Here is a 57,671-nt window from a genome sequence, read left to right as displayed (position 1 = left end):
CCAAGGAAAAGGCCGAAGCAGAATTACGCAAACTGCGCATGATGTCACCGATGTCGGCTGAAGCTTCCGTTGTCCGGGGCTATCTGGACTGGTTGCTGAATCTGCCGTGGAAAAAACGTTCACGACTGAATCATGACCTGGTTCGCGCCCGGGATATCCTCGATGCCGACCATTACGGTCTGGAAGAAGTCAAAGAACGCATCCTTGAATACCTGGCGGTCCAGAATCGCGTCAAAAAGGTCAAAGGTGCAGTCCTGTGTCTGGTGGGCCCGCCGGGTGTTGGTAAAACCTCGTTGGGCAAGTCCATTGCCCGGGCGACCAACCGGCAGTTTACCCGCATGTCTTTGGGTGGTGTTCGGGATGAAGCTGAAATTCGTGGCCATCGCCGTACCTATATCGGCTCCATGCCAGGCAAGCTGGTCCAGCGCATGACCAAGGTTGGTGTGCGCAACCCCTTGTTCCTGCTGGATGAAATCGACAAAATGGGGATGGACAACCGCGGTGACCCGGCTTCTGCCTTGCTGGAAGTGCTGGACCCAGAACAAAACAACACATTTGCAGATCACTACCTTGAGGTGGATTATGATCTGTCGGATGTCATGTTTGTCTGCACATCCAACAGCATGAATATTCCCGGGCCTTTGCTGGATCGTATGGAAGTCATCCGTATTCCAGGGTACACCGAGGCTGAGAAGGTGAATATTGCCCAGCGCTACCTGTTGCCAAAGCAGATCAAGCAAAACGGCCTTAAAGCCGATGAGATTGAGCTGCCAGAATCACAGTTGCGCAGCATTATCCGGCACTACACCCGTGAGGCGGGTGTGCGAGGGCTTGAACGTGAACTGGCCAAGCTTTGTCGCCGTGTAGTCAAGACCAATATGCTGAGCCAGACAACCGCTACCTGCGTGATTACCGAAGAGTTGCTGGAAGAATTCCTCGGTGTTACCAAATACAGCTACGGCCTGGCTGGAGCCAGTAACGAAGTTGGACAAGTAACCGGACTGGCCTGGACATCGGTCGGTGGCGAATTATTGACACTGGAAGCGGCGGCCACTCCTGGCAAGGGACGGATCATCAAGACCGGCTCGCTGGGTGACGTGATGCAGGAATCCATTCAGGCGGCCCTTACAGTCGTCAGAAGTCGCGCCCCAGGCATGAAAGCGGATGTCGAGTTTTTTGAAAAGAACGATATCCATGTTCACGTACCGGAAGGCGCTACTCCGAAAGACGGCCCCAGTGCCGGGATCGGCATGGCAACCGCACTGGCATCCGTATTGACCGGCATTCCGGTTAAGGCTGAAGTTGCCATGACAGGGGAGATCACCCTGCGCGGCAAGGTGCTGGCGATTGGTGGCTTGAAAGAGAAGCTGCTGGCCGCGCATCGTGGAGGCATCAAAACGGTTATTATTCCTCGAGAGAATGAAAAAGACCTCAGGGATATACCGGAAAATATCAAGCAAGACCTGACGGTTGTTGCTGTAGACTGGATCGACGAGGTTCTGGATTTGGCGCTTGAGTCAAGCCCTGATGGTGTTTCGGCACCAATTGTTCCGACAGATGATGCAAGCGTCAGCAAGGACGAGGGTTCTCGCCCAAAGACGCACTGAGTCTGCTTGACGGTGCATAACCCAGTTGGTATAAATCGACGCTCTTTAATTTCCTGTAGCGATCGCCCAGTCGCATAACAAGAATCTAATATTGCACACAGAGTGAGGGGAAAAGTGTGAATAAGTCCGAATTAATCGACGCCATTGCCGCATCAGCTGATATTCCAAAGGCAGCTGCTGGTCGCGCACTGGATGCCATGATAGAAAGTGTTGGTACTGCGCTAAAAGACGGTGATCAGGTTGCCCTGGTTGGATTCGGTACATTTTCGGTGAAAGAGCGCGCAGAACGTACAGGCCGCAACCCTCAAACCGGTGAACCAATTCAGATCAAGGCTGCCAAAGTGCCTGGATTCAAGCCAGGGAAAGCGCTTAAGGATGCCGTTAACTAAGCTGTCAGAATGATTTGACACACTGACTGGCAAGGCGGTCTGGCATGCCGGACAGGGTAGTTACAGCAGGTTTTTACCTTGTTGTACTACCTACCCAGATAAAAGAGCGCATCCTGGATGCGCTTTTTTTATGTTGCTGTAGCGAATACCCGGAGGAAGCATGCTACAAACAATGCGTAATAGTGCCCAAGGCATTATTGCCAAGGTCATCGTATTTTTTATTATTCTTGTCTTCGCCCTGTGGGGTGTTGAAGGCATTGTCAATATTGGTTCTGGCGAAACGCCAGTCGCCGAAGTCGGTGGTGTCGAGATACTGGAGCCTGATATCCAGCGACTGATTGAGCAGCAAAAGGCCAACTTGCGCCGCCAGTTTGGCGAGCAATTTGATGAAAACCTGTTTAATGACCAGTTGTTACGTGAATCAGCGCTTGATCAGCTGATCCAGCAGCGAGTTGACGCCGTACAGGCTGATCGCTTTGGTCTGTATGCCTCCACCAGCGTGGTTGATCAGGCTATTGTCAATATTCCGGCTTTTCAACTGGACGGCCGTTTCAACAAGGAACAGTTTCTCAGCGTATTGCGTATGAACGGCTGGACGCCGCTGACATTTCGAGCCAGCTTGGGCGAAGATCTGAAAGTAAACCAGGCACAGCAAGCATTGACCATGACGTCCATTCCGACGCCATATCAAACTCGCCTTAGCGCCATGCTGAACGGAGAGCTGCGCACGGTTTCCTATGTTGAAATTCGTGCCCAGGATTTGATGGATGACATCGAACTCTCTGATGAAGACGTGCAAACCTACTACGATGACAACAGTTCCCGCTTCCAATCGCCAGAGCAGGCCCGTGTTCGTTATGTCGGTTTTGACCGCGCAGCACTGGCCGCCGCAGAAGAGGTCTCTGAGGATGAAATCAAGGCCGCTTACGATGATTACCTGAATGAGCTATCCGCCAAGGAACAACGCAGTTCCCGTCATATTCTGGTTGAAGTCAGTGATGAGCGTTCCAGTGAAGAAGCCTTGGCCAAGGCAAATGAACTGAAAGCAGAACTGGATGCTGGTGCTGATTTTGCCGAACTGGCACAAACCAGTTCCGATGATATTGCCAGTGGCAGCAGTGGGGGTGATCTGGGTTATATCAGTCACGGTACCTTTGTGCCGGAGTTTGAAACGGCTCTGTTTGCGATGCAGCAAGGGGATATTTCCGAGCCGGTAAAAACTGAGTTTGGTTACCACATTATCCAGTTGCTTGATGTCAAGGCGTCGGAATCGGACACTTTTGAACAGCAGCACGATGAACTGGCCGAGTACATTCGTAACGAAAAAGCCGGGCTGCGTATCGCTGAGCAAACGCAAGAATTAAGCAATCTGGCGTTTTCATCAGACTCTGTGGATGAGATTGCCGCGGTACTGGGTCTGACAGTTCAGGAATCGGGCTTGTTTACTCGTGATTTTGGTGAAGGACTGGCCGCTAATGATGCTGTGCGCCAACAGGCGTTTGCAGAAAACCTGCTGCTGGATCGGGAGTTGAGTGAGCTGGTTGAAACAGAGCAGGGAGTCTATGTGTTTGCTGTATCTGAACATGAAGAACCCCGAACATTGCCTCTGGAAATTGTCCGCCAGCAAGTTGAAAACCTGCTCAAGCGTGATAGAGCCTCAGAACTGGCCGACACCATTGCCGCTCAAATTGCCGCAGGAGAGCAAGAATCCGATGCCTGGACTTCTGTCGAAGTCACTTATGACCAGACGACCGATCTTCCTCGCGAAGCCCAGTCCAGAGCATTTGCCTTGCAGCAAGGTGTCGTAGCAGTAGTGGACGTACAGGGCGGTGCTGCCGTTGTGCGGGTCGATGATATACAGGTAGATGATCTGGCCGATCTGACGGTCAGCGCTGAAGAGAAGGGCCTGCTTGAAAATCGGGCAGCTCGTGCCAATATCGCCAGCTACCGCAAATGGGCACAAGACAACATTGAGATCAAACGTCCCGGTGCCTGATCGGCTATTTGATTAGCCATTTGGTTGTTGATAAAAAAGCCCGCATTGATTGCGGGCTTTTTTGTTTTTCATTCAGGATGGATTACATATTGGGATAGTTCGGGCCACCACTCCCTTCTGGAGTCACCCATTCAATATTCTGGGACGGATCCTTGATATCGCAGGTTTTGCAGTGAACACAATTTTGCGAATTGATCTGGAAGTGCTTGCCTTGCTCGTCTTCCGTGATTTCGTAAACACCCGCCGGGCAGTAACGTTGAGCCGGCTCATCCCACTGCACCAGATTGATCTCCAGAGGAATTTCAGCATCGGCCAGCTTCAGGTGGCAAGGCTGGTCTTCGGCGTGGTTAACATTGCCGATAAACACGGAATCCAGTTTGCTGAAGCTTAATTTGCCATCTGGCTTGGGGTAGATGATCGGTTTGCATTCAGAGGCAGCCCGCAGAGTGTCGTAGTCTGGCGTGGTGTCGTGCAGTGTGACCGGCATGGCCAGAATATTCTGATCAATAAAGTTGAAAGCAGCCCCGCCCAGAGTCCCCAACTTGTGAAGCGCGGGGCCAAAGTTGCGGCTGCGTTGCAGCTCTTGCCAGGCCCAGCTGCTCTCAAAAGCGGTGGTGAATTCCGTCAGCTCGTCGTGACAACGATCAGCCGCGATAGCGGCAATCACCGTCTCGGCAGCAATCATGCCGCTTTTCATGGCAGTATGAACGCCTTTGATTTTGGCAAAATTCAGCGTTCCGGCGTCACAGCCGATCAGCAAACCACCAGGAAAGGTCATTTTGGGCAGGCAGTTCAGTCCGCCCTTGGTGATGGCCCGGGCACCATAAGACACCCGTTTGCCACCTTCCAGATACTGTGCGATGGCAGGGTGGTGTTTCAGACGCTGGAATTCATCATAAGGGCTGACATAAGGGTTGGAATAGGAAAGATCGGTAATCAGCCCAACCATGACCTGACCGTCATCCCCATGGTAGAGAAAAAAACCACCCGATGAAGATGATTCGTTCAGTGGCCAGCCAGTACCGTGCATCACCAGTCCAGGCTGGTGCCTGGCAGGATCGATATCCCACAATTCCTTGATGCCGATTCCGTAATGCTGAGGGTCCTTGCCAGCATCCAGTTGATATTCATTGATCAGGCGTTTGCCCAAATGGCCACGACACCCCTCTGCAAACAGGGTGTAACGGGCCCGTAGTTCCATTCCCGGAGTGTAACTGTCCTTGGGATTGCCCTCGGCATCCACGCCCATATCCCCGGTAATCACACCCTTGACCACCCCATCTTCAAGCAATACTTCTGCCGCCGGGAAGCCCGGATAGATTTCAACGCCGAGTTCTTCTGCCTGCTGACCCAGCCAGCGACACAAATTGCCAACGCTACCTATATAGTTGCCGTGGTTATGCATCGGTTTGGGCACAGCCCAGCCAGGGGCCTGTATCGACTTGCTGTCGCCAAGCAGAAAATACACTTCATCCCTGGCAACCTTGGTCGTGAGAGGGGCATTGTTTTCCTTCCAGTCCGGGAACAACTCCGTCAGCGCCCGGTCTTCAATAACCGCACCAGACAAGATATGGGCACCGACTTCGGAACCTTTTTCAACCAGGCAGACCGAAATCTCGTTGCCTGCTTCGTTGGCGACTTGCTTGATGCGGCAAGCCGCTGCGAGGCCCGCTGGGCCTGCGCCGACAATTACAACGTCATACTCCATTACATCACGGTCCATACGGATCTCTCCTGTTAACGGTTAGAGTTATTGGCCACGGCTGTGCTATTCGGGTTTGATTTTTTGGTGATAATCAGCAAACTACTAAGAAAGCGCTTTATAGAGGTGCAGCATTATACGTTCGTGCCTGTTTCAGGCAACCGCATCGCTCGGGAATGCTGCCGTTTTGGAAACAAACAAGCCTCACTATTGACGTAAAGGTAAAAGTCCAGAATAATTCTTCTGGTCTGAAGCCCCCGAAAAGTAGCGCCGAATCACCGCGCCACTGGGTAAATCGGGGTAAAATTTCAATCATTTGAAGATAAGAGGAATCTATGAAGGTTCTCGTCGCTGTAAAGCGCGTCATCGACTATAACGTCAAGGTACGCGTCAAGCCGGATAATACGGATGTTGATCTGAATAACGTCAAAATGGCCATGAACCCGTTCTGCGAAATCGCTGTTGAAGAAGCGGTACGTCTGAAAGAAAAGGGCATCGCCAGCGAAATTGTCGTTGTTTCCATTGGCCCTAAAGTAGCACAAGAGCAGATTCGTACTTCCATGGCTCTCGGTGCTGATCGCGGCATTCTTATAGAAACTGAAGACAAACTGGAATCACTGACTGTTGCTCGCTTGCTGCAAGCGGTAGTCGAAAAAGAAGAGCCTCAACTGATATTGATGGGCAAGCAAACCATCGACAGCGATAACAATCAGACTGGACAGATGCTGGGTGCTCTGACCGGTATGGCACAAGGTACTTTTGCTTCTGATGTTGCGATTGACGGCGACAAGGTCAAGGTAACCCGGGAAGTCGACGGTGGCTTGCGTATTGTCACTCTTGAATTGCCCGCCATTGTTACCACCGATCTGCGTCTGAACGAACCCCGTTATGCGACCCTGCCAAACATTATGAAAGCCAAGCGTAAGCCGTTGGCCATCATGACACCGGCAGATCTCGGCGTCACCATGGAGTCAACCCAGACGTTGCTGAAGGTGGTTCCACCAGCAGAGCGTCAGGCAGGTATCAAGGTGGCCGATGTTGCAGAGCTGGTCGAAAAACTGAAGAACGAAGCGAAAGTGCTGTAAACAGGAGTCAATGAAATGAGTATTCTGGTAATAGCGGAACATGATAACGCTACCCTGAAAGGCGCTACGCTGAACGTTCTCGCCGCCGCTGCTGAAATTGGCGGTGATGTTGACGTACTGGTTGCAGGTTCTGGTTGTCAGGCTGTCGTGGATGCTGCAGCGGCAGTCGCTGGGGTCGCCAAGGTGCTGGTTGCGGACAACGCCGTATATGAACACCAGCTGGGCGAAGTCATGGGGGATCTGGTTGCCAACATAGGCACAGGTTACAGCCATATTCTGGCACCCGCCACGACCACAGGCAAAGACCTGTTGCCTCGTGCTGCAGCGCTGCTGGGCGTCAATATGTTGTCCGACGTGATTGAAGTGGTTGCTGCTGATACATTCTCACGCCCGGTGTATGCCGGTAACGCTGTGGCAACGTATCAGAGCAACGATGCCATCAAGGTACTGACGATTCGTGCGACTGGCTTCGATGCGGTTGCCGCAACCGGTGGCTCAGCAACTATCGAAGCTGTTGATTTTGTCAGCGCCTACGGCAAAAGCGTATTTTTGAGTGAAGAGTTGGCCAAATCCGATCGTCCGGAACTGACAGCTGCCAAGGTTGTGGTTGCCGGTGGTCGCGGTATGCAAAATGGCGATAATTTTGCCATGCTGTTTGATATGGCAGACAAGATGGGAGCGGCAGTCGGCGCTTCCCGTGCAGCGGTAGATGCCGGTTTTGTTCCTAATGACCTGCAAGTTGGTCAAACAGGTAAAATCGTTGCGCCAGAGCTGTATATTGCTGTTGGTATCTCCGGTGCAATCCAGCATCTGGCTGGCATGAAAGACTCCAAGGTGATTGTGGCCATCAATAAGGACGAAGAAGCACCGATTTTCCAGGTAGCGGATTACGGACTGGTTGCGGACCTCTTTGATGCTGTTCCAGAGCTGGACAAACTCGTTTAACATCAAGGCGTTAAAAAGGCCCGGCTCAGTCCGGGCTTTTTTGTGTCACCGATTTGTCATTAAATAGACATAAGCTGCGCCCCAGTGTCGTATTGTCGAAAAGAAGTGCATTTACGGACGGTTTTGTCGCAATACTTTACCGATGGAGTGTCGGAGCCACCGAACCATCAGTATGATGCATGGGTCGATAGTGATGTGCCGGGTGACCAGCGAGTCTGTATTGTTGACCGTCAGGTATTATTGTTATCAGAAAGCTGTGCAGACAGCCGGTTATTATTGACGGCCATTGTCGGTGTGTGATCCAGGTGCTCCGTTTTACGGAGTCTTGGGTCCACTTATCTTGGTCGCAACGTTGGATAATTCATGAGTTCTACCCTTGTACAAGATCAACCCGAAGACCGTGCTGAAGCGATATTGATTGACCCGTCGACCCCAACGGCAAATGACCAGAACAATAGCTCCACCGGGCTGGCTACTCGCGTGCCTTTCGGTTTTGCCAAGCGTTTTGGTGTGCTGGTTGAAGGGGCTGCCGATGGGCTCAAGGTGGTACACCGGGTGCCGGTCAGTGCAGAAGCCATTATGGAAGTGCAGCGCTTCCTGTCTTTGCCATTCCGGCTCGAAGGTGTGGCCGACGACGAATTTGATCGCCGCCTGGGGCTGTCTTATCAGACCGACTCATCAGAAGCCATGGAAATGGTGGAAGGCCTCGGCGATGAAATGGATCTCGCCAGTCTGGCTGATTCCGTTCCTGAAACCGAAGATTTGCTGGAGCAGGACGGTGACGCGCCGATTATCCGTCTGATCAATGCCTTGCTGACCGAAGCAATCAAGGAAAATGCTTCGGATATCCATGTCGAAACCTACGAAAAACGCCTGGTGGTGCGCTTTCGCATTGATGGCGTGTTACGCGAAGTGGTGCAGCCCAAGCGGGCTCTGGCCGCCTTGCTTGTCTCTCGAATCAAAGTCATGGCCAAGCTGGATATCGCGGAAAAACGGGTGCCACAAGATGGCCGTATCGCCCTGCGGATCGGTGGACGGGAAGTGGATGTTCGGGTATCGACCATGCCATCCAGCCACGGCGAACGGGTGGTGATGCGTTTGCTCGATAAAAAAGCCGGGCGCTTGAGTCTTTCTCAGCTCGGCATGTCGGAACGTGATTTACGCACCATGCGTAATATTATCAGCCGACCTCACGGAATTATTCTGGTGACCGGCCCAACCGGTTCCGGTAAAACCACCACGCTGTATGGCGCCCTCAGTGACCTTAACGACACCAGTCGTAACATCCTGACCGTAGAAGATCCGATCGAATACAGCTTGCCCGGTATTGGTCAGACCCAGGTTAATGCCAAGGTTGAAATGACCTTTGCCAAAGGCTTGCGAGCCATTTTGCGTCAAGACCCCGACGTGGTCATGATTGGTGAGATCCGGGATCTCGAGACCGTTGAGATTGCCATTCAGGCTTCTCTGACCGGTCACTTGGTGTTGTCCACACTGCACACCAATACGGCTATTGGTGCGATTACCCGCTTGCAAGACATGGGGGTTGAGTCATTCCTGTTATCCTCCAGTCTGGTGGGCGTATTGGCCCAGCGACTGGTCCGGGTGCTTTGTGATGACTGCAAGGTACCGGCAATTGCCAATGCCAGTGAATGCGAGTTGCTCGGCGCCGATCCTGATCAGCCTCCGGAAATATTCCACGCCAAAGGCTGTGACAAATGTAACCAGCTGGGTTATCGCGGTCGTCAGGGGATTTACGAAATCATTGAAGTTGATGAAGGCCTGAAAACCCTGATCCATGACCGGGCAGGGGAGCAGGCCATGACCGCTCACGCCCGTCGGCTTGGTCCCAGCATCACCCAGGATGGCATTCGCAAGGTACTGGGCGGCAGCACAACCATTGAAGAGCTGCTGCGGGTTGCCAAGGGATAATTATGGCTGCATTTCTTTACCAGGCGCTTGATGCCAAGGGCAAGCAGCTGAAAGGTGTACTGGAAGCTGACAGTGCCCGACAGGTGCGGCAGAAGCTGCGCGACAAAGGCTGGATGCCGTTATCGGTGGAATCCACCAGCGTCAAACAGAAGCACAGCTCCGGTGGTCGCGGCCCCGGCATGTCCGTACCAGACCTGGCACTGCTTACACGCCAACTGGCAACCCTGATTGGTGCCGGCCTGCCTATCGATGAAGCCTTGCGGGCGTTGTCTGAGCAAACCGGCAAAGCCAAGATCAAGGCCATGATCCTCGCCATCAGGGCCAAGGTTCTGGAAGGTTACACGCTGGCCAAGGCCTTGGCCGAATACCCGCGAGCCTTTCCGCACCTGTACCGCTCGACGGTCAGTGCCGGTGAACATGCCGGGCATCTGGACGGCGTATTAAACCGGCTGGCCGATTACACGGAAGCGCGGCAGTCGGCAGATCAGAAGATCAAGCTGGCCGCCATGTATCCGATCATCCTCAGTATTGTGGCAATCGGGATTGTGGTTGGTCTGCTGACGTACGTCGTACCTGACATTGTTGATGTATTTGTTAAAAACGGTCAGGAACTGCCCGGACTGACCCAGTTCATGCTCGATCTCAGTCATTTGATTACCGACTTCGGACTGTATATTTTACTGGCGGTGGTGGCGGTGGCGGTACTGTTTGGCCAGGCTATGAGAAGTCCGGCATTCCGTGAAAAATATCACCGTTTCATGCTTGCCGTACCGGGCATCGGTGGTTTTGCCAAGGACGCCAATACCGCCCGTTTTGGCAGCACGCTGGCGATTCTGACCAGCTCCGGGGTTCCCCTGGTTGACGCCATGCGTATTGCCAGTCAGGTCGTCGACAATATACCGATCAAAAAAGCATTGACCGAAGCCACGCTGGAAGTCAGCGAAGGCGGGAGCCTGCACAAGTCGCTGGATCACACCGGCTACTTTGCCCCCATCATGCTGCATATGATCGCCAGCGGTGAAAACAGTGGTGAACTCGATGCCATGCTGGCAAAAACAGCGCAGCAGCAGGAAACTACGCTGGAAAATACAGTCTCAGCGATGGTCAAAATCTTTGAGCCCATGATGCTGCTTACCATGGGGGCGATTGTTGCCCTGATTGTTGCCGCTATCATGATGCCCATTCTTGAATTGCAAAACATGGTTCGTTAGGAGAAACACATGCAAACCCGCAAGCGCGTACAAGGCTTTACCCTGTTGGAAGTGATGGTTGTACTGGCCATTATTGGTAGCATCATGGCGCTGGTCGCCACCAATATTATTGGTTCCGCTACCGATGCCCAGGTCAAGACCACCAAAAGCCAGATGAAGCTGATAGAAGGCGCGCTGGATATGTACAAACTCGATAATTTCACCTACCCAACCACCGAACAGGGCCTCGAGGCACTGATCAGCAAGCCGTCATCGTCTCCAGTACCCAAAAACTACCGCAGCAGTGGTTACCTGAAAGGCAACAGCGTACCAACCGATGCCTGGGGTAATGAGTTTCTGTATTACCTGGAAAAAGGACAGTACGAAATTGTTTCGCTGGGCGCTGATGGCCAGGAAGGCGGCGAAGCTGAATACGCCGACATTTCCTACCCCGAATAACAAGCTACTGACTGCCGGGGTGACCCGGCAGATGGACATCTGTGTTGACATCCTTTCGCCCCATGACATTACCAGCCCAGCGCCCGCTCCCGCAAAGAGGATTCACTCTGCTCGAATTGCTGGTTGTGCTGATGATTATTGGCGGCTTGTTGTCGCTCGTTAACCTGAATGCCAGCGACACCCAGATTCAGGATGAAACCGGGCGTTTTGCCACAACTATGGTAATCGCCATGAACCTCTACCGTGAAGAAGCCGCCTATCGCAACCTGGACCTTGGCCTGGCCATGGACCGGGACGAGCTGATGCTGTTGTCGTGGCAAGACGTTCGTCAGCAGGCCGCCAAGGGCACGCTGTCAGTGGAAGAGCTCAGTGATATCGATAAAAACCCCTGGCAAGCGTATTCCAGTGCATCCCTGAATGCGCCAACCGTGCCGGAAGGTATGGTCATGGCGTTGGTGATAGATGATGACGATGTCGACTTTGAAGAGCTGCTGGACAACGACGAAGGCCCATTACCCGCATTGCAATTTCTGTCATCAGAAGAGTACACCGCCTTTGAACTCACCATTACCCATGACGCCGACAACAGCTTTGCCTTTGTGATTCATGGCGATGGCTTCAATCCGGTGTGGAAAGAGGTGGTTCGATATGAGCAATAATACCTTCAATGCCTGCCGGCGGGCCGATGGTTTTACGCTGCTCGAAGTGATGATCGCACTGACTATTTTTGCTTCCATTGCCATCGTTATCAGTGGCACCACCAGTCAGGCCGCCGACACCTTGCTGACGCTGGAAAACAAGACCATGGCATCCTGGGTGGCTGAAAATCGCCTCGCCGAAATTCGCCTCAGTCACGAAACCCCCAAGGTTGGTACCACTCGGGACACCGTTGATATGGCATCCCGCGAATGGCAAACCCTGACGACCGTGATATCAACCAGCTGGCCCGGAGTTGTACGGGTAACCGTTGATGTATCACTCGAAAGTGAACCCGACTATATCCTCGTCAGTCTGGCAACCATTATGGGTGAACACGGATGACGCGCTATCAGGGCTTCACCCTGCTGGAGGTTATTGTCGCCGTCGCCATTACGGCATCCATCAGTGTTGGCTCCGTGCAATTGCTGCACACCATTATTGTTGCCCGTGATTCAACCGAAGTCCGGTCGGACCAGATGATTGCACTGCAGCGGCTGAATGCCATTGTCAGTCGTGATATTGAGCAGTTTATCAATCGTCCCATTCTGGATGCCTATGGCGATGAACAGGATGCTCTCCTGCTGGATGACGGGGATTACCTGCTCGAATTAACCCGTACCGGCTGGCGTAATCGCCCCGGTGTTGAAGACCCACGTTCAGAGCTGCAGCGTATCGCCTATCAACTGGAAAGCATCGATAGTGATGCCTGCGAAGCCGCCCGGCGGCGTCTGTCCGACTGGGGGATAGAAGAACCAGAAGGCGAGTGTCTGGTGCGCTATGTCTGGTCGGTACTGGATCGCAGTTACGACAGCGAGCCAAGAAGCATGGTGGTACTCGACCAGATTGAGGAGCTGGACATATCGCTACTGGCCGACACCGTCAACAGCGACAGCGACGATGAAGTCACGGATTCAACCTGGTACGACAGCTGGCCCATTGTACAAGGTAGTGATGAATCGGTTATCCCCCAGGGGATGCGTTGGAAAATGACCCTGCCGATCATCGGTGAAGCAACCCGGCTCTGGACGTTGGCACATGATGGTGAGGAACTGTGATGCGCCGCCAGCAATCCGGACTTGCCCTGTTGATTGTCTTGCTGATTTTCGCTGTGGTCAGTGTTTTGGCCACCGTACTGATTGAGCGCCAGGCCAAGGATATCCAACGAACCACTGCCCAGTTGGCACGCCAGCAGGCACAAGCGTTTTTGCATGGCATCGATAGTGTGGTGCGCAGCGGCCTGTATATGGACTGGGACAACGACCCGGATATTGATCATGGCTTGGAAGAGTGGGCCATTGACCGCACGTTTCCGATGGACGAAGGCCAGGTATTTATTCGGATGGTGGATGCCCAGGGCAAATTCAATCTCAACTGGCTGGCTCCGGCTGCCAGTAATCAGAGCGTGTGGCAACAGCGGCTGTATAACTTGCTTAACGACCTGGGGCTGGATGTCACGATTGCAGAGCGACTGGCCGATTGGATGGACGCCGAAAGCCAGGTAGAAAATGACTATATGAGTCTGGAGCCGCCTTATCGTCCTGCTTATCAAATCTGTAAGCACACCTCTGATCTGATGCTGCTCGAAGGGGTCGATACCGACACTTATTACGCCCTGGAGCCTTATGTCACCTGCTTGCCGGTGACGACCCAGCTGAATATCAACACGGCCTCTGAACTGGTAATGTCAGCCCTCGATGCCAACTTTTCCATAACGGACGCACAAGCGGTTGTATCTGCCCGAGGTGATAGCGGGCTGGCCAGTGTCAGTGATTTTCTGGATCTGGATGAAGTGAAAGGTTTTGTGTCGGGCAGCAGTAACAGCAACGACAGCAAATGGACAGAAAGCGATTTCACCGTCAAATCGGAATATTTTGAAGTATTTGGGCGAGTGGATATCGGCACCAGTGGAGACTGGTTTGGTACCAATGAGTTTTTACTCAAGCGCGATGCCGATAGCGGTAATTTCCGTACCTTGTATCGGGACTATTCCCGCCGGGAAGCCAGGCGTTTGCCTGAGTTGCCCAATACCACCCCTTGATTTATTAAATTCAACCAGCGTAAGTGATATGCAGCGAGAAACAGCATGAACACAATCAAAGTGACCTGGCAGGGGCGCGATGCCCAATGGCTGGTGAGCGATCCCAGCAATGATGCTGTCCCGCCCTGCAACCTGGAAGACTGGGCTGCTGACCAACCCGACCTGACTCCAGTACGGATGATTCTGTCAGCGGCCAATTACAGCTGCCACTGGATCGAATTGCCGGGCGTTTCAGGCCGTCACCTGGCCCAGGCATTGCCTTTTGCGCTGGAAGAGAACCTGATCAACGATATCAGTGAATACCTGATTGTACCGGCAGGCAAAGTGGGTGTCCGGGCTCGGGCTTACGTAACGGCCTGTGATCTGGTCGAGCGCCTGCTGGAACAGGCAGAGCATTTACATCTGACAGTGCGGGAACTGATTCCGGAAACCCAACTGCTACCGGAAGCAGCCATTGCCGTTTGGCAGGATCAAGGCTGGCTGGTCAAGCTGCCGGGAGTATTCGAAGGCTGGGTCAATGAGTTTGCCATAATGCCGGTGCTGGAATCCGTACTGGAAGACCAGCAAGGCCTGGGTGTATTAACCATTCACGCATCGGGGCTGGATCAAGCCAACCTGTTGCGCACTACGATTGAGACCGGATTTGCGGATGCCTTCGAGCGCATCGATATTTCTTCGGCGACCAGCGACTCACCAGCGTTACCCACCCATGCCCGCCCGGTCAATATGCTGATTGGCCAGTTTCAGGTACGTCATGGCCAGGCAGACAAGCCACGCTCCTGGTGGCGGCCTCTGGCATCACTGGCGACCGCTTGCCTGCTGATCATGGCGGTTACGCTGTATGTGCAAAACCGGCAGCTGGCCAATCAGAGCCAATATGTTTATCAGCAAAGTCTGGCGCTGTACAAACAGCTATTCCCCGGGGTACGGATACGGGCACTGGAGCGGGAATTTCGCGGCCGACTGGCCGAAGGCAGTCATGGCAACAATCATGGTTTTGCGTATCTGATCAATACCACCGCCAGTGCGTTTCAATCCGTCAACCTCAAAACCATCAAGCTGGACTCAGCGCGTTATAACGAACGCCAGCAAGAGCTGATTATAGAGGTGCAAGCCAGCAACCTCAGTGAGTTGCAGACTCTGCGCCAGGCCCTGTCGGAGCGTGGTCTCGATGCCGAAGTGGCCTCTGCCAGCAATGAGGATAAAAAGGTCAAGGGTCGTCTTAAAATAGGGGAGTCCGCATGAATACGGAGATACTGACCGAAATGCGCCAGCGCCTGACAGCCATCCCTCAGGTGCAAGCTGCCAGCAACTGGTACGGTGCCTTGCCTGCCAGAGACCGACTGGTCGTGCGAGGTCTGGCCTGGCTATTAGGGGCTGCGCTGGTGTACGTCCTGATATTTGCTCCGCTGTTACGGGAAAACCAGCGCGTACAGCGTGATCTGGACAAAAAACTGGACGTTTACAACCTGATTGCAGAGAACGCCGGCAAATTTGGTGGCGCCTCACTGGAAAAATCCTCCGGCCCCATTCTGACCCTGGTCACGCAAGCGGCACGGTCTGATCGCATCCAACTGGATCGCTATGAACAGGACGGGCAGGGGGTTCGAATCTGGCTTGATAATATTGAATTCGATATGTTCATCGCCTGGGTCGAATCCCTGCAAATCCGTCACGGCATTCGCGTGAGTCAGATTACCGTCGACAGTTCCGACTTGCCAGGCCGGGTTGATGTGCGGGCAACGCTGGAAAACGAGTAGTCGAGGGGCTGGCAGTGGCGGATGACTATTCTATTGCTGCTTTATAGCGTATCGCTATGGCCGTTTCGCAATCCGGGCCAAACAGGCTAGCATATAGCCCAAATTTTATTGCGGAAGAGCCGCTCCGGCGCTAATACTCAGAGCATCGACCGCAGTTATTCGACCAGCGCTGGAATAAGCGGGTCACTCACGGAGAAGCGTTATGTCATTTGATTTTGATTTGTTGGTTATTGGTGCCGGTTCTGGTGGCGTACGGGCCTCACGCATGGCGGCCGCCAAGGGGGCAAAAGTCGCCGTGGTAGAAAACCGTTACCTGGGTGGTACTTGTGTCAATGTCGGTTGTGTACCCAAAAAACTGTTTGTTTATGCCTCCGAATACGCTGATAAATTCGCTGAGGCCAAAGGCTTTGGTATCGAAGGAGAGCTCAAGAGCTTCGACTGGCCAACACTGCGTGACAACAAAACCCGTGAAATTGAACGATTGAACGGTATCTACGGCAATATGCTCGGTAATGCTGGTGTTACAACAATCAACGGCACCGCCAGCATCAAGGATGCCAATACCGTCAGCGTCGATGGTCAGGACTACCGCGCAGAGCGCATCCTGATTGCCACCGGCGGCTGGCCGTTCAAACCCGAAGTTCCCGGTGCTGAACTGGCGATCACTTCAAACGAAGCCTTCTTTCTGGAAACATTTCCCAAGCGAGTGGTTGTTGTTGGCGGTGGTTATATCGCCGTGGAATTTGCCGGTATTTTTAACGGTCTCGGTGCCGAGACCGAACTGCTGTATCGCGGCGAGCAAATCCTGCGAGGCTTTGACTCCGGGGTGCAAGAGTTTGCCGCAGAGCAGATTGCCAGCAAGGGAGTTCATATTCGCACCCAGACCGATATTCAATCGATCAGCAAAAACGAGCAGGGCGAACTGGTCTGCACACTCAACAACGGTGACTCACTGATTACCGATTGCGTGATGTATGCCACCGGCCGTCGCCCGATGACCGACGGCTTGAACCTGGAAGCCCTGGGCGTGGAAACCCGCCGCAACGGTACCATTGTTGCCGATGACTTTTTCCGCACCACGGTGCCCAGCATTTACGCACTGGGCGACGTGATCGGCACACCGGCTCTGACGCCGGTAGCGCTGGCGCAAGGCATGAAGTTTGTTAATCAGCAGTTTGATGGCGACACCCAGCCACTGTCTTACGACAATATCGCCACCGCTGTTTTCTGCCAGCCCAATATCGCTACTGTTGGCATGACCGAAGACGACGCAGCAGAGCAATTTGCAGGTGATCTCAGCGTGTTTGAATCCAGCTTCCGACCGATGAAACACACCATCAGTGGCATGCCAGAGCGCTCATTCATGAAACTGCTGGTACAAACCAGTACCGACAAGGTATTGGGCGTACATATGGTAGGGCCGGATGCCGGTGAAATCATGCAAGGGTTGTCCGTCGCAATCAACGCAGGTGCCACCAAGTCTGTGTTTGACAGCACCATCGGGATTCACCCGACAGCGGCAGAAGAGTTTGTCACCATGCGCTCACGGGCACGTTAATCCGGCAGTCTGTACCCGCAGAATCGGCACCGCCTGAAGGCGGTGCACAGACCGTAAGGGCCGGTGGCACTGTCCGTGCCCACCGGTTTCGACCATTTAGCCGCAGAATACCAATCGCACGCTGTCCATCTGTAGCTGGGCTGTTTCAATAGCGGCCAATACCGCTTGCCGTTCCTGCTGGACATCGCTGATCAGCTGTTCCGGGATGTTGGGGTTATGCTGCGCCAGTGCCTGCAATCGCTGCAGGCGATCATCAAAGGCTTCGTTGGCCTTGTTGGTGGCACGCTGGATCATTTTATTCAGCTGACCGCCGCCGAGTTTCTCCAACTTGTAGATCAGCGGTTTGACCTCGTTCATCTTTTGTTCCGCCAGGCCTTTGGCGGTTCCGCGTTTTAGCGGCAAGACAAATCCGGCCAAATCCGGCTCATTCACTTTCAGTTCACCGGTGGGGGTAAAGGTCAGGTGCATGGCATCCGCAGGCAAATAGCGTTCGATCTGTAAATGCTTGGGCGCCGGGCAGGAAGCCACAAACTGCAGCTGTATAAAACAGTCGCCGGTTTTATAGTCATGTTGCTCAACGTAGCCGACGGAGGCGTTGCCAATCGGGCCACTGGTAACCAGCTCCAGAGCCTGGTCGATAAATGGATGCTCCCAACTGAGGAACTGGACATCATCCCGAGTCAGTGCCACTTCGCGGCGAGTAGTGGCCATAAAGCCATCTTCTGGCAGGTACGGTAAATCTGGCACCAGCATATGGTCCCCAGGGGCGAGGGCAATGCAGTCGTTGTCCAGATCGGCCACTTCCACACCAAACGCATCGGCAAACAGCTCAATAAAATCATTCAGCTCTGCTTCATCTTCGATGTGGGTAATGGTCATATCCCGAGCCAGCGAACGTGAACGTTTGGGGTGGCAGGAATGTAATTCCAGCAAGCGGTCACGGCCTTGTTCAAGCTGTTGTTGCAGCTCCATCCGTTCACTGCTGAGAGTGGCGACCAGCGCTTCCATGCCGTCACCGGTCAGTACGGCGTTGTGCACGGCTTCGCGATGACGTTCCAGCAGTGTCTGGGCCGCCGGGTTGGGCTGGGTAAATACATCCAGCCCTTGATGCAATAGCTGTTGCCAACGACCAGTGGCATGTTGCTCAAAGGCCAGGCTGTGAATCTGGATTTCATTGGCCTGACCAATACGGTCAAGACGGCCAATGCGCTGTTCAATCAGGTCGCAGTTAAACGGCAAGTCAAACAACACCAACTGATGGGCAAACTGGAAGTTGCGGCCTTCGCTGCCGATTTCCGAGCACAACAGCAAGCGGGCGCCTTGTTCCGGATCGGCGAAGTAGGCAGCGGCACGGTCACGTTCAACCAGATCCATATGTTCATGGAATACCGCCACCTGCATGCCGTGCTTTTCCCACAGATAGGCTTCCAGGTCGAGCACTGTGCTGGCGTGATGGCAAATCAGTACCATTTTGGCCTTGCCCGTTTGTTTTAACAGCTCCAGCAGGTGACTGACCCGGGGGTCATCCAGCCACCAGAATGCCTGGCCCCGTTCGGGGAACAGTACGGCATTGATATCATCCGGCGCGGCTTCATAATCCGGTATCGCCAGCTGATTCAGGTGGGGGACGCGAGCCGGGAAGCCAGAGACACCATGACGGGTATTCCGGAACATGGCTCGGCCGGGGCCGCGACGATCAATCAGGGCATCCAGCAAACGGTTGTTGCCCTTGTCTTCTTCCAGTGCTGTTGCCAGGTCTGGCAAGAGTTGTTGCAACTGGCCTTGTTGCTCGGCACTCAGCGGCTCGTTTTCTGCCAGGGCACCGGCCAATTCAGCAATGGGCTGGTAGGCCTGTTGCTCGGCAAGGAACTGATCCAGGGAAGGGTAACGATCAGGGTCCAGCAGGCGCAAACGGGCAAAGTGCCCTTCAATACCAAGCTGTTCCGGTGTTGCTGTCAACAACAGGATGCCGGCACTGGCTTCGGCCAGATCTTCGACCAGCTGATACGCCGGGTCCTGATGTTCCGGTGTCCAGGTCAGGTGATGCGCTTCGTCAACAACAATCATGTCCCAATCGGTGTTCATCATGGCCACGGCGACATCTGGTTCATCGGCCATCGACATCGGGCACAAATGCAGCTGGGAGTTACCAAACAAATCGGTATTGCCCGTTTCAATGGCTTCATCAATGTCGTCTTGCTGCAGGATGCTGAAGCGCAAGTTGAAGCGGCGAATCATTTCGACCAGCCACTGGTGCAACAAGTGATCCGGCACCAGTATCAATACTCGCTGGATCCGTTGCTGCAGCAATAACCGGTGCAAGATCAAACCGGCTTCGATGGTTTTGCCCAGACCAACTTCATCGGCAAGCAATACCCGCGGAATGGAATCCTGGGTGACTTGTTGAGCGATATACAACTGATGTGGCAACAGGCTGGTACGAGCACCCAGCAAACCATAGAAAGGCCGCTGGCGTAATTTGGTGATTTGCTGGAAGCAAAGCTGGCGCAATTCGTAGAGGCCATTGTTATCGATCTGGCCGGAAAACAGGCGATCGGCCGGCTGGTTTAGCTGAATGGCGCCACTGAGCTGGATTTCAGAAACCGAACGACCCTTGGTGAAATAGAAAGCGATATCGTCCATCACCTCCACATCATCCACTTCGATAACAGAGCCATCCTGAAGTGGAACGACATCACCGACCTTGAAGATTACCCGGGTAAGCGGCGCATTGTGGCTTGCGTAAGTGCGAACATCGTCAATGGAAGGGAAATAGAGAGTAACAGAACGAAAATCGACGCTTTGAACAAGACCCAAACCGAGATCGGTTTCAGCTTCGCTGATCCAACGCTGGCCAACTGCATACATAGTGATATTTATCCCGAGCTTTTAAACAAGACAGACGTCAGAGCGTATGATATTCAGATGCTATCAAACACTCGCGAGCGGCGCGAAGTCTACCGCATGCTTGCTTGTGAGGCCATGAGGATGGCGCCTTTGATGCGGGTTTCTGTGGCCAAAATACATTTTGGAATGGCAGAGATGAAGCATCGTCACACAATGGCAATTATTGGTGATTCTGAATGGCCAGAGGGTTGTGGTTTTATGGTTGGATTTCTCTTATATTTCCGATAATTGATATTATCGGAAGTTTAGGAATAACCCGATCCGGTACCCGAAAACCCCGACATCCGGCTGCTTTCTCTGGTTACCTTGCTTGTATTCCGGCTAACTGGGCCTCCAGTTGGCGAATCTGACCAAGGCTGATCGCTTTGGCTTCTGCCAGTTGGCGGTTTTCCTCGGCCAGTCTGTCGCACTCCGTCCGGTTGTCAGCCGCTGCCTGTGTTGCATTGTCGAGTAACAGACTCAAGCGTTGTTGTTCGTGCTGGCTTGTGGTCAGCTGCTGATTGTTGGCGGTGAGTGATGCCTGCAGCTTGTCGTTCTGTTGCTGCAAGTCCGCGATGGCTGTGCGGCTGTGCTCAAGGTGAATGTCGGCTTCCCGCTGCGCTCGGCTGGCTTCTGTCAGTGCTTGTTTTAATCGGCTTATTGCCAGGGATTGCTGCTCCAGCTGTTGAGCCTGGCTGATATTGAGCGTGTCCAGCTGGTTGTTTTTGGTGCTGGCAGCGTTCAGCTGTTGCTGCAAATCCTGCTGTCGGTCTTCCAGTTGTTGTAATGAAAACCGGAATTGCTCGCGCTCTTGCTGGCGATCGCTGGCCATTTGCTGCTGATAGTGTTCAAAATGGTCGCGAATATCGCGATTTTCCTGGCGTAATTCGGCGATGGTTGCCCGGCATTCGACCAGCTGCTGGCGAGTTTCATCCAGTGTCGCATCGCTTTTCACCAGCTTCAGGGTTTGCTGCTCCAGGGTTTGCGAGAGCTGTTTGCGCTCAGCCTTGAGTCTTTCTATCTGTTCCTGCTGCTGGGTGTTTTCAAGGCTGGTCTGTTGTTGTAGCGCAACAGCCTGGGCCAGTTCTTCCTGCATGGTTTGCAGCTGCTGCTGGGTGTCGGCTTCAATCTGTTCAATCTTTTGCTCTGCCAGCGCCTGAGCCTGGGCATACACCAGCTTGAGTGCCTGGAGTAATTCGGCTGGCAATCCGTCGCTGTTGCTGTGTTCGTCACGCTGCTGACGCCAACGCTTGAGTAATGGCGCGATAGTGCTCTTGCTACCGGTGCCCAGATGCTCCCGCACCCGATCCACTGTCGGCTCGGTGCCTGCCTGGGTAATGGCGGCCGCGGCCTGGTCAACATCCTGATATGTCACCCCTGTTCTGCCCACTGTTTTTTATCCCCCGATATGTTGGTGCGATTAATTCTGTTGGCTACCGCCTTTGCGCGGCTGGACCTCTGGCTTTTCGGCAGCTGGCTGAAGTACTTGCTTCAGGCGGCGCATTCCGGTTTCTGTCGTGTTATTTTAAATCGTATTACGTAACACGTAATATTACATAATTTATCTGGAAATATAAAAATAAAAATTCAAAAATATAACCAGCGATAATAAATGTTATCGTTGGTTATAGTAGTATAGGTACCCTGTCAGCCCTGTACCGGCGGTACAGCCCCCAGCGGGCCAGTTACATCACAGGAGAAACCATATGAGCAAGACCCCAATCAGCCATCCTCTCCCCACAACCGGGGATGCCAATAAAACGCCGCCTCTGGCCTCAGCACCTCCGCTTCCAGCGTCTCAAACCGCGGCACAGCATTATTTGTCCCAGGCAACTTCCGACAACACCCGGCAAGCGTATCGATCGGCCATCCGGCAATTCGAAAAATGGGGCGGTCGACTGCCTTGCGATCACAACACCCTGGTGCGCTACCTCCTGGCAAAAGCGGTGGTACTTAACCCCAGAACCCTGGATTTACACCTGACGGCCATCAGTCAGTGGCACCACTATCAGGGCATGACCGACCCGGTACGAGATCCACTGGTGCGGAAAATCATGGAGGGGATTCGCCGCACCCACGGTCGCCCCAAACAGAAGGCCAAGGCATTACGGCTGGAGCACCTTGCACAGATGGTGTCCTATTTGAGAGGCTTACCGGATAGTCCGAGGCAGCGGCGGGATATCGCCATTGTCCTGACCGGCTTCTTTGGTGCTTTCCGGCGCAGCGAACTGGTTGCCATCCAGGCTGAAGATCTGACCTGGGAGCCAGAGGGGTTACTGATTCACTTGCCGCGTTCAAAAACCGACCAGCAAGCAACCGGACTGGTACGGGCCTTGCCGTTTGGAGATGCCAGCTGCTGCCCGGCCAGCGCCATCAAAATATGGATGGACGTGGCCAGCATTACCAGCGGGCCGCTGTTTCGTCCAATCAACCGCTGGGATCAGATTCAACCCCGGCAGCTGAATCCGGGGGCAATCAATACGCTGTTGAAGTCACTGGCGCAGGCGTGTCAGTTTGATTTTGCTCCCGATCTCAGTAGTCATAGCTTTCGCCGTGGCCTGTCGACATCCGCAGCGCGGGAACGGATAGACTTCGAACTGATCAAGAAACAGGGCGGCTGGCGGAACGATGCCACCGTGTGGGAGTACATAGAGGAAGGCCAGCAATTCAGTGATAATGCGTCACAGATTCTGATGGATAAAGTCACCAGCCTGATGAATCAAGCAGGCTCAAACCGTTCATAACACCAGACGGATATCAGCTCAGGGAAATATATGACCATAGAAGTGATTTACCAATACATATTCGGGGCAGCTGCCCTTGCCCTGCTGTGCGTTGTCGCCAGCGTGTTTACCCGGCGTATTGGTGCTCCGGTGTTATTGGTGTTTCTTGGTCTGGGCATGCTGGCCGGCGAAGATGGCCCCGGAGGCATCAAGTTTGATGACTTCAGCCTGGCCTTTCTGTTTGGTAACGTCGCCCTGGCAATTATTATTTTTGATGGCGGCCTTGGCACCCGCAAAGACACCTTCCGCGTCAGCCTGAAACCCGCACTGTCACTCGCCACCATTGGCGTTATCGCGACCGCATCCATAACGGGCTTTGCCGCTCATATGATTCTTGGCCTGCCATGGCAAGAAGGTTTGCTGATTGGAGCCATCGTGGGCTCTACCGATGCTGCGGCCGTATTTGGCTTGCTGCGCGGTGCTGGTCTGGAGCTCAAGGAACGTACCGGCGCCACGCTTGAAATAGAGTCCGGGTCAAATGACCCGATGGCCATCTTCCTGACCATCACTCTGGTACACCTCATACAACTCAGCGGCAGTGGCAATCAGATCTGGACCATTCTCAGTGAGTTATTCCGCCAGATGGGGCTGGGGCTGGCCATCGGTTTTGCTGGCGGTTATTTACTGGTACAAATGCTGCGGCGCTTGCCGCTCTCTTCGTCCTTGTATCCCCTGCTGGCACTGGCGGGCGGCATTAGTCTGTTCGGCCTTACAACCCACTGGGGAGGCAGCGGTTTTCTGGCTATCTTTATCGCCGGAGCCATGATTGGCAATACCCCTCTTCCCTACAGCAATGACATTCATCGGTTTCACGATGGCATTGCCTGGCTCAGTCAGATCGGCATGTTTTTAATGCTCGGTTTGCTGATCACGCCCAGCAACCTGGTGCCGATTATTTTCCCGGCCGTGGCCATTGCCTTTGTCCTGATCTTTATTGCAAGGCCGCTGGCCGTCGCGGCGTCATTACTGCCCTTTCATTTTCCATGGCGGGAACAGGTTTTTATTGGCTGGTGCGGCTTGCGCGGCGCGGTACCGATTATTCTGGCACTGTTCCCCTCACTCGCAGGCCTGGAACACACCCAGACCTACTTTGAACTGGTCTTTTTTGTTGTGTTGATTTCTTTGGTTCTGCAAGGGTGGACCATTGCGCCGATGGCCAGATGGTTACAGATAGAACTGCCTCCAACCGCAAAAGATCCGGAGCATTTACACCTGACCATCAAGCACGAACAAGACAAGGAGTTGCTGATTTATCCGGTGCTGGCTGGCAGTCGTGCTGTCGGCCTGAACGTTCGGCGCTTGCCAGCAACAGAAGGCAGCCAGGTCGCAGGCGTGATTCGTCAGGGCATACTGATAAAGGATACCGACCAGCAAAAGCTGCTATGTGATGATCAGGTAATGATCCTGGCGACCAGCAGCGCCAAATCAGAACTCGGCCGCGTTTTTGCCCCGGCTGCACAGTCTTCACTGCTTGAATCGGCTCGTTTCTTTGGTGAGTTTGTCTTGCATTCCGAGGCCCGGTTGTCCGATGTTGCCATGGCTTACGGCTTTGAGGTTGATCCTCTTGATGCTGCCCTGACCGTCGAGCAATATATTGTCCATCAGTTTCATGGTAAACCCGTTGTTGGAGACCATGTGGTACTGGGACGCGTCAAACTGATCGTCAAGGAAATTGAGGGCGACCATATTGTATCGGTTGGTTTGAAGTTGGGAATACCGCAGAAGTAGCCGCCAGAAAAACATTCACACAGCGCCAAAGCAGGCGCAGACAACAAACAAGACACAGGAGTCAGAAATATGGATGTTTTTGCGATCATCGCTCGATCATCTTTTACAGAGATTGCAGCGCTGCTTGTACTGGCTGCGCTGATGGGGTTCGTTGGCCTGTTAATGAGGCAACCGCTGATTGTCAGTTTTATTGCCGTTGGTCTGGTAGCTGGGCCATCCGTACTGGATATTGTTCACTCCACCGCTCATATCACCCTGTTGTCCGAGCTTGGCATCGCGATCCTGTTGTTTCTCGTTGGCATCAAGTTGGATGTAAAACTGATCCGCTCCATTGGTGGTGTGTCGGTTATGACAGGGCTGGGCCAGGTCGCCTTTACCTCGATCATTGGGTATATCATTGGTTTGGCCATCGGGCTGGATCAAATCACCAGCCTCTATGTCGCCGTTGCCCTGACCTTCTCGTCCACAATCATTATTGTGAAATTGCTGTCAGATAAACGGGAAATCGACTCGCTACACGGCAAAATTGCACTGGGCTTCCTGATTGTTCAGGATCTGGTCGTGGTCCTCGCCATGATTGTACTGGCGACCATTGGCATCGGCGCCAATCATGATGGTGCCAGCACAACGTCCATCTGGAATGTCGCTATTTCAGGCGCCGGACTGGTGTTACTGGTGGTGATATTTGTTCGCTATATCGCTAACCCCTTGACTGAGAAACTGGCCCAGGCTCCCGAATTGCTGGTGATCTATGCCATTGCTCAAGCAGCGTTATTCGCAGCGATTGGCGATCTGATCGGGCTGGGCATGGAGGTGGGCGGCCTCTTGGCCGGGGTCGCTCTGGCCTCAACACCGTATCGGGAAAGCATTGCCGCGCGGCTTGCGCCATTACGTGATTTCTTACTGCTGTTTTTCTTTATTGCTCTGGGCTCCACTCTGGACCTGTCACTGCTCGGCTCTCATATTACCGGCGCCATTATATTCTCGCTGTTCGTCTTGATTGGTAATCCGCTGATTGTTCTGGTGATCATGGGAGCCATGGGCTATCGCAAAAGAACCGGGTTTCTGGCTGGCCTGACCGTTGCTCAGATCAGTGAGTTTTCTCTTATCTTTATTACCATGGGAATCAGCCTGGGACATGTGCAAGCGGATATTCTCGGGCTGGTCACACTTGTGGGGATCGTCACCATTGCAACCTCAACCTATATGATCACCTATTCTCACCAGCTTTACGCACTGTTCGAGCCAGTGATCGGGCTGTTTGAGCGCGCCGGTGCTCCCCGTGAGCAGCTGATAGAGCAACACACCAATGCCAAGCATGCGGTGATTATTTTTGGCCTGGGCCGGTTGGGAACAGCCATTGCGGTACGACTGCAGAATCAGGGAATCAAGGTGCTTGGGCTAGACTTCAACCCGACAGCCATCAAGCGCTGGAATCATTTAGGGCTGGATACCGAATACGGCGATGTGACCGATGCAGAATTTATAACCGAGCTGCCGCTCGGGCAAGCCCACTGGGTGGTATCAACGATTCCGCATCACCATGTCGGGGTTTCCTCCGAAGATACCCGTAAAACCATTATTCAATTAACCCGCGCCGCAGGGTTTGCAGGCAAGCTGGCTACGGTATCGCAAAGCAAGGCAGAAACAGAAGAGCTGAATATGCTGGGTGTTGATCTTGTTCTGGAGCCTTTCCAGGATGCCGCCGACCGCGCCTCTGAATTGTTACTCGAAGGGCTTGACCAGACACATCCCGGTTAATCCATCCGGGCTTCAAACGGTTGGCATATACGGTGCTGCATATGCCAACCACTAACCGTCAGTAACGGTAATCTTCCCTGCCTGCCTTCCCCGCCTATCAGCAATCAGCAATCGCCCCGGCTCGACGACAATACGCTGATGCCGCTGCCGGGGTAATTCACAGCCGTCAGGACTCAGCGGCCGTTCTCATACGCCGAAGCGCGAGTCGAATCTGCTTTTCAACTTCAATAATAGTAAACAGCGCCACGCCGACTCCGAAGATCAGCACGCATTCCAGTAGCGGAATCGCTTCGGTCGCAAAGATAGCTTGCAGTGGTGACCAGTACGTCATACTGAGTTGCGCCACCATAATCACCAGCACCACAGCCCAGACTACCCTGGTTCCTCGAACGGCCTTCCAGGTCAACGACGTGCTGTAGATGTTGCGAATAAAGAACAAATGGAAGATTTCCATCACCACCAGGGTATTCAGGGAAATGGTCCGGGCGAGTTCGACCGAATGACCCTGCCCGATGGCATAGTGATGGATACCAAAAACGCCGCATAGAAACAGAAAGGAAACCAGCAAGACATGCCAGACCAGCTCGCCACCCAGCAACGGCTCATTGCGAGCACGTGGCGGTCGGCGCATGGTATTGTCTTCTGTTGGCTCAAAGGCCAAGGCAATACCAAGCGTAATCGCGGTAATCAAGTTAACCCATAATAATTGAATGGGGGTAACCGGCAGTGTCATTCCCCAGAGCAAGGCCACCACAATGGTCATCGCCTCCCCGGCGTTGGTGGGCAAGGTCCAGCTGATGACTTTTTTGAAGTTATCATAAACCGTACGCCCTTCGCGCACGGCCGAGACAATGGAGGCAAAGTTATCGTCCGCCAACACCAGCTCTGCAGCTTCCTTGGCCGCTTCGCTACCTTTTTGCCCCATCGCGATACCGGCGTCCGCACGTTTCAGTGCTGGCGCATCGTTTACTCCGTCACCCGTCATGGCCACGCGCATACCGATGGTTTGTAATGCCATTACCAAACGTAATTTATGTTCCGGGCTTGTTCGGGCAAAAATATCGCAGTCCAGCACCTCCTGACTCAGAGCGGCATCATTCAAATCATCCAGATCTGCCCCTGTCAGTACCTTGTCTGCATTGTGCAAACCGATCTGTTTGGCGATGGCGGCGGCGGTTTTGGTGTGATCCCCGGTAATCATTTTTACCCGAATCCCCGCGCTGTGGCATTCCGCAATGGCGGTTATTGCTTCCGCGCGAGGCGGATCCATCATCCCGACCATACCCAACAAGGTCAGGGAGTCCGCTACATCATCATATTCCAGCACGGTATGCTCCGCGGTAACCGGCCTGACCGCCAAAGCCAGCACCCGCTGGCCAAGGGCGGCAATGGATTCGGCTTGTGCATTCCAGTAGCCCAGGTCCAGAGGTTCTGTTGCACCTTCGGTACAGCGTTGATTGGTGCACATCGACAAGATTTGTTCGGGCGCACCTTTAACAAAAATAAACGCCTGATGCTCATGATCGTGATTCAGCGTCGCCATAAAGCGGTGGCGGGCATCAAAAGGGATAGCATCGGTACGCGTCCAGAGCGCCTGCTCCTGGGGAGGGTTCAGCTGCATCTTGCCAGCAAACGCCAGCAAGGCCCCTTCCATCGGGTCGCCTTCCACAATCCAGGCGGCATCATGCTCACGCAGGGCAGCATCGTTACAAAGCACAGAGGCCCGGGCGAGCTCTTCAAGCATGGTGTGCCTGGCAGGCTGCACCTCATCAGTCCCCGACTTGAGCACGCCGCTTGGCTCATAACCATTGCCATCAAGAGAAAACAGGTGCTGATGCGTCAGTACCGAGGCCACCATCATCTCATTACGCGTCAGCGTGCCGGTCTTGTCGGTACAGATAACTGAAACAGACCCCAGTGTTTCGATGGCGGGCAAGCGCCGCACAATCGCATTGCGCCGGGCCATGGCTTGAACCCCAATCGCCAGGGTAATGGTCAACACTGCGGGCAGCCCTGCCGGAATCGCCGCCACCGATAGCCCCACTACAGCCATAAACATATCGGTAAAATTGTAATGCGCTACAAAATGGCCAAATACAAGCAAGACAGTAGCCACCACCAGAATAAAAATAGTCAGCCATTTGGCAAAGACATCCATCTGGGCAACCAGTGGTGTGGTCAGAGTCTGAACCCCGGACAACAACCGACTGATGCGGCCTATTTCGGTGTCCGGGCCAGTGGCAACCACTACCCCTCTGCACTGGCCACTGGCGACCAGGGTGCCGGAAAACGCCATGCAAGCCCGGTCGCCCAATGATGCCTCTTCAGCCACCGCCTGGGTGTCTTTTTCCACCGGTACCGATTCACCGGTTAAAATGGCTTCCTGTATCGAGGCACCATGGGCGGTCAACAGGCGCAAATCCGCAGGTACTTTATCGCCGGCTTCCAGCAACACAATATCGCCCGGTACCAACTGCTCACCGTCAACCGTAATTCGCTCACCATTACGAATCACATTGGCACGAGGGGCCAGCATATGCCGAATGGCATCCATGGCCTGCTCGGCCTTGCCTTCCTGAATAAATTCAATAATGGCATTAACCACGACCACGGCCAGAATAACGCCAGTGTCGACCCAGTGGCCCAGCAGCGCAGTAATCACTGCAGAAGCAATCAGTACATAAATCAGAACATTGTGGAAATGCTGCAGAAAACGCAGCAACACATGACGCCGTGGTGCTTGCGGCAAGCGGTTAGGGCCATGAGCCGCCAAACGCGTAGTGGCATCTGTCGGGTTTAAACCGCTGGCAGAGGTTTCGAACGCCTCAAGCGCTGCCTCTGTTGTGGTGTTGTGCCATCGACTCGTAGGGGGGTTGTCTTCGGAATGCTGCATGCCTGCCTCCTTGCTACATAAAATTCAGTCTTACTCTATCCAACCACCCAATAGCGACACCAACCTATATCAATAAATAGTTGGAAAATCTGGGTTTTTGGTCATCGTATAATCAGTCCGTTTGTTGTAAAAGCTGCTGCCCGGTACAGCGGCATGCTGACTACCCTGCGCCGTCAAGGGCTGCTATAAATACTCCCTGTATTTCCGATAATCCCAAAGGTGTTCATTATCCATGTCCACGGCCTCTCCCATTGCTTTTATCGACAATCTGAATTACCTCAGCAGCCCATTAACAGATGCCCGCCAAGTCCTGTTACGCCAGCCATCCCTGAGAGAGATCGAAGGCAGCTTTGACGATCTGGTGCATTCTTTTGAATTCCTGGTCAGCTTTAATGGTTCAACCGCTACCTTTAACAGCTACCGCCGTGAGATCGAACGTCTGTTGCAATGGACGTTTACTGTGCGTCAATGCGCTCTTGGCGAGCTGCGGCGCGCCGACCTGGAAGACTACATCGGTTTTTGCCAGTCCCCGCCTGATTGCTGGATTGGCACCAGCCAGGTTGCACGTTTCAGCAAAACGCCTGAAGGGCGAATCCCCAACAGCAAATGGCGGCCGTTTGTGATTCAACCCGACAAGTCATCTTTGGCGGGAGCGCGCCCCGACGTCTTTGCACTATCGCAAAAAAGCCTGCAGTCGGTATTTGCGGTTTTATCCAGCTACTTTAATTATCTTATTCAGGAAGATTACCTCCAGACCAACCCCGTCGCTCTGATTCGGCAAAAAAGCAAATACCTGCAGCGTCACGCCTATGCCGAACCGATTCGCCGCATCTCCAACTTGCAGTGGGATTATATTCGGGAAACGGTCACCCAATTGGCAGACGACAACCCCCGGGAGCATGAACGTTCACTGTTTATCATGTTGTGCCTGTTTGGCATGTATCTGCGGATTTCCGAGCTGGTCGCCGATGAACGATCCACCCCGGTGATGGGTGATTTTCAATGTGATCAGGATGGTAACTGGTGGCTGCGGGTGGTCGGCAAAGGGAACAAGGCCCGTATGGTGACGGTATCCGATGATATGCTGGCGGCGCTGGTGCGTTATCGGGAACATCTCGGTTTGACGCGTTTGCCGCTACCTGGTGAGCAAACCGCCCTGATTCCCAAACTGAAAGGTCGGGGTCCGGTAACCAGCACTCGGCAAATTCGTTATCTGGTGCAATTCTGTTTTGATACGGCGCTGGAGCGAATGACTCAGGAAGGATTGGCCGATGAAGCCCAGGAGTTACGTGTTGCCACCGTACACTGGTTAAGGCATACCGGAATATCGGAAGATGTTCGCACTCGACCGAAAGAACACGTCAAGGAAGACGCAGGCCACGCCAGCATGGCAACTACCGACCGTTATATTAATACACAAATGCGCGAGCGCCATGCCAGCGCCCGCAACAAAAAACTGAAGCCCGGGTATTAACCCGGGCACTGCCCATCAGGACATATGCTGACCACCGTTGGCGGAGATATTACTGCCCGTTACAAACGCGGACGCATCTCCGGCAAGGAAGCTGATAACGTTGGCGATTTCTTCTGGCTGACCAAAACGACCAACCGGAATACCTTTCAGAATCTGGTTACGGATTTCTTCCGGTACATCCATGATCATGCTGGTGGCAATATAACCAGGAGATACCGTATTCACGGTAATACCCTTGGAAGCCACTTCCTGGGCAACGGCTTTGGTAAAACCATGCATACCGGCTTTTGCTGCTGAATAGTTGGCTTGCCCGAACTGGCCTTTCTCTGCATTAACAGAAGAAATATTAATAATCCGGCCCCATTTCTTTTCCAGCATCTCGTTGATCACCAGACGCGTCATATAAAAAACAGATGACAGGTTGGTGTTGATCACGTCATGCCACATTTCCGGGGTCATTTTTTTCAATGTGGCATCACGAGTAATTCCGCCGTTGTTGACCAGAACATCAACTGAGCCAAATTCTTCGCGAATCTTGTTGATACAGGCTTCGCAAGATTCCCAGCTGGTAATGTTGCCAAAACCAAGGGCAATATCATAACCCTCGCTTTTCAGCTTTTCTTGCCAGGCCTGGGCTTTCTCATGCGACCCTCCCGAATAGTATCCAGCGACCACCTGATAGCCATCATCATGCAGTCGCTTACAGATGGCAGTTCCTATTCCGCCAGTTCCACCGGTAACCAATGCAATACGTTTTGTCATCCTTCCACTCCTTTTGCGTTTCGGTTTACTGTTTTCCAGCTGCTGTTGTTGTCAGCGGCATTCCATCTTACAACTCGTCAGTGACCAGACTATTGCATCTCATCAATACTGTCTTCTAGCACCGATTCAAACGTTAACTCTGACACGTTTAGATACACCTTACATGCGTTCGGATGAATGAGACATTGAGCTGAGTTATACTTCCTGCCCTTTTTCTGCCAGTCATCGTCTTCCATGAAGTTTGTCGTCAAGTTCTTCCCTGAGATTACTATTAAATCCAAGTCAGTGCGCAAGCAAATGACAAAAATTTTGCGCGCCAACCTACGCACTCTGACGCGCAAACAAAACATTTCGGCCGATGTCCAGGACCGCTGGGATAGCCTGGTCATCGAGGTCAATCTGTCAGCCACAGAAGACATCGCCATGACGCACCGCCATATGGTGCAGATCCTGTCTCACACTCCCGGCATCGGTTATGCGCTGGAAATTGACGAACACCCGTTCGAATCACTGGACCAGGCCTATCAGCTGGTACGTGAAGCCAATCGTGATGTATTGGAAGGAAAAACCTTTTGCGTCCGCGTCAAACGGGCCGGTAATCACGACTTCACATCCCATGACGCTGAGATTTATATGGGCGGCGGTTTACTGAAGGAAACCGGTGCCATTGGTGTTTCGCTGAAAAACCCGGATGTTGTCGTACATGCCGAGCTGCGCAATGACAAGGTACAGGTCGTCAAGCGCCGTATCCCTGGCCTGGGGGGCTTTCCTCTCGGTAGCCAGGGGGATGTACTGTCATTGATCTCTGGTGGCTTTGACTCCACCGTCGCCAGCTATCTGCTCACCCGGCGCGGCCTGAAAACCCACTTCTGTTTTTTTAATCTTGGTGGCAGCGCCCACGAGATCGGCGTCAAGCAAGTGGCCCATTACCTCTGGTCTTGTTATGGCGAAAGCCACCGGGTGAAATTTGTCACTATTCCTTTTGAAGAGGTAGTCGCTGAAATTCTGACCAAGGTCGATAACGGTCATATGGGGGTAGTGCTCAAGCGTATGATGATGCGGGCCGCCTCACAGGTGGCAGACAATCTGAAACTGCACGCCCTGGCTACCGGAGAAGCCGTCGCCCAGGTATCCAGCCAGACCATCTCCAATCTGGCCATTATTGACCGTGCTGCCGAGCATATGGTTTTAAGGCCGCTGGCGGCGATGGACAAGCAGGATATTATTACCATTGCCCGTCGTATCGGAACGGAAACCTTTGCAGCCAATATGCCGGAATATTGTGGCGTCATCTCGGTCAATCCACTGACCCATGGCGAGCGCAGCAAAACAGAAGCAGCCGAACAGGCCTTTGACTTTACGGTACTGGAGCGGGCCTTGCAGCGTTCAAGCTATCAGCGTATCGATCGGGTGTTAGAGGAAACGGGCAGTGGTCTGGAGGATGTTGCCTTGCTGACAACTCCCGCCCTGAGTGATGAAATTATTGATATTCGCCATCCTGACGAAGCGGCGGACGCGCCTCTGGAACTCGCCAACAACCCGGTCAGACATATTCCATTCTATGAACTGGAAAGCCGCTTGCGAGAGCTCGACACCAGTGGCCAGCAGCGTTACCTGCTGTACTGCCACAAAGGCACCATGAGTAAAGTCCACGCTCACCACATCAATCAGACACACCCGGGACTGTTCGGGGTATTTATGGAAAAACGCTGAGTGCGCCGACCTGATGATCAGGCAGCAGAGACAAATACACCGCCAGGAGGCGGTGTATTTACAAGCAAGGCCATCTTGTATTTACAGGCGATTCAAGCCATTTAATGCCGCAACACGATAGGCTTCTGCCATGGTTGGGTAGTTAAAGGTGGTGTTGATAAAATAGTTCATGGTATTGCCTTCACCTTTCTGGTTCATGATGGCCTGACCGATATGAACAATTTCCGCTGCCTGGTCACCAAAACAGTGAATACCCAGGATTTCCAGCGTTTGGCGATGGAACAGCAATTTCAGCATACCTACCCCTTCGGCCGTAATCTGAGCCCGGGCGATGTTCTTGAAGAACGCCTGCCCCACTTCGTAAGGGATTTTTTCCTCGGTCAGCTGACGCTCGGTTTTACCGACCGAGCTGATCTCCGGAATGGTGTAGATACCGGTAGGTACAGAATCCACGTAGTGGAAGTCAGACGGACAGGCAATAACCGATGCCGCTGCACGACCCTGGTCGTACGCTGCTGAGGCCAGCGCCGGCCAGCCAATCACATCACCAATGGCGTAGACGTTCTGTACCGCAGTGCGGTATTCCTTGTCGACTTCAATCTGCCCACGGGAATTGGCTTCCAGTCCCAGATTCTCCAGCCCCAGGTTTTTGGTGTTGCCACTTCGACCAGCAGCCCACAAGAAAGCATCAGCTTTGACCTTTTTACCAGACGCCATGATCATGGTGACAAAACGATCATTACTCTCAACGGAGTCAAACTGCTCGTTGTGCCGGATCAATGCCCCCTTGTCACGCAAGTGATAGCTCAATGCGTCGGAGATTTCATCATCAAGGAAATTCAATAACCGGTCGCCGGGGTGAATCAGATCCACCTTGACGCCAAGCCCGGAAAAGATCGAAGCATATTCACAACCAATCACACCGGCACCATAAATAATAATGGTCCGCGGCGTATGGCTCAGTGTCAGAATGGTGTCGGAGTCATAAATGCGCGGGTGATTAAAATCAATACTGCTTGGACGCCATGGGCTGGAACCGGTTGCTACCACAATCTGGTCGGCGTGCAGGCGTGTATTGCTGGTATCACCTTGATATACATCTACCGTATTGGCATCTGCAAAACGGGCTTTGCCTGTGTATACGTTAATACGGTTGCGACCGTAAAACTCGGTACGCAACTTGACCTGCTTGCCAATGACTTTTTCGGCACTTTTTAATACCTGTGGAAATGAGAACCAGCGTGGCTCACCAATCTCCCGGAACATATTATTGGTATTAAACTGAATAATCTGTTTGACGGCGTGACGTAATGCCTTGGAGGGAATGGTCCCCCAATGAGTACAGTTACCGCCGACCATCTTCTTGTCTTCAATGACGGCCACTTTCTTGCCGTGTTTGGCAGCATTCATTGCTGCCCCTTCTCCCGCAGGGCCGGCGCCAATAATGACTACATCATAGCGGTAATCTGCCATCTAACAGTGCTCCCATATCCAGTGAGTATTCAATTCCGATCTTGGCCATATTCTAGAGCAAATGGCCAGGTAAGGTTGTTAGCGCTTGGTCGCGTCGTAAAACTCGGCGCCGACTGATTTGGCGGCTGCAATCTTGCTTTCTTTCTCGCATTTTTTCTTGTCACCGCCGCACACATCGCAGGCAGATTCCATGCCGATCGCTGCCATACCACCGCATGAACCGGAAATAGGTTTGCGTCCCATCAGCACACCAACAGCCATGGCAGCCACAATCAATAACATGACCGCAAAGGCCACAAGCATCATAGTCATAAGATTATCCTCGTTATTCGTTTCCCTGCATCAGACCAGGAAAACGACGTAAAAATTCATCAGAAGCCAACTCGGTAAAGCCGTCTCCAGTACGTACAATGGCATACATCGTCAACTGATAACGGTTGGCCAGTAAAACAGCCTGTTCAGGGCCAGCAACGGTCAAGGCCGTTGCCCAGGCATCTGCCAGGGCGCAGCTGGGATTCAGAATGGTCACTGACGCCAGCTGGTGAGTAATCGGATAGCCGGTGTGCGGGTCAATGGTATGAGAATAACGCACCCCCTGCTCTTCAAAATAATTGCGGTAGTCACCGGAGGTTGCCAACGCCGAGTCACCGGGCTCCAGAACCAGCTGTACCTGATGCGCCATACTATCCAGTGCAGGCCGTTCTATGGCAACCCGCCAACCACTGCCATCCGGCTTGCTACCACGCGCTCTCAGCTCACCGCCAATTTCCACCAGATAAGAGACCACCCCCTGCTGCTCCAACAAATAGCCAATCTGGTCAACTGCCCATCCCTTGGCAATGGCAGACAAATCGATATACAGCGGTTTGTCGGTTGACAGGGTCCGGTCATCAAGATGAATAGCGTCAGAGCCGATACCGGCAAGCAGGCCGTTGACCTCTTCTTCCGACAACTTCTGGTCGCGGTGTTTGCCCGGCCCAAAACCCCAGGCATTAACCAAAGGGCCAACGGTAACGTCAAACCGGCCTTCACTCTGGTTATAAATCATCAGTGCTTGTGCCAATACATCGGCCAACTCTTCAGACAAGGTGACATTATCCAGCGCCAAGGTTTGCCGGTTTAATTGCGACAACTCCGAGTCAGGATCATAGGTAGACATAATGCGATTGATATCCGCCAGGCGCTGATCGATCAGATGCTGGATCTGTTCGGCGCTGTCGTTCTGGCCGATCCAGCTGACGTGATATTGCGTGCCCATGGTCGGCCCTGCGACCTTGACGACTGAATCCGGCTGGCTACACCCGGCGGCGGTGAAAATTACCAAGAGAACAACAAACAAATGTTTTAACATGACACCCCCTGAAATGGCGGCGTCAGTATACAGTGAGTTAGCCCTGGATGCCCACCGCTGGCCTGCATTCTGACACGGAGTCCGGATCGATGAAAAAAACAATCTATAGCCTGGCAGGATTTGCTGCCCTTCTGGCACTGGGATTTGCTGCCTGGGTGTACAGCAGCACCTACCATCCCGCCGCACAAGAAACCGCAGAACTGTCTTGCCCCACCACTACCCCTGAGTACGATGCCCGCCAGGGACCTTTATCGGTCATGAGCTACAACGTGCAGTTTTTTGCGGGCAAACAGTATGTTTTCTATTTCGATATGCCAGACAACCAGGGGCCAGATACCCGACCATCAAGCCAGGACATAGCCACCACCATCAGCGGCATTGCAGCCTTACTGAAAGAAACTGCACCGGATATTGTTTTTTTGCAGGAAGTTCACGATGGTGCAGCCGCCACCGACCATGGCGATCAACTGGCCGAGTTGCTGAAGCAGTTACCAGCAAACCGTTATCCCTGTATTGCCAGCACCTATTACTGGAAAGCGGATTACATTCCACACCCTCAGATCATGGGCAGTGTTGGCATGAAACTGGTGACATTGTCGCGTTATAAACTCAGTGATGCTCTGCGCCACCGTCTGCCACAACCTCCGATGGATATCGTCTCCGCACAGTTTTACCTCAAGCGGGCCATCCTGGAAGCTCGACTGCCCACCGTGGGCGGTCCGGATTGGCAACTGTTTAACACCCACTTTGACGCTTTTGCCCAAGGCAGCGATACCATGGAGCAGCAGGTGGATATCGCCGCCAGCCTGATGCAAAAGCAAGACCGCCAGGACCGGCCGTTTATTCTGGGTGGCGATCTTAACTTGCTGATGCCAGGACAACTGGCTCAGCTGCAACCCAGCCAGCGTTATCTGTACCAGGAAAATACCGAGTTACGCCGACTGCTCCAGTGGCCATCCGTTCCTTCCGTAGAGAACATCCAGAGCGAAGCCGCCACATGGTTTACCCACTACCCGAATGACCCGGATGTCTCCGGCCCGGACAGAACGCTGGATTATCTGTTCTATAGCCAACAGTTATCCGCACACAATCCAGAGGTCATTAACACCCGGACGACACAAAATCTGTCAGACCATCTGCCAGTTTGGGTTGGTTTTTCTTACCCTAATAACAAAAAAGAATAAGCTGAAATGAAAAAATTCCATCATTCATATCTTTATGCCTATATTTGAATGCTGGAACATGACGTACACTCTCCACCAAGAAGGAGAGAATCACTATGCAAGAAATTTTATCTGAAGAAATGCTGGAACTGATCGCACAGCGATTTCGTTTATTATCCGACCCCATGCGCCTGAGAATTCTGCATCAGCTGCAACCGGGAGAAAAATCCGTAGGTCAACTGGTGACCGCAACAGGAGCCTCCCAGCCCAATGTGTCGAAGCACTTGTCGACACTGAGAACCCATGGCTTGGTCCGCCGTCGCCAGGAAGGCAATATGGCGTATTTCAGTATCGGTGCACCTTTCATTTTTGATTTGTGCGGCACTGTTTGCGACAGCATGAAAGAAGAGTGGGAGCAGCGTCAGTCGTTGCTGGATAATTCGTCCAGCACTCGCAGCTAGCCAGGAATCAACAAGGGACAGGGATAAAGAACCAATGCGCCAGACTGTTCTGGCGTTCAGGGAGCGCCGACAGTACGTACCGGCGTTTCTTCGCTGGCCACCCAATAATAACGACCGGACTTTTCCGTGCGACTTGCCTGACCAAGCCGTTCCCAGGTTTCCATAATGGAGCGGAATTGGGACTTGCTTACCCGAATATCATCAACTGCATGGGCATTGGGTCGACGTCCCAACAACTGTTTTCGAACGGTCTCGGCAATAAATGCTTCCAGACAGGCACGCAGCCGATCTTCGCTGATATTACCGACAAAAGAACTGCGTAGTGCCCGGTACAGCTGATCCAGACGGGCAGGCAACACCATTTCTTCACGTGATAGATTGCCCCCTTGATAGACCTTGGCCGACACCATCAGATTGATGGACTTGCGACTCATTTCCAGCCGCTCCCGTACCGAGAGTGCCGTGCTGGCCAGATCGGAAATGGAGGCATTACTGGCCGTCGCCAGGTCGGAACTTGCCGGATCGGACACCTGGTCACCCATTACATCAGCCCAGCGAACCCAACCGGAATCGGCATTCAGTTCAAGACTGCCAACGGCCGCCCGAACAAACGACAATAATTCATCCCGCAGATGCCATAATTTATAACTGACCTGCTGAGTCACCAACTGATAAAAACCCTTCAATCGCCCCTGCTCGACTGACAGTGAGCCGGCGACCGGAAGTTTTTTAAGGAATGCCAACACCGGTTTGCCTACCGTTCTGGCATGGACAAACTCTCTATGCAGATAACTGATACCGGTTGGTGCCATTGGGCCATAGTCATCCCCAACCAGAAGAATAAAAAAATCAGCCAGTTCAATCTGTCGACGCGCCAGATCCCAATCGTAACCCTCACCGTCTTCCCGACAGGAAAAACTGACATTGGTCATATCCATTCGGGCAAGCAAGCGCTCAATCTCGTAACGTTCCAGCTCAAGTCCCTGCTGATTAGATGCCAAGTAAACTAACTGGCGCTTCCCCTCTGGCATTTACACCACCGATCCCAAAATTGTCAAAAACAGCCTAAGAGCGTCACTATAGCAGCGACATTATCCGTAAAACATAGAAAATTCCGCCCATCGTCAACATAGAGCCCAAAGTGCTAACTGCAACCGCATTGGCGGTCAGCACATGATTTGCCCCCATTGCCTTGGCCATCACAAAAGCGGCTGCGGCTGTTGGGCACGCCATCATCAGGGCAACCACTCCAAGCTCGACACCACGAAAACCCATGGCAATCGCGGCGGACACAATCAAAATTGGCAAAATCACCAGCTTTAGCAAGGCCATTTGCAGCGTGGTAGAGTTGGCTTTTCTCAGCGCGCCGAAGTCCAGCGTACCACCAACGCTGATCAAGGCCAGCGGCAACGTCATCTGGCCGAGACTACTGGCCGCACTGTGCAGCGGTTTCGGCAGCTGCCAGCCAAACAGACTGAAAGGCAAAGCCAGTACAATGGCAATGATCAACGGATTTCTGGCGATCATCAACAACTGCCCAGACCAGTTAACACCTTGTCCCCGGGCCAACACCACAACGGACAACAGATTATACGCTGGCACACCGACCGCAAGCACCAGAGCGCCAATCTGCGTACCCTGGTCGCCAAAAGCATAAACCACCATCGAGATACCGATAATACCCAAGTTACCCCGAAATGCCCCTTGCACAAAGGCACTGACGTCATCTTCGTCGATACCCGCAAACCTGGCCCATACAAAACTGAACAGGCAGCTACTCAAAATTGCCAGCGCCACAAACACTATCAGTTCAATATGAACACCGGAATCAAATCGTACTTTGGCAATGGCCAGAAACACCAATACCGGCAAGGTCAGGGTAAATACCAGCCTGGAGCTGACCGTCACAAAATGATCGTCGATCACCCGCCGCTGCCGCAGGAAAATACCGAGAACCACAAGAAGAAATACAGGAAGTATGATTTCTCCTGTAAAAACAAAGGATTGCCAATACATTTAAAAGGTAGTTCCCTATTTATGAACATGTGTTAAAGCCAACTGGCCGGACACAATAACGCGCCAGCACCAGATGTAAATACTGCGGCTCTTTGTTATTATTGGCTAATCGTTCACCACTCTTGTTGATGTAGCCAAACATGACCCGTCTGAAAAAAAACCGATCCCTCAAACGCATCCACAAGGTAAAAACCGGCAACACTGCCAAGCTCAAACGCGAAGCGGGTAATGACCGTCAAACCGGCAAACGAGTCAAAAACCGCGTTCCGTCGGTATTTGAAAAGTTTCTGGCCGACAACCCTGATGTCAAAGCGGCACAAAACAAAGAACAACAAACAGACAAAGCAGCGGCCACCCCGAAAAAAACCGAGCGCAAGGTTGAAGCCAAAGATGCACCACTCGCCGCCAGTCAACCCAAAACTGACGCCCCGGAACGCTCTTTGCTCGACCAACTGGAAGACAAAGATTTCAAAGATATTTATTGATGGCCTGGTGGCAAGCAACATCCTTGCAACTGGCGTGTTTTCCCGCTGTTCCGGAACAAATCGCCCGTCCCTGGGACAGCGCCGATGAATACCTGCTCGATCATCTGGATCGTGATGCTCCCACCCTGCTGTTTAATGATCGCTACGGTGCTTTGTCCTGCGCCCTGACTCAACCGGTCAGCTGGCTCGACAGCGCCTGCGCCCAACGAGCCAGCCGCGACAATCGCCAGCGTAACAGTCTTGAGCTGGCAGACGAGCACTGGATTCACGAGGCTTCACACCTGCAAAACAGCCAGGTACAACAAGTCGTTATCCGGCTACCCAAAAATTTTGAACAATTACGTTACTGGCTGCAGCTGTGTCATCAACACCTGGATCACAAAACACCCTTGTACCTGGCAGGCATGGCCAAACATATCCCGGTGCGCTGGTTAAACTGGCTGGAACAACACAGTGCCGAGTATCGGCAGATGCCGATCCAACGTAAAGCCCGGCTACTGCAAATCCGTCTCCCGGTCAGTGATCCCGGATTACGGACATGGCAAGGCTATACTGTCGGGCAGTTAAACATTCAAGCGTTGCCCGGCGTGTTTTCCCGCAGCAACCTGGATCCCGGCACCGCCTTTTTGTTACACACTCTGGAAGATGCAAGGCTTGCCCTGCCGACCTTTAGCGGCCGCCTTTGTGACCTCGGTTGTGGCAATGGAGTCCTGGGTTTGTGGCTCAAGCAGCGTCAGCCAGAACTGCAGCTAATCCAGACGGATGATTACCTGCCAGCCGTTATATCCGCTCAACATAACGCTGCCAACGCCGGACTTGAGGTGTCGTGTTATCACGGCCATAGTCTCAATACCATTCGCGAGCCTCTGGACTGGGTCGTCTGTAATCCCCCTTTCCACGATGGCCACAAGCAGCTGAACAATATCGCCAACGACATGTTCCGTGATGCCGCCCGCCAATTACAGCCCGATGGCAATTTACTGGTCGTTGCCAACCGGCATTTGAATTACCCGCCCTTGCTCAAACGCCTGTTTAGCCAGGTACAGCGCATCAGCGCGGATCAACGCTTTGTTATCTTCTGGTGCCAGACACCCAAATGCTGACACCCACTACAGGATCTCCTATGAAACCTGCACACGCCGCTGGCCGTAGCGCCTATTGCCTGATGCTGGCACGTATCAATTTGCCCCATTTGCAGATGTGGCAAGACGATCAACAACTGGATATAACTCCATTCACCAAGTTGCTCAGCAAACAAACCGCCTTCCTCAAGGGAGAACTGACTTCCCGAGCCAATCTGGAACGGTTTTTTGCCCAGTTCAGTGAATGGCGCTCCGGACTGACTGAATCCGACACCCTGGGATGGCAAATTGTCGACCTCTGCAATGCCGCCCTGTACGCCTCCAGCGAGTGCGTCTTTGACGACGCCTGCGACGACACCATCTTGCTGAATCAATACGTTGCCGATATCTACCAGCAGATGACGGAACTGGGCGCTGAAACATCGGAACTGAAACATTATTTTGCGTCGATCCAGCAGGAATTCCAGAGTCAATTCAATGAGGTGAAGCATATCCCTTTGCCGAAAGACTTTTTTGTCTGGCTATCCGATATGGATGTCAGTCTGTTCGGTGTGGCGGAATAACAGGAATACGGGCTGGATCAATGCGGCAATTTGAAACGGCGCTAGAATGACGCGTTTATTCCCATTATCCAACCCGGCACTCAGAACCAATATCATGATCATCCCCGAACTGCTTTCTCCCGCTGGCACACTCAAAAACATGGATTACGCCTTTGCCTATGGTGCCGATGCGGTTTACGCCGGCCAGCCTCGTTACAGTTTGCGTGTTCGTAATAACGATTTCACCCTGGATAACCTGAACCAAGGTATCAGCCGGGCGCACCAGCTGGGCAAGAAATTCTACGTCGCCAGCAATATTGCCCCTCACAACAGCAAGGTTGATAGCTACATGAGGGACATTGAGCCCGTCATCGCGATGCAACCCGATGCACTGATCATGTCTGATCCGGGCCTGATCATGCTGGTCAAGGATCGCTGGCCAGATACCGTCATCCACTTGTCGGTACAAGCCAACGTGGTGAACTACGCCGCGGTGGAGTTCTGGCGGCGCCAAGGCGTCAGTCGCATTATCCTGTCCCGCGAGCTGTCGTTAGCCGAGATCGCCGAAATTCGCCAGCGCTGCCCGGAAATGGAAATTGAGGTGTTTGTCCATGGTGCGTTATGTATTGCCTACTCTGGCCGCTGCCTGCTATCCGGTTACATGAACCATCGCGATCCGAATCAGGGTACCTGCACCAACGCCTGCCGCTGGAAATATGACGCCCACGAAGCCAGGGAAACCGACTCCGGTGACGTTATTCCCGCAGGTGTGGAAGAATTTGATCCAGCCGGGCCAGTTTTTAACCCCGGGCAGCAACCCGAACCACCAACACTCGGTAGTGGCAGCACCACCGATCAGATTTTCCTGCTACAGGAAGCCGGCCGCAGCAACGAATACATGCCTGCCTTCGAAGATGAGCACGGCACCTACATCATGAACTCACGGGATTTGCGCGCCATCCAGCACATCGAAAAGCTGGTTGAGCTGGGAGTGCACTCGCTCAAGATCGAGGGCCGAACCAAATCCCACTATTACGTTGCCCGTACGGCCCAGACCTACCGTCAGGCCATTGATGACGCCGTGAGCGGCAAAACATTCAACCCAGCCCTGATGGATACCCTCGAAAACATGTCCAACCGCGGATATACCGAAGGGTTCTTCCGCCGCCATGTACATGATGAATACCAGAACTATGAACGCGGCACCTCGACCAGTACCCGCCAGCAGTTTGTCGGGGAAAGCATGGGGACAACCGCCGACGGCCTGCTGCGTATAGATGTGCGTAATCGCTTCGAGGTCGGCGACCAGCTGGAATTGATGACCCCGCAAGGAAATATTTCGTTTATGCTCGAACATATCCAGGATCGCAAGGGCATCATCCGCAACGATGCACCAGGCTCCGGCTTTGTTGTTGACATTCGTATTCCGGCTAACGTCGTCACACCCGCTGCAAAAAACGTTATGCTGGTGCGGAACTTGCCAGATATTTGCTGATAAACCAGACTGAACCTTCCAACCTACAGGATTTTCCATGTTGATTCGTTGCTATCTGACTCCGCTTATCTTGCTGATATCCCTTTCTTTTTTCACCACCAGGGCAGCTGCTGATACGGACAACACCCCGGAGAGCATGGTCAAATCTGCCGTTGGCCTTGTCACCGAACATCTGATGGCCGACAAAACCTGGATAAACAACCACCCCGGCTATCTGAACCGGTTGTTATCGACCAATATCATGCCTTTGATCGATACCCGGCAAATGGGCAAAAAGGTTCTTGGCAAATACTGGCGACGAGCTTCGAGCGATCAACAGATCCTGTTTCTGGAAGCCTTCCAGCGTAAATTACTGACCACCTACGCCGGCGCCTTCCGGGCATATGACGGCCAGCCTGTCCATTTTCTCGACACGCGTTACCGAGGCAACAATCAGGCGCTGGTTGCCAGCCAGATCGAACTGGCCGGACAACCGCCACTGGCGGTCGACTACCGTCTTTATCACAGCGGCCAATGGCGAGTTGATGATGTCATTATTGCCGGCATGAGCCTGGTCAAAAGCTTCCGCGACCAGGTCCAGGCGATGATTCAGAAGCATGGATTCAGTCAGGCCATGGTTAAACTGAGCAGAGAGTACCCAGACAATCGTCCGGTCATCAAACTGGGCTCCGACAGTTGGGCACCCTACGCCGGCAAACAACTGCCAGCGGATGGAATCGCGACGGACTTGGTTACTACCGCCCTGAGCAACCTCGGGTATCTTGTCAATGTTGAATTCATGCCCTGGATGCGTGTTATGGAATCCATCAAAAGCGGTGAGATCCAAGGCGTCTTATCCACCTGGGAAGGCCAGCACGACGACCAGTGGTTATTGTCAGAGGCTTATCTGCACGGCCGGTTACGCTTCGTCAAACCCAAAGACAGTGATTTTCAGTATGTCGACCAAGCCCAGCTCAAGGCCACAGATCTCAAGCTGGGGGTCTATTCAGAAATCAACTACGGCCCATGGCTGAACAATCTCGATAGTTATTTCCAGGTCGAGGGCCGGGATTACTGCTCGCAATTATTTCGTGATGTGGCCAATAACAACCTCGACCTGGCGCTGGTGGATGAATGGGTTGCCACCTCCGAACTGAGCAATAGCCCCACCATTGCCGAACACCTGGTACTGGCTCCTGGTGATGTCGCCAAAACCAGCATTCATCTGGCCATTAACCGTCAACTCAGCAACGCTCCCGTTCTTGTGCAAGGCTTCAATCAGATGCTGCGACAGATGAAACAAGACGGCAGTTATCAGCAGATACTGGAAAATCACCAATACCCCTATCATGATTAAACAACGAATCCTTTACCAAGACAGCGAAATTGTCATTCTCAACAAACCCGGTGGATTGCTCAGTGTTCCCGGGCTATACGACAAAGACTCTGCCTTTGGTCGACTGCAAGACCTGCTGGGTGAATTACACATTGTGCATCGACTGGATCGCGACACCTCCGGCATTATTGTTTACGCCCGTAACAAACCGGCACTGACCTGCATTCAGCAACAGTTTGAAAAGCAGACAACCCGCAAGGTATACGAAGCCCTGGTAACAGGGGAGCCAAAAGGTAATGGCGGCTGTATTAATCTGCCGATCATTGTTGACTGGCCCAACCGCCCACTGCAGAAGATCAGCCATACCGACGGTCGATATGCCCTGACCCGCTGGCGCAAGCTGGAGGTCGACACCGATGCCGCAGGCCAGCGGATGACTCGGGTGGAAATGTACCCCAAAACAGGGCGATCACATCAGTTACGCCTGCATATGCAGCAGATTGGCCACCCTATCATTGGTGATCCGTTCTACAGCGCAGACTATTCAGAACAAAAAACACCTACCATGCATCTGCATGCCAGAGAATTATCCTTCCGCCATCCGACTACGGATGAGCGTATGGATATTCTCTCGCCAGCACCGTTCTGATCAGCCCTTGCCCCCTGTCTGGTGTTGCTGCCAACGAATCAGCAGCACCAGATAAAAACCGAACAGCAGCAAGCCCCCGGCGGTAATTGTGACGGCAATACCGCCAAACAAATCGGGCGCCTTCATTAACGTCGCCATCAATGAATCCTGATAATAGAAAAACCAGGCATGATCCGGTGGGAAAATCATTTTGTGCAAATGGTAAAACACCTGTTTGGGACCAATCAGGAGCACCGACACCAACGTCAAACCCAATAACCCACCCAGCAAAGCACCTTGCACTCCCCAGCGTGGGCGCTGCCGCCGCAACCACCAGGTGCCACCAATTGCCACCAGAGCAAACACCCCGCTAGCCAGGCGCAAGACATCAATCAGATTGGCAACATCCTGCAGGTGAACCACCTCAGGCTTTCTCAATAACACCCGGGTCTTGCCACGATAAGCAAAGGTGATGGCTTGCAGCCCCTCGCCATGGTCATGTACCGCCTCACTGATGGCATTAAACAGGTGTACATGTTCTGCTTTATCCAGACTGTCCAGACCACGGATATAGCGGTTTTGCGGACCATATCGTTCAATATGGTTATCAATATCATAAAACTCATACCAATAATCAAAACCATAATGGGCCGCCGCCTGCCCGAACCACGACAACGACAATGCCAATAACAACGCCGACACAAGCACAAAAAACCAGCCGACCTGTTGAATATATTTCACTTGGTACGCTCCCAGAAAGCATTTAGATATCGGGCCAGAATTACCGCCCCGGCGGATTCCAGATGTAAATGATGATGGCCATCCAGATCCAGGCGCTCAGCCATTGGCAAACACTCGAACCGCGCACGGAACATGGCCTCCGGGATCATGCCGTTACCAGCCCGAACTGCCAGTGCTGGCACAGACATGGCCCGCAAGAAATCCTCGACCATGGGTTCCGTCAAACGAAAAGCAGAAGGACGCCGTAAAGCCGGGTCAGTACGCCACCACCAACGCTGATCACGCTGCTCAAGATTACGCAAAATAACAGGGGCTATCGCTGTGGGAGTGACCGCCGGCGTCGCTTTTAACCGGGCAGCAATCGCTTGTTCCGGAGTTGAATAACCTGAAAAGAGAGAACGTACAGAGGTACTGACATAACGGCGAAAGGTACTGGCTGCCTGATCAGGAGACTGGACCAACGGACCAATAGCATCCAGCAAAACGATACTGGCAAAACGCTCCGGAAAGGCGCCCGCAGCCAGCGTCAGCGCAGCCGCCCCCATGGAATGACCGAGCCAATGAACGGATTGGGGGAGTTGATCAGCAACCCAGAGAATTGCTTCTGCTGGTGTCCAGATTGGATAACCAGACGGCGACCAGGAAGACAGGCCATGGCCAGGCAAATCCAGAGCAATCAGATGGATCTCCGGCAGCTGATTCGCCAAAGCAGCAAAACTGAGCGCATTGTCCAGCCAGCCATGTACAGCGATAACCGTTAACCCACCCGGCTCCCCCCACTCCAGGCCATCAATATGACCACCAGGATAATCAAACTGTATCGGTTTCAAACTTGAGCACCACTCACCTGTTGCGAGTGGGCATTATGACAACAGACTCAGACGAGTACAGCCCGTGCCACGACTCAGAGGCCGGAAAGTACCGGATACCAGACTGATTCAACGGACAAACAGCCGGGGCCAGCCACGTCACCAGACAGTAACCAGCACTCTGCCGGAGACCAGGGCTGATCAAAGACCTGCCCTTCCACCAGATAAGCCGCAAGGCGTCCAACCAGTGGCAAATGAGATACCAGAATGATATCCCGTTCTTGTGATAGCAACTCATCAACAACCGTATTGACGTCGGAGGAAGGCACCAAAAAAGCGTGCTCTTCCGTATCCAGCGGCAGGGATTCAGCAATCAGTGAGGCGGTTTGTTGTGTTCGATAATAGGGGCTGACCCATAATACCGGGTCATTCCATTCCTGTTCTGCCATCCACTCTCCGGCAGCCTGAGCCTGGAACCGACCTTTTTCAGTCAATTCCCTGTGCTGGTCATCCATACTGCCGATCACTGCAGAACCATGGCGAACTATACAGATTTTCACAAAACATCAGCCTTTCTGGTCAAGGCGTCTCTTTATTGCTGGCATCAGAACTGGCCGGTTCGACGACGGCATCTGGCTCGTCTTCGGGTACAACAACGACAGGCCACTCCCGGAAAGGAAAAGGTTTGTCGTCATTGCAGCCGGTCAGGTAATACACAACCTGCTGGTAGTAAATTCCCAGCGACTGGCAGAATTTGCCCAATTCTTTTTGAGGGCGGCCTGTCAGCAGGCGTGACACCCATTGCACCAATGTTGACAACAGCAACACCAGATCAAGCATTCTGATTACAAAAATAAAGATAACGGTATAAATTGTTCGAAGCCAAAAAGCATCTGAGGTGACATTGGTTTTAAAGTTGACGTCTGACATGTAGCTAACTCCTGTTATATTTCGTGCCTGGGTAAGGCAAATTCTACATCGGACGCATGCTCACCGGTCATCAACTCTCGAGCGACCATTCCGGGATCGGCGCCATTAAACAAACATTCATAAGCACCCATCACCAGTGGCATATAGATACCTGAATCCTCCGCTTTAGCCCTGACATAGCGCAAGGTATTAACACCTTCGGCTACTTCCCCCAGCTCTTCTGTCGCCTGATCGAGGGTTTTCCCCTGCCCAATGGCATAACCAACCCGAAAGTTGCGACTGAGTGGCGACATGCAAGTAACAACCAGATCACCCACACCGGCCAGGCCGAGAAAAGTCAGTGGATTGGCCCCCATGGCGTCGGCAAAACGGCTCATTTCCGCCAGGGAGCGGGTAATGATCATGCTTTTGGTATTTTCCCCCATCCCCAAGGCTGCGACAAAACCCGACACGATAGCGTAAATATTTTTTAACGCCCCGCCCAGCTCGACGCCATACACATCATTGGATGCATAAACGCGAAAATAATTGCAGCTTAATGCCTCTTGGATATCACGACGAAGATCACTGTTTTCACTGGCAATCACGGTACCGGCCAGCTCTTTGCGGGCAATTTCCTTGGCGAGATTGGGGCCACTCAGCACCCCGACCGGGTTATCAGGAAAGACATCACGAATCACCTGGCTCATTAACAAAAAGCCATCGGGTTCAATCCCCTTGGTGGTGCTGACCAATCCCTGCTCAGGTTTGATCAGGTGCGCAAAGCCGGAAATAACCTCTCGAACCGACTTGCTGGGAACAGAGACAAAAATAACATCAGCCCCTACTACCGCTTCCTCGATGGTGGTGGTTGCCCGTAGTGATGAATTCAAGGCAATGCCGGGCAAATACTGCTCATTGACGTGTAACTGATTAATGCTTTCGGCTATTTCCGGGTTACGGAGCCACTGAATAGCCTGAATATTATTATCTGCAAGAATATTGGCTGTGACGGTGCCAAAACTGCCGCCACCAATGATGGCTGCTGTGCGGATGCCCACAAAAAATCTCCTGACGGGTGTTTATTGGGTTTGATGACATTCCAGGGTTTCAACCAACTGGCTAAAGGTATCGCGATTGCTGTCGTTCAGGTCCATCAACGCCTTGTGCGCAGAAATAATCTGTACCCGAGCCGCTTCTTCATCAACAGTATCATCGACCCAGTCGCGAAACTCTGCCTCATTGGCAAACGGCTCTTCCAGAATATGGAACACATGGTCAAAACCCATGCTCATCAATATGCGTGTAATGCTGGGGTCAGGAGAAAATACTGTCGGGGTGATTTTGAACCGGTCCCGACTCACAATCGCTATTTTCGCCAGCTGACCCAGTGTTGTACTGTCGACCCCCTCTGCCGAGGATAAATCCACCAGCACGTTGGCAAACATACCATCGGAGAGCACCTGACGGATATATCGGTCAAATGCAGTACAAAGATTAAGTCGAACATCCCCGATCAAACGTACAATCTGAACCCCATGGTGCTGGGCAACCTGAATTTGACCCGATGTCATAGCTTACCTCGACCAATAGAGACCATTGCAATATCATCCGGAACTTCCAGTTCTTTCCCCAGACCCAGTACGGATGTCAGCCCGTCCAGGTCACCGTTCTGATCCTCAACCATACCGAGCAGAGCCTTTTCTTTCGCTGCCAGATTGGCTTCCGTAATAATTTCCAGCACGCCATCAGAAAACAGTAACAACCGGAAAGCAGACGGCAGTTCCAGGTGGCGAGTGGTGTACTCTGCCTCGCGAAACAGGCCAACCGGCATCCCCTGGCCTTCAAGATAACGACACCCGGAAGCATCCAGCAATGCGGGCATGGGCAAATGGCCACCGACGCTGTATTCCAGCACCGACTCCCGAGTATCCAGGATGCCGTAAAAAATGGTCAGATGCTTGTCCAGCCCGGTAGCCAGCATTTCATCATTCATGCGACTGAGCACCTGCGATGGATGCAACAAATCATCACTGGAGCCCCGGCGATAATTGCGCCGCAAACGATAGGTAAGGTTTTTCAGCAACACGGTGACAAACGCCGACGAAGAGCCATGGCCGGAAACATCGGCGATATAGAACACCAGCCGATGCTCGCCCAGCTCAAAATAGTCGAGAAAATCACCACTTAACATCAGCGACGGGAAAATCCGGTGATCGCAGCACAAGCCGTTATAGTTCAGCGAATCGGGCAGCATGCGCATCTGGATTTGCCGCCCTGCCATCTGGTCGGTACGCAACTCTTCCAGGCCGTGCCTTAACTCGGCATTGGTCTTTTCCAGATATTCCCGATAAGCGGTATTTTCTGTTTCCAGTTCAACCCGCTCCAGCGCCCGCTTGATGGCGTGGTGCAGCATTTCCAGATCAAGAATCGGCTTGACCAGAAAATCATCCGCCCCCATACGCAAGGCCTGGACAACATCGTCCATAACCCCGCCTCCGGACACAACAATCACAGGTAATGACGGCCAGCGCTGTTTCAGCTGCTCCAGCCATTCAATACCGCTAGTGTCGGGCATTCGCAAGTCACAGACCACAATATCTATATGATGACGATCGAGTTCTTTCCAGGCAGCCACTGCGGACGGTGCCGCTACCACCTGATAGTCGTATTCCACCAAAAATGTGGCAATACTCTCGAGCACCGAGGGGTCGTCATCAATGACCAGCACATTCGCGGCCATTCGCATCTCCTAACACCAGAAAGCATTTCGAACAAGAGGTCACGCCTCGACAGCCAGTCCAGCGACCGGGCTTAATACCAGTATAGCGGACCAGCCTGTCTTTCCTCTGACATCAGGGGCAGGCAATATGGATGCGAACACTAACGCCAAGCGAATCGCCATGCAATCCCTCTCAGCTGCTATGACCGGTGAATATCGAACTATACGGATTGGCACAGAAGAAACTGTCGACATATCACCGGCTAATGAGTGGTATAAGCGCTATTAAAGGCGTTTTTCAGTCCTATTGCCTATTATTTGGTTATATAAAAGACATTCAACCGTATTATTTGATACAACCAATAAATATCCACCCAAAAGCGACAGCAAACCGCTGATTTTTTCACCAGGATTTTTGACAATACCGACAAGATGCCTTGCGCCATACCCTGGTATTCATCGGGGCATCCGCAAAGGTTAAAGAAAAAAGAGGAATTAACCCGGTAGCGCAGCAGCATAATTCTGCCCGCCAACGGGTCAATCTTATCGAGAACAGCAGAACAGAATGCCTGCTGCGACGCCACGCAGTACTGCTATTTGCTATTTAAAGTACGCCTTATCCGTCACGCTGTGATCCGTTACATCGCGTACACCCTGAACCTCAGGAATCTTGGCGATCAGACTGGCTTCAACACCGTCTTTTAATGTCATATCCACGGCGCTGCAACCCTGGCAACCACCACCAAACTTGAGAATCGCCAGCCCGTCATCAGTGAGCTCCACCAGACTGACCTCACCACCATGGGATGCCAGGCCCGGATTGATCTCGGTATAGAGCAAATAATTGATACGCTCTTCCACCGGGCTGTCCTCAGTGACTTTGGGCATTTTTGCATTGGGAGCCTTGATCGTCAGCTGTCCCCCCATACGATCCTTGGCAAAGTCGATAATGGACTCTTCCAGATACGGCACACTCATCGCCTCAACGTAAACCCGGAGCAGCTCCATCTGTTGCAGCTTATCGTTTTCATTCACCTCTTCCGGGCGACAGTAAGCCAGACAGGTTTCAGCGTAACGGGTGCCCGGCTGGGTGATAAATACCCGCACAGACATATCTGGTGTTGGTTGTTTACTCAACAACTCAGCCAGGTAAGCTTCGGCATCCGGTGTAATCTTTACGTATTCGGTCATAAACACATCCTCAAAACTGATCGCCATTGTAGCGAAACCCGCCAGCCAGCGAAATACCCCACTAATATAGTTGGATAAGACAAGCTGGTGCACCTCTGATATAATCCCGGCCCTTTTTTTGTCGATCCGCAGTTCATTCGAGTGAGTCCAAGCACCATGCCCAACGCCAGCCGCCAACGCCGTATTCAGCAGTTGAAAGAGAATCTCACCCAACGCATCCATATTCTGGATGGTGGCATGGGGACCCTGATTCAGTCGCATCAACTGGAAGAAAAGGATTATCGCGGTGAGCGTTTTGCTGACCTGAACCAGGAAATCAAGGGCAACAACGACCTGCTGGTGTTGACCCAACCCGAAATTATTGCTGGCATTCATCGCCAGTACCTGGAAGCCGGGGCCGACATACTCGAAACCAACACCTTCAACAGTACCCGGGTCTCCCAGGCCGACTACCAGCTCGAAGACCTGGTGCCGGAGTTAAACCGCGAAGCAGCGGCCATTGCCCGCCGTGTCTGCGACGAAGTCGAGGCAGAGACAGGTATTCCCCGTTATGTCGCGGGCGTACTCGGCCCCACCAGCAAGACCTGCTCCATCTCTCCGGATGTCAACGACCCCGGCTACCGGGCTATCACCTTCGACCAGTTGGTCGAAGAGTACACCGAAGCCACTGCAGCCCTGATGGATGGCGGCGCCGACCTGATTCTGATTGAAACCATTTTTGACACCCTCAACGCCAAGGCCGCTGTTTTTGCCGTACAAGGCGTTTTTGAAGCCCGCGACGAAGCACTGCCCATCATGATTTCCGGCACCATCACTGATGCCTCGGGCCGCACCCTGTCCGGACAAACGGCAGAAGCCTTTTACAACTCGCTTACCCATGCCCGACCATTAACCATCGGTCTGAACTGTGCCCTCGGTGCCGAAGAGCTGCGCCCCCATATCGAGGAATTAAGCAACAAGGCCAACTGCTTTGTTTCAGCCCACCCCAATGCTGGCCTGCCCAACGAATTTGGCGAATACGACCAGACTCCCGCAGAAATGGCCGCCATCGTTGAAGAATTTGCCGCCAGCGGTTTTCTGAATATTCTCGGTGGTTGCTGTGGTTCTACCCCGGAGCACATCCGTGCCATCGCCGACGCAGTGGCCAAACATGCCCCCCGGGTTATCCCGGAGATCAAACCGGCCTGCCGACTGGCGGGTCTGGAACCATTCAACTTTGACGAGACCAGCCTGTTCGTCAACGTTGGCGAACGTGCCAACGTCACCGGCTCGGCAGTCTTCAAGCGCCTGATTGTGGATGAAAACTACGATCAGGCCCTGACCGTCGCCCGTGAGCAGGTCGAAAACGGCGCCCAGATCATCGATATCAACATGGATGAAGGCATGCTGGATTCCAAGGCCGCGATGGTACGCTTCCTGAATCTGATTGCCGCCGAGCCGGATATAGCCCGCGTCCCCATCATGGTCGACTCGTCCAAGTGGGATATCATCGAAGCTGGCCTGAAATGTATCCAGGGCAAAGCAGTGGTGAACTCCATCTCGCTCAAGGAAGGCAAGCAGGAGTTTGTCGACAAGGCCAGACGTTGCTTGCGTTACGGTGCCGCCGTAGTGGTCATGGCGTTTGATGAACAGGGCCAGGCCGACACCGAAGCCCGCAAGAACGAAATCTGTGAAAAATCCTACCGTATTCTGGTCGATGAAGTCGGCTTTGATCCGTCTGATATTATTTTCGACCCGAACATCTTTGCCGTCGCCACCGGTATCGAAGAACACAACAACTACGCCGTTGATTTTATCAACAGCTGCAAATTCATTACCGACAACCTGCCTCACGCCAAAATATCCGGCGGGGTCTCCAACGTATCGTTCTCGTTCCGGGGCAACAACCCGGTGCGGGAAGCCATTCACTCGGTCTTTCTCTACTACGCCATCAAAAACGGCCTTAGCATGGGAATTGTCAACGCCGGTCAGCTGGCGGTCTACGATGACCTGCCAGCAGAACTGAAAGACCTGGTAGAAGACGTGATTCTCAATCGCCGTGACGATGCCACCGACCGCCTGTTAGCCGTCGCCGAAAATTATCGTGGCGATGGTTCGGTGGCCGAAAAAGAAACCGAAGAATGGCGCACCCTGCCGATTACCGAGCGGCTGACCCACGCCCTCGTCAAGGGCATCAATACCTATGTCGAGGAAGATACCGAAGCGGCCCGCCAGCAATTTGCCCGGCCGATTGAAGTGATCGAAGGGCCATTGATGGACGGCATGAACGTCGTCGGCGACCTGTTTGGTTCCGGTAAAATGTTCCTGCCCCAGGTGGTCAAAAGCGCCCGGGTGATGAAACAGGCCGTAGCCTATCTGCTGCCTTATATCGAAGAAGAAAAAGACGGCAAGTCCGAAACCCAGGGGAAAATCCTGATGGCCACGGTCAAGGGGGATGTCCACGATATCGGTAAAAACATCGTTGGCGTGGTATTGCAGTGCAACAACTTTGAGGTGATTGACCTCGGCGTGATGGTGCCGGCGGAAAAAATTCTCAAAACCGCCAAAGAAGAAAACGTCGATATCATTGGCCTGTCCGGTCTGATTACCCCCTCACTGGATGAAATGGTTCACGTTGCCCGTGAAATGCAACGACTCGATTACCACATCCCACTAATGATTGGCGGCGCCACTACTTCCAAGGCGCACACGGCGGTCAAGATTGAACCTCAGTTCAAAAACGACATTGCCATTTACGTCGCCGATGCCTCCCGTGCCGTCGGGGTCGCTCAAAAACTGGTGACACCAGCGGCCAAGCCCGCCTTTATTGAAGCCACTCGCGACGAATACATCCACGTCCGTGAACGTAATGCCAACCGCAAAGCCAAGGCCCTGCTGCCGTACCCCAAAGCCGTTGCCAATGGCTTTACCTGCGACTGGGCCAACTATCAGCCCACGACACCCAAAAAACTGGGCATCCAGGTGTTTGACCATTTTGATGTCGCTCAACTGGTGGATTACATCGACTGGACGCCGTTTTTCATGTCCTGGGAACTGGCTGGAAAATACCCCCGTATTCTCACCGATGACGTTGTCGGCGAAGCGGCCACCAATCTGTTCAAGGACGCCCAGGCGATGCTGAAACGCATTGTCGATGAAAAACTGTTCCGCGCCCGTGCTGTGATTGGCCTCTGGCCTGCGGCCAAACGGGGTAACGACGACACCGTGATTTTCAACCCGGACAACCCATCCGAAGAACTGGCCATTCTGCATCACCTGCGCCAGCAGACCGACAAACCCAACGACCAGCCCAATTACTCGCTGGCGGATTTTGTCACACCAGAAGATCAGCTCACCCATGGCAAACAGGATTACATGGGAGCGTTTGTTGTCACCGCCGGGATTGAAGCCGAGCAGCTGGCGCAGAATTACAATGCCAACCATGACGATTACAACAGCATCATGATCAAGGCACTGGCCGACCGTCTGGCCGAAGCCTTTGCCGAGCATATGCACCAAATCGTGCGCAAGGATATCTGGGGCTACGCAGCGGACGAACAACTGGATAACGAACAACTGATCAAGGAAAAGTATCAGGGGATTCGACCAGCCCCGGGCTACCCGGCCTGTCCGGATCACACCGAAAAAGCCACCTTGTTCAAACTGCTGGACGCCGAGGCCAATACCGATGTATTCCTCACCGAAAGCTTTGCCATGAGTCCGGCGGCTTCAGTCAGCGGCTGGTATTTTGGACACCCGGACGCCAAATATTTTGGCCTGGGGAAAATCGCCAAGGATCAGGTGGAAGACATCGCTGACCGCAAGGGGATGACTGTTGCCACCATGGAGCGCTGGCTGGCACCCAACCTCAACTACGACCGCTGAGCCATGTCAGTTGAGCACTGGCTTGGCAAACTGCTGCGGATTGAACCGCAGCGCCTGACCCGGATTTTTGGTATTGGCCTGCCAATCATCGGTGCCATGCTGTCACAAAGCCTGATCAATCTGATTGATGCCGCCATGGTAGGCCGCCTCGGTGATGCCGCCCTGGCGGCTATTGGTATTGGTGGCTACGCCTCCTTTATGATGGTTTCCATCGTCATGGGGCTGGCCGCGGCCGTACAGGCACTGGTAGCCCGCCGTATCGGCGCGGGCAAAACCGCCACCCTGCACGAGCCGCTGATGGCTGGTTTGCTTTCTGCCATCTTGCTGGCGGTGCCGTTATCCCTGCTGTTTATTTTTCTTGCGCCATCGTTGATTCCGACCCTGACCAACAACAGCGACGTCGCTGCCATTGCCACACCGTATTTCCAATGGCGCACCGCTGCCCTGATCGCCGTCGCGATGAACTTCGTCTACCGTGGATTCTGGAGTGGTATTGGCGAAACCCGCTTTTATCTACAAGTCCTGCTACTGATGCATGTGGTCAATATCTCACTCAGCTATCTGCTGGTATTCGGTATCGGTGACTGGCAAGGACTGGGCGCTGTTGGCTCTGGTATTGGTACCGCCATGGCACTGGTGTTTGGCAGTGCCCTGCTGTCCTGGCTGACATTCACCCATAAACGCCAGCGTCTGGGCCAGATCAAATTCCCTACCCGGGCAACCCTGCTGCAGCTGATCCGACTGGCCTGGCCCAATTCCGCCCAACAAACACTGTTTGCCCTCGGTATCAGCATTCTGTTCTGGATTATCGGCCAGATTGGCACCCGGGAGCAGGCCATTGGTCATATCCTGATCAGCCTGCAACTGATCCTGATTCTGCCCGCAGTCGGTATGGGTATTGCCGCCACCAGCCTGGTCAGCCATGCGCTCGGGGCAGGCCACCCCCAGGATGCTCACCGCTGGGGCTGGGATGTCGTCAGGGTCGCGACCCTGACTCTTGCGCTACTGGGCTTGCCGTTGTGCCTGTTCCCGGAATGGATTCTGGGTATATTCACCACCGAGACGAAACTGATTCAGGCCGGTATTCTCCCCCTGCAGATCACCGGTATCTTTATAGCCCTCGAAGTCACTGCCATGGTGCTGACCCAGGCACTGCTGGGGGCTGGTGCCAGTCGCCAGATCATGAAGATCAATCTGACCATGCAATGGTGTGTCTTCTTGCCGCTGGCCTATTTTGTTGGCCCGGTACTGGGGTTTGGTCTGGTGGGAGTCTGGATCCTGCAGGGCGTCCAACGTACCGGACTGTCGCTGATCTATAGCCTGATCTGGCAACGACGCCAATGGGTTCATTTATCTGTCTAGCCACCGGAGGCCAGACCATGCGCACCAGCACAGTGATTGCCCATCGCGGCGCCAGTCGTCTGGCACCGGAAAATACCTTGGCCGCCTTCCGGCTCGCCCAGCAGGCTGGTGCCAGCTGGATAGAAGTGGACGTTGCCCTGAGTGCTGACGGCCAGGCCGTTATTTTCCACGACGAACGGCTCGACCGCTGCACCAATGGCCATGGCTGGCTCTTGCTCCATACCCTGATCGAATTACAGCAGCTGGATGCTGGCAGCTGGTTTGCCGATCACTTCTGCCACGAACGAATTCCCACCCTGCAGGCTTTGCTGCACTGGGCCTGCCAGCACAGCATCGGCCTTAATCTGGAAATCAAGGCAGTGGTTGGCCGCGAGGCTGAAACCGTCCAGGCGTTGGTCATGGCATATCAGGCAACACTGGCTGAAACCGGCATGGTGCCGATTTTGCTCAGCTCGTTTAACCCGTTATCGCTGCAATACGCCCGCTCCGCCCTCCCCGAGGTGCCACGCGCCTTGCTGACGGAAGCCATTCCGGCAGATGCCGCGTTACGCCTGACCAGGCTGGGCTGCGAAGGGTTGCATTTTTGTGCCGATCTGGCCGACCCGGAAGTGATTCGGACACTGGCCAATGCCGGCTTTAACCTGCGTGCCTATACGGTCAACAACCCGACACAGGCGGATTCATTGTTAGCCATGGGCGTCA

Annotated in this window: 51 protein-coding genes (2 of these 51 running past the window's edge); 33 read left to right on the top strand and 18 right to left on the bottom strand. The window is 53.3% G+C overall.

What is annotated here, in order from left to right; all coding sequences use genetic code 11:
- The 3 genes from lon to Q4551_RS02570 all read left to right on the top strand — a co-directional run.
- Positions 1 to 1,607 carry the 3' portion of an endopeptidase La gene (lon, locus tag Q4551_RS02580; protein ID WP_303431623.1) on the top strand. The gene continues 784 nt to the left of window position 1, outside the view, so the window shows 1,607 of its 2,391 coding nt (coding positions 785-2,391); the start codon falls outside the window, past its left edge; its stop codon occupies positions 1,605 to 1,607.
- Between the two features lie 116 nt (positions 1,608 to 1,723).
- On the top strand, positions 1,724 to 1,996 hold the full coding sequence (locus Q4551_RS02575; protein WP_303431622.1) for an HU family DNA-binding protein: 273 nt from the start codon (positions 1,724 to 1,726) through the stop codon (positions 1,994 to 1,996).
- A 160-nt stretch (positions 1,997 to 2,156) separates the two neighbouring features.
- A complete protein-coding gene (locus Q4551_RS02570; RefSeq protein WP_303431620.1) occupies positions 2,157 to 3,992 on the top strand; it encodes a SurA N-terminal domain-containing protein in 1,836 nt (611 codons plus the stop codon).
- Between the two features lie 82 nt (positions 3,993 to 4,074).
- Here the strand turns inward: Q4551_RS02570 and Q4551_RS02565 are convergent, their stop codons facing one another.
- Entirely contained in the window at positions 4,075 to 5,715 is a 1,641-nt protein-coding gene (locus tag Q4551_RS02565; protein WP_303431619.1) for an electron transfer flavoprotein-ubiquinone oxidoreductase, read from the bottom strand.
- Positions 5,716 to 6,029: 314 nt separating this feature from the next.
- On the opposite strand from Q4551_RS02565, the gene Q4551_RS02560 reads away from it, so the two are divergent.
- The 13 genes from Q4551_RS02560 to gorA all read left to right on the top strand — a co-directional run bounded on the left by Q4551_RS02560 (position 6,030) and on the right by gorA (position 17,360).
- The gene (locus Q4551_RS02560; RefSeq protein WP_303431618.1) at positions 6,030 to 6,779 is read left to right on the top strand and encodes an electron transfer flavoprotein subunit beta/FixA family protein; all 750 of its coding nucleotides are present in this window, start codon (positions 6,030 to 6,032) and stop codon (positions 6,777 to 6,779) included.
- Between the two features lie 15 nt (positions 6,780 to 6,794).
- Positions 6,795 to 7,724: an FAD-binding protein gene (locus tag Q4551_RS02555; protein WP_303431617.1), complete on the top strand. Its 930-nt coding sequence runs from the start codon at positions 6,795 to 6,797 to the stop codon at positions 7,722 to 7,724.
- 84 nt (positions 7,725 to 7,808) lie between these two features.
- The gene (locus Q4551_RS02550) at positions 7,809 to 8,024 is read left to right on the top strand and encodes a hypothetical protein (protein WP_303431616.1); all 216 of its coding nucleotides are present in this window, start codon (positions 7,809 to 7,811) and stop codon (positions 8,022 to 8,024) included.
- Between the two features lie 63 nt (positions 8,025 to 8,087).
- The gene (gene gspE / locus Q4551_RS02545) at positions 8,088 to 9,656 is read left to right on the top strand and encodes a type II secretion system ATPase GspE (RefSeq protein WP_303431615.1); all 1,569 of its coding nucleotides are present in this window, start codon (positions 8,088 to 8,090) and stop codon (positions 9,654 to 9,656) included.
- A gap of 2 nt (positions 9,657 to 9,658) precedes the next feature.
- Positions 9,659 to 10,867, top strand: a complete 1,209-nt coding sequence (gene gspF, locus Q4551_RS02540) for a type II secretion system inner membrane protein GspF (protein ID WP_303431614.1) — start codon at positions 9,659 to 9,661, stop codon at positions 10,865 to 10,867.
- A gap of 9 nt (positions 10,868 to 10,876) precedes the next feature.
- Positions 10,877 to 11,305 carry a type II secretion system major pseudopilin GspG gene (gspG, locus tag Q4551_RS02535; RefSeq protein ID WP_303431612.1) on the top strand — a complete coding sequence of 143 codons (429 nt, stop codon included), beginning with the start codon at positions 10,877 to 10,879 and terminating at the stop codon, positions 11,303 to 11,305.
- 44 nt (positions 11,306 to 11,349) lie between these two features.
- Complete coding sequence (gene gspH, locus Q4551_RS02530; RefSeq protein ID WP_303431610.1) at positions 11,350 to 11,964, top strand: type II secretion system minor pseudopilin GspH; 615 nt, start codon at positions 11,350 to 11,352, stop codon at positions 11,962 to 11,964.
- A complete protein-coding gene (gene gspI, locus Q4551_RS02525) occupies positions 11,954 to 12,346 on the top strand; it encodes a type II secretion system minor pseudopilin GspI (protein WP_303431609.1) in 393 nt (130 codons plus the stop codon). Before gspH ends, gspI begins: the two co-directional genes overlap by 11 nt.
- Positions 12,343 to 13,059 carry a type II secretion system minor pseudopilin GspJ gene (gene gspJ / locus Q4551_RS02520; protein ID WP_303431608.1) on the top strand — a complete coding sequence of 239 codons (717 nt, stop codon included), beginning with the start codon at positions 12,343 to 12,345 and terminating at the stop codon, positions 13,057 to 13,059. The genes gspI and gspJ overlap by 4 nt, the downstream gene beginning before the upstream one ends.
- Positions 13,059 to 14,042 carry a type II secretion system minor pseudopilin GspK gene (gene gspK / locus Q4551_RS02515; protein WP_303431607.1) on the top strand — a complete coding sequence of 328 codons (984 nt, stop codon included), beginning with the start codon at positions 13,059 to 13,061 and terminating at the stop codon, positions 14,040 to 14,042. Before gspJ ends, gspK begins: the two co-directional genes overlap by 1 nt.
- 45 nt (positions 14,043 to 14,087) lie before the next feature.
- Positions 14,088 to 15,287 carry a type II secretion system protein GspL gene (gene gspL / locus Q4551_RS02510; RefSeq protein ID WP_303431606.1) on the top strand — a complete coding sequence of 400 codons (1,200 nt, stop codon included), beginning with the start codon at positions 14,088 to 14,090 and terminating at the stop codon, positions 15,285 to 15,287.
- On the top strand, positions 15,284 to 15,802 hold the full coding sequence (gene gspM / locus Q4551_RS02505) for a type II secretion system protein GspM (protein WP_303431605.1): 519 nt from the start codon (positions 15,284 to 15,286) through the stop codon (positions 15,800 to 15,802). The genes gspL and gspM overlap by 4 nt, the downstream gene beginning before the upstream one ends.
- 202 nt (positions 15,803 to 16,004) lie before the next feature.
- On the top strand, positions 16,005 to 17,360 hold the full coding sequence (gene gorA / locus Q4551_RS02500) for a glutathione-disulfide reductase (protein WP_303431604.1): 1,356 nt from the start codon (positions 16,005 to 16,007) through the stop codon (positions 17,358 to 17,360).
- Positions 17,361 to 17,456: 96 nt separating this feature from the next.
- Here gorA and rapA read toward each other — a convergent pair whose 3' ends face one another.
- Positions 17,457 to 20,177 (bottom strand): RNA polymerase-associated protein RapA, encoded by a 2,721-nt coding sequence (gene rapA / locus Q4551_RS02495; protein ID WP_303431603.1) that lies wholly within the window; start codon positions 20,175 to 20,177, stop codon positions 17,457 to 17,459.
- On the opposite strand from rapA, the gene Q4551_RS02490 reads away from it, so the two are divergent.
- A complete protein-coding gene (locus Q4551_RS02490; RefSeq protein ID WP_303431601.1) occupies positions 20,163 to 20,495 on the top strand; it encodes a hypothetical protein in 333 nt (110 codons plus the stop codon). The two genes, rapA and Q4551_RS02490, sit on opposite strands and share 15 nt — an antisense overlap.
- 73 nt (positions 20,496 to 20,568) lie before the next feature.
- Here the strand turns inward: Q4551_RS02490 and Q4551_RS02485 are convergent, their stop codons facing one another.
- Positions 20,569 to 21,621 carry a DNA-binding protein gene (locus Q4551_RS02485; RefSeq protein WP_303431599.1) on the bottom strand — a complete coding sequence of 351 codons (1,053 nt, stop codon included), beginning with the start codon at positions 21,619 to 21,621 and terminating at the stop codon, positions 20,569 to 20,571.
- A gap of 331 nt (positions 21,622 to 21,952) precedes the next feature.
- Here Q4551_RS02485 and Q4551_RS02480 point away from each other — a divergent pair, with 331 nt between their 5' ends.
- The 3 genes from Q4551_RS02480 (at position 21,953) to Q4551_RS02470 (ending at position 26,518) form a co-directional block, all read left to right on the top strand.
- Entirely contained in the window at positions 21,953 to 22,990 is a 1,038-nt protein-coding gene (locus tag Q4551_RS02480; protein WP_303431598.1) for a site-specific integrase, read from the top strand.
- A 30-nt stretch (positions 22,991 to 23,020) separates the two neighbouring features.
- Positions 23,021 to 24,757: a potassium/proton antiporter gene (locus tag Q4551_RS02475; protein WP_303431597.1), complete on the top strand. Its 1,737-nt coding sequence runs from the start codon at positions 23,021 to 23,023 to the stop codon at positions 24,755 to 24,757.
- Between the two features lie 69 nt (positions 24,758 to 24,826).
- Positions 24,827 to 26,518 carry a cation:proton antiporter gene (locus Q4551_RS02470; RefSeq protein WP_303431596.1) on the top strand — a complete coding sequence of 564 codons (1,692 nt, stop codon included), beginning with the start codon at positions 24,827 to 24,829 and terminating at the stop codon, positions 26,516 to 26,518.
- 166 nt (positions 26,519 to 26,684) lie between these two features.
- Here Q4551_RS02470 and Q4551_RS02465 read toward each other — a convergent pair whose 3' ends face one another.
- Complete coding sequence (locus Q4551_RS02465) at positions 26,685 to 29,411, bottom strand: cation-transporting P-type ATPase (protein ID WP_303431594.1); 2,727 nt, start codon at positions 29,409 to 29,411, stop codon at positions 26,685 to 26,687.
- Between the two features lie 232 nt (positions 29,412 to 29,643).
- Between Q4551_RS02465 and Q4551_RS02460 the strand changes: the two genes are divergently transcribed.
- Positions 29,644 to 30,885, top strand: a complete 1,242-nt coding sequence (locus tag Q4551_RS02460; RefSeq protein ID WP_303431593.1) for a site-specific integrase — start codon at positions 29,644 to 29,646, stop codon at positions 30,883 to 30,885.
- A gap of 15 nt (positions 30,886 to 30,900) precedes the next feature.
- Here Q4551_RS02460 and phbB read toward each other — a convergent pair whose 3' ends face one another.
- On the bottom strand, positions 30,901 to 31,647 hold the full coding sequence (gene phbB, locus Q4551_RS02455) for an acetoacetyl-CoA reductase (protein ID WP_303431592.1): 747 nt from the start codon (positions 31,645 to 31,647) through the stop codon (positions 30,901 to 30,903).
- Between the two features lie 234 nt (positions 31,648 to 31,881).
- Here phbB and thiI point away from each other — a divergent pair, with 234 nt between their 5' ends.
- Complete coding sequence (gene thiI / locus Q4551_RS02450; RefSeq protein WP_303431591.1) at positions 31,882 to 33,360, top strand: tRNA uracil 4-sulfurtransferase ThiI; 1,479 nt, start codon at positions 31,882 to 31,884, stop codon at positions 33,358 to 33,360.
- Between the two features lie 81 nt (positions 33,361 to 33,441).
- On the opposite strand, the gene sthA is transcribed toward thiI, so the two are convergent.
- The 3 genes from sthA to Q4551_RS02435 all read right to left on the bottom strand — a co-directional run bounded on the left by sthA (position 33,442) and on the right by Q4551_RS02435 (position 36,184).
- A complete protein-coding gene (sthA, locus tag Q4551_RS02445) occupies positions 33,442 to 34,833 on the bottom strand; it encodes a Si-specific NAD(P)(+) transhydrogenase (protein WP_303431590.1) in 1,392 nt (463 codons plus the stop codon).
- Positions 34,834 to 34,911: 78 nt separating this feature from the next.
- Entirely contained in the window at positions 34,912 to 35,145 is a 234-nt protein-coding gene (nqrM, locus tag Q4551_RS02440) for a (Na+)-NQR maturation NqrM (RefSeq protein WP_303431589.1), read from the bottom strand.
- A gap of 13 nt (positions 35,146 to 35,158) precedes the next feature.
- Complete coding sequence (locus Q4551_RS02435) at positions 35,159 to 36,184, bottom strand: FAD:protein FMN transferase (RefSeq protein ID WP_303431588.1); 1,026 nt, start codon at positions 36,182 to 36,184, stop codon at positions 35,159 to 35,161.
- An 89-nt stretch (positions 36,185 to 36,273) separates the two neighbouring features.
- Between Q4551_RS02435 and Q4551_RS02430 the strand changes: the two genes are divergently transcribed.
- Together Q4551_RS02430 and Q4551_RS02425 are read left to right on the top strand one after the other, a co-directional pair.
- Positions 36,274 to 37,368 carry an endonuclease/exonuclease/phosphatase family protein gene (locus Q4551_RS02430; protein WP_303431587.1) on the top strand — a complete coding sequence of 365 codons (1,095 nt, stop codon included), beginning with the start codon at positions 36,274 to 36,276 and terminating at the stop codon, positions 37,366 to 37,368.
- A 95-nt stretch (positions 37,369 to 37,463) separates the two neighbouring features.
- Positions 37,464 to 37,808: a metalloregulator ArsR/SmtB family transcription factor gene (locus Q4551_RS02425; RefSeq protein ID WP_303431586.1), complete on the top strand. Its 345-nt coding sequence runs from the start codon at positions 37,464 to 37,466 to the stop codon at positions 37,806 to 37,808.
- A gap of 56 nt (positions 37,809 to 37,864) precedes the next feature.
- Here the strand turns inward: Q4551_RS02425 and Q4551_RS02420 are convergent, their stop codons facing one another.
- Positions 37,865 to 38,809 (bottom strand): DUF4062 domain-containing protein, encoded by a 945-nt coding sequence (locus Q4551_RS02420; RefSeq protein WP_303431585.1) that lies wholly within the window; start codon positions 38,807 to 38,809, stop codon positions 37,865 to 37,867.
- A 76-nt stretch (positions 38,810 to 38,885) separates the two neighbouring features.
- A complete protein-coding gene (locus Q4551_RS02415; protein WP_303431584.1) occupies positions 38,886 to 39,824 on the bottom strand; it encodes an AEC family transporter in 939 nt (312 codons plus the stop codon).
- Positions 39,825 to 39,964: 140 nt separating this feature from the next.
- Here Q4551_RS02415 and Q4551_RS02410 point away from each other — a divergent pair, with 140 nt between their 5' ends.
- The 6 genes from Q4551_RS02410 (at position 39,965) to Q4551_RS02385 (ending at position 45,392) form a co-directional block, all read left to right on the top strand.
- The gene (locus tag Q4551_RS02410; protein ID WP_303431583.1) at positions 39,965 to 40,309 is read left to right on the top strand and encodes a hypothetical protein; all 345 of its coding nucleotides are present in this window, start codon (positions 39,965 to 39,967) and stop codon (positions 40,307 to 40,309) included.
- The gene (locus Q4551_RS02405; protein WP_303431582.1) at positions 40,309 to 41,412 is read left to right on the top strand and encodes a methyltransferase; all 1,104 of its coding nucleotides are present in this window, start codon (positions 40,309 to 40,311) and stop codon (positions 41,410 to 41,412) included. Before Q4551_RS02410 ends, Q4551_RS02405 begins: the two co-directional genes overlap by 1 nt.
- 20 nt (positions 41,413 to 41,432) lie before the next feature.
- Positions 41,433 to 41,954, top strand: a complete 522-nt coding sequence (locus Q4551_RS02400; RefSeq protein ID WP_303431581.1) for a hypothetical protein — start codon at positions 41,433 to 41,435, stop codon at positions 41,952 to 41,954.
- A 94-nt stretch (positions 41,955 to 42,048) separates the two neighbouring features.
- On the top strand, positions 42,049 to 43,428 hold the full coding sequence (yegQ, locus tag Q4551_RS02395; RefSeq protein WP_303431720.1) for a tRNA 5-hydroxyuridine modification protein YegQ: 1,380 nt from the start codon (positions 42,049 to 42,051) through the stop codon (positions 43,426 to 43,428).
- Positions 43,429 to 43,465: 37 nt separating this feature from the next.
- Positions 43,466 to 44,764 carry an ABC transporter substrate-binding protein gene (locus Q4551_RS02390; protein WP_303431580.1) on the top strand — a complete coding sequence of 433 codons (1,299 nt, stop codon included), beginning with the start codon at positions 43,466 to 43,468 and terminating at the stop codon, positions 44,762 to 44,764.
- Complete coding sequence (locus tag Q4551_RS02385) at positions 44,757 to 45,392, top strand: RluA family pseudouridine synthase (RefSeq protein ID WP_303431579.1); 636 nt, start codon at positions 44,757 to 44,759, stop codon at positions 45,390 to 45,392. The genes Q4551_RS02390 and Q4551_RS02385 overlap by 8 nt, the downstream gene beginning before the upstream one ends.
- On the opposite strand, the gene Q4551_RS02380 is transcribed toward Q4551_RS02385, so the two are convergent.
- The 8 genes from Q4551_RS02380 to nfuA form a co-directional block, all read right to left on the bottom strand.
- Complete coding sequence (locus tag Q4551_RS02380; RefSeq protein WP_303431578.1) at positions 45,393 to 46,112, bottom strand: DUF1461 domain-containing protein; 720 nt, start codon at positions 46,110 to 46,112, stop codon at positions 45,393 to 45,395. It abuts the gene before it with no gap.
- The gene (locus Q4551_RS02375) at positions 46,109 to 46,942 is read right to left on the bottom strand and encodes an alpha/beta fold hydrolase (protein WP_303431576.1); all 834 of its coding nucleotides are present in this window, start codon (positions 46,940 to 46,942) and stop codon (positions 46,109 to 46,111) included. Before Q4551_RS02375 ends, Q4551_RS02380 begins: the two co-directional genes overlap by 4 nt.
- Positions 46,943 to 47,016: 74 nt before the next feature.
- Complete coding sequence (sixA, locus tag Q4551_RS02370) at positions 47,017 to 47,481, bottom strand: phosphohistidine phosphatase SixA (protein WP_303431575.1); 465 nt, start codon at positions 47,479 to 47,481, stop codon at positions 47,017 to 47,019.
- A gap of 19 nt (positions 47,482 to 47,500) precedes the next feature.
- Entirely contained in the window at positions 47,501 to 47,851 is a 351-nt protein-coding gene (locus tag Q4551_RS02365; RefSeq protein WP_303431574.1) for a DUF4389 domain-containing protein, read from the bottom strand.
- A 14-nt stretch (positions 47,852 to 47,865) separates the two neighbouring features.
- Complete coding sequence (locus tag Q4551_RS02360) at positions 47,866 to 48,891, bottom strand: NAD(P)H-dependent glycerol-3-phosphate dehydrogenase (protein ID WP_303431572.1); 1,026 nt, start codon at positions 48,889 to 48,891, stop codon at positions 47,866 to 47,868.
- A gap of 21 nt (positions 48,892 to 48,912) precedes the next feature.
- Entirely contained in the window at positions 48,913 to 49,404 is a 492-nt protein-coding gene (locus Q4551_RS02355) for an STAS domain-containing protein (RefSeq protein WP_303431571.1), read from the bottom strand.
- A complete protein-coding gene (locus Q4551_RS02350) occupies positions 49,401 to 50,573 on the bottom strand; it encodes a SpoIIE family protein phosphatase (protein WP_303431570.1) in 1,173 nt (390 codons plus the stop codon). The genes Q4551_RS02355 and Q4551_RS02350 overlap by 4 nt, the downstream gene beginning before the upstream one ends.
- A gap of 579 nt (positions 50,574 to 51,152) precedes the next feature.
- Positions 51,153 to 51,743, bottom strand: a complete 591-nt coding sequence (nfuA, locus tag Q4551_RS02345) for a Fe-S biogenesis protein NfuA (RefSeq protein WP_303431568.1) — start codon at positions 51,741 to 51,743, stop codon at positions 51,153 to 51,155.
- A 156-nt stretch (positions 51,744 to 51,899) separates the two neighbouring features.
- On the opposite strand from nfuA, the gene metH reads away from it, so the two are divergent.
- The 3 genes in view from metH to Q4551_RS02330 are tightly spaced (at most 17 nt apart) and all read left to right on the top strand, a layout consistent with a single transcriptional unit that may run on beyond the window.
- Positions 51,900 to 55,607, top strand: a complete 3,708-nt coding sequence (gene metH, locus Q4551_RS02340; protein ID WP_303431719.1) for a methionine synthase — start codon at positions 51,900 to 51,902, stop codon at positions 55,605 to 55,607.
- Between the two features lie 3 nt (positions 55,608 to 55,610).
- A complete protein-coding gene (locus Q4551_RS02335; RefSeq protein WP_303431567.1) occupies positions 55,611 to 56,969 on the top strand; it encodes an MATE family efflux transporter in 1,359 nt (452 codons plus the stop codon).
- Between the two features lie 17 nt (positions 56,970 to 56,986).
- Positions 56,987 to 57,671 carry the 5' portion of a glycerophosphodiester phosphodiesterase family protein gene (locus Q4551_RS02330; RefSeq protein WP_303431566.1) on the top strand. It continues 65 nt past the right edge of the window, so 685 of the gene's 750 nt are visible here — the first part of the coding sequence; it begins with the start codon at positions 56,987 to 56,989; the stop codon falls past the right edge of the window.

The sequence above is a fragment of the Oceanobacter sp. 5_MG-2023 genome (assembly GCF_030548165.1).
Lineage (GTDB): Bacteria > Pseudomonadota > Gammaproteobacteria > Pseudomonadales > Oceanobacteraceae > Oceanobacter.
This window is presented reverse-complemented; position numbering and strand designations above follow the sequence as displayed.

What these genes read in the sequence shown, in the direction of transcription:
- gspL (WP_303431606.1), top strand. Translation starts at nt 14,088, where the DNA reads ATGAACACAATCAAAGTGACCTGGCAGGGGCGCGATGCCCAATGGCTG.
- Q4551_RS02385 (WP_303431579.1), top strand. Translation starts at nt 44,757, where the DNA reads ATGATTAAACAACGAATCCTTTACCAAGACAGCGAAATTGTCATTCTC.
- Q4551_RS02430 (WP_303431587.1), top strand. Translation starts at nt 36,274, where the DNA reads ATGAAAAAAACAATCTATAGCCTGGCAGGATTTGCTGCCCTTCTGGCA.
- Q4551_RS02415 (WP_303431584.1), bottom strand. Translation starts at nt 39,824, where the DNA reads ATGTATTGGCAATCCTTTGTTTTTACAGGAGAAATCATACTTCCTGTA.
- Q4551_RS02335 (WP_303431567.1), top strand. Translation starts at nt 55,611, where the DNA reads ATGTCAGTTGAGCACTGGCTTGGCAAACTGCTGCGGATTGAACCGCAG.
- Q4551_RS02405 (WP_303431582.1), top strand. Translation starts at nt 40,309, where the DNA reads ATGGCCTGGTGGCAAGCAACATCCTTGCAACTGGCGTGTTTTCCCGCT.
- Q4551_RS02560 (WP_303431618.1), top strand. Translation starts at nt 6,030, where the DNA reads ATGAAGGTTCTCGTCGCTGTAAAGCGCGTCATCGACTATAACGTCAAG.
- metH (WP_303431719.1), top strand. Translation starts at nt 51,900, where the DNA reads ATGCCCAACGCCAGCCGCCAACGCCGTATTCAGCAGTTGAAAGAGAAT.
- gspM (WP_303431605.1), top strand. Translation starts at nt 15,284, where the DNA reads ATGAATACGGAGATACTGACCGAAATGCGCCAGCGCCTGACAGCCATC.
- nqrM (WP_303431589.1), bottom strand. Translation starts at nt 35,145, where the DNA reads ATGACTATGATGCTTGTGGCCTTTGCGGTCATGTTATTGATTGTGGCT.
- Q4551_RS02425 (WP_303431586.1), top strand. Translation starts at nt 37,464, where the DNA reads ATGCAAGAAATTTTATCTGAAGAAATGCTGGAACTGATCGCACAGCGA.
- Q4551_RS02555 (WP_303431617.1), top strand. Translation starts at nt 6,795, where the DNA reads ATGAGTATTCTGGTAATAGCGGAACATGATAACGCTACCCTGAAAGGC.
- Q4551_RS02570 (WP_303431620.1), top strand. Translation starts at nt 2,157, where the DNA reads ATGCTACAAACAATGCGTAATAGTGCCCAAGGCATTATTGCCAAGGTC.
- phbB (WP_303431592.1), bottom strand. Translation starts at nt 31,647, where the DNA reads ATGACAAAACGTATTGCATTGGTTACCGGTGGAACTGGCGGAATAGGA.
- gspJ (WP_303431608.1), top strand. Translation starts at nt 12,343, where the DNA reads ATGACGCGCTATCAGGGCTTCACCCTGCTGGAGGTTATTGTCGCCGTC.
- Q4551_RS02435 (WP_303431588.1), bottom strand. Translation starts at nt 36,184, where the DNA reads ATGTTAAAACATTTGTTTGTTGTTCTCTTGGTAATTTTCACCGCCGCC.
- gspI (WP_303431609.1), top strand. Translation starts at nt 11,954, where the DNA reads ATGAGCAATAATACCTTCAATGCCTGCCGGCGGGCCGATGGTTTTACG.
- Q4551_RS02460 (WP_303431593.1), top strand. Translation starts at nt 29,644, where the DNA reads ATGTCCACGGCCTCTCCCATTGCTTTTATCGACAATCTGAATTACCTC.
- Q4551_RS02365 (WP_303431574.1), bottom strand. Translation starts at nt 47,851, where the DNA reads ATGTCAGACGTCAACTTTAAAACCAATGTCACCTCAGATGCTTTTTGG.
- gorA (WP_303431604.1), top strand. Translation starts at nt 16,005, where the DNA reads ATGTCATTTGATTTTGATTTGTTGGTTATTGGTGCCGGTTCTGGTGGC.
- yegQ (WP_303431720.1), top strand. Translation starts at nt 42,049, where the DNA reads ATGATCATCCCCGAACTGCTTTCTCCCGCTGGCACACTCAAAAACATG.
- gspG (WP_303431612.1), top strand. Translation starts at nt 10,877, where the DNA reads ATGCAAACCCGCAAGCGCGTACAAGGCTTTACCCTGTTGGAAGTGATG.
- Q4551_RS02390 (WP_303431580.1), top strand. Translation starts at nt 43,466, where the DNA reads ATGTTGATTCGTTGCTATCTGACTCCGCTTATCTTGCTGATATCCCTT.
- gspK (WP_303431607.1), top strand. Translation starts at nt 13,059, where the DNA reads ATGCGCCGCCAGCAATCCGGACTTGCCCTGTTGATTGTCTTGCTGATT.
- sthA (WP_303431590.1), bottom strand. Translation starts at nt 34,833, where the DNA reads ATGGCAGATTACCGCTATGATGTAGTCATTATTGGCGCCGGCCCTGCG.
- Q4551_RS02350 (WP_303431570.1), bottom strand. Translation starts at nt 50,573, where the DNA reads ATGGCCGCGAATGTGCTGGTCATTGATGACGACCCCTCGGTGCTCGAG.
- Q4551_RS02470 (WP_303431596.1), top strand. Translation starts at nt 24,827, where the DNA reads ATGGATGTTTTTGCGATCATCGCTCGATCATCTTTTACAGAGATTGCA.
- Q4551_RS02355 (WP_303431571.1), bottom strand. Translation starts at nt 49,404, where the DNA reads ATGACATCGGGTCAAATTCAGGTTGCCCAGCACCATGGGGTTCAGATT.
- thiI (WP_303431591.1), top strand. Translation starts at nt 31,882, where the DNA reads ATGAAGTTTGTCGTCAAGTTCTTCCCTGAGATTACTATTAAATCCAAG.
- Q4551_RS02480 (WP_303431598.1), top strand. Translation starts at nt 21,953, where the DNA reads ATGAGCAAGACCCCAATCAGCCATCCTCTCCCCACAACCGGGGATGCC.
- gspE (WP_303431615.1), top strand. Translation starts at nt 8,088, where the DNA reads ATGAGTTCTACCCTTGTACAAGATCAACCCGAAGACCGTGCTGAAGCG.
- Q4551_RS02565 (WP_303431619.1), bottom strand. Translation starts at nt 5,715, where the DNA reads ATGGACCGTGATGTAATGGAGTATGACGTTGTAATTGTCGGCGCAGGC.
- gspF (WP_303431614.1), top strand. Translation starts at nt 9,659, where the DNA reads ATGGCTGCATTTCTTTACCAGGCGCTTGATGCCAAGGGCAAGCAGCTG.
- Q4551_RS02400 (WP_303431581.1), top strand. Translation starts at nt 41,433, where the DNA reads ATGAAACCTGCACACGCCGCTGGCCGTAGCGCCTATTGCCTGATGCTG.
- Q4551_RS02465 (WP_303431594.1), bottom strand. Translation starts at nt 29,411, where the DNA reads ATGCAGCATTCCGAAGACAACCCCCCTACGAGTCGATGGCACAACACC.
- Q4551_RS02410 (WP_303431583.1), top strand. Translation starts at nt 39,965, where the DNA reads ATGACCCGTCTGAAAAAAAACCGATCCCTCAAACGCATCCACAAGGTA.
- Q4551_RS02475 (WP_303431597.1), top strand. Translation starts at nt 23,021, where the DNA reads ATGACCATAGAAGTGATTTACCAATACATATTCGGGGCAGCTGCCCTT.
- nfuA (WP_303431568.1), bottom strand. Translation starts at nt 51,743, where the DNA reads ATGACCGAATACGTAAAGATTACACCGGATGCCGAAGCTTACCTGGCT.